The sequence below is a fragment of the Ancylomarina salipaludis genome (assembly GCF_004122035.1).
Taxonomy (GTDB): domain Bacteria; phylum Bacteroidota; class Bacteroidia; order Bacteroidales; family Marinifilaceae; genus Ancylomarina; species Ancylomarina salipaludis.
Map to the genome: position 1 here is coordinate 1 of NZ_SAXA01000016.1, position 57,671 is coordinate 57,671.

At 35.7% G+C, this 57,671-nt stretch carries 49 protein-coding genes (1 of these 49 running past the window's edge); 35 read left to right on the forward strand and 14 right to left on the reverse strand.

Annotated features, from left to right (window positions below; translation table 11 throughout):
* Positions 1–248: 248 nt before the first annotated feature.
* Both EO244_RS14340 and EO244_RS14345 read right to left on the reverse strand, forming a co-directional pair.
* The gene (locus tag EO244_RS14340) at positions 249–710 is read right to left on the reverse strand and encodes a DUF6438 domain-containing protein (RefSeq protein WP_129255382.1); all 462 of its coding nucleotides are present in this window, start codon (positions 708–710) and stop codon (positions 249–251) included.
* A gap of 140 nt (positions 711–850) precedes the next feature.
* Positions 851–1,825, reverse strand: a complete 975-nt coding sequence (locus EO244_RS14345) for a zinc-binding metallopeptidase (RefSeq protein ID WP_129255383.1) — start codon at positions 1,823–1,825, stop codon at positions 851–853.
* Between the two features lie 317 nt (positions 1,826–2,142).
* On the opposite strand from EO244_RS14345, the gene EO244_RS14350 reads away from it, so the two are divergent.
* The 9 genes from EO244_RS14350 (at position 2,143) to EO244_RS14390 (ending at position 14,755) form a co-directional block, all read left to right on the forward strand.
* The gene (locus EO244_RS14350) at positions 2,143–2,670 is read left to right on the forward strand and encodes an RNA polymerase sigma factor (RefSeq protein ID WP_129255384.1); all 528 of its coding nucleotides are present in this window, start codon (positions 2,143–2,145) and stop codon (positions 2,668–2,670) included.
* 148 nt (positions 2,671–2,818) lie between these two features.
* Positions 2,819–3,721, forward strand: a complete 903-nt coding sequence (locus EO244_RS14355) for a FecR family protein (protein ID WP_129255385.1) — start codon at positions 2,819–2,821, stop codon at positions 3,719–3,721.
* Entirely contained in the window at positions 3,718–6,273 is a 2,556-nt protein-coding gene (locus EO244_RS14360; protein WP_129255386.1) for a carboxypeptidase-like regulatory domain-containing protein, read from the forward strand. Before EO244_RS14355 ends, EO244_RS14360 begins: the two co-directional genes overlap by 4 nt.
* A 150-nt stretch (positions 6,274–6,423) precedes the next feature.
* Complete coding sequence (locus EO244_RS14365; protein WP_129255387.1) at positions 6,424–9,045, forward strand: YfhO family protein; 2,622 nt, start codon at positions 6,424–6,426, stop codon at positions 9,043–9,045.
* A gap of 100 nt (positions 9,046–9,145) precedes the next feature.
* Positions 9,146–10,258, forward strand: coding sequence for a CDP-glycerol glycerophosphotransferase family protein (locus tag EO244_RS14370; protein WP_164977507.1), 1,113 nt, complete (start codon positions 9,146–9,148; stop codon positions 10,256–10,258).
* Between the two features lie 34 nt (positions 10,259–10,292).
* The gene (locus EO244_RS14375) at positions 10,293–12,101 is read left to right on the forward strand and encodes an aminotransferase class I/II-fold pyridoxal phosphate-dependent enzyme (protein ID WP_129255389.1); all 1,809 of its coding nucleotides are present in this window, start codon (positions 10,293–10,295) and stop codon (positions 12,099–12,101) included.
* The gene (locus EO244_RS14380) at positions 12,095–13,222 is read left to right on the forward strand and encodes an NAD/NADP-dependent octopine/nopaline dehydrogenase family protein (protein ID WP_129255390.1); all 1,128 of its coding nucleotides are present in this window, start codon (positions 12,095–12,097) and stop codon (positions 13,220–13,222) included. Before EO244_RS14375 ends, EO244_RS14380 begins: the two co-directional genes overlap by 7 nt.
* On the forward strand, positions 13,219–14,319 hold the full coding sequence (locus tag EO244_RS14385) for a CDP-glycerol glycerophosphotransferase family protein (RefSeq protein ID WP_129255391.1): 1,101 nt from the start codon (positions 13,219–13,221) through the stop codon (positions 14,317–14,319). Before EO244_RS14380 ends, EO244_RS14385 begins: the two co-directional genes overlap by 4 nt.
* Before the next feature lie 46 nt (positions 14,320–14,365).
* Positions 14,366–14,755: an adenylyltransferase/cytidyltransferase family protein gene (locus tag EO244_RS14390; RefSeq protein WP_129255392.1), complete on the forward strand. Its 390-nt coding sequence runs from the start codon at positions 14,366–14,368 to the stop codon at positions 14,753–14,755.
* Here EO244_RS14390 and EO244_RS14395 read toward each other — a convergent pair whose 3' ends face one another.
* Positions 14,756–16,225: a lipopolysaccharide biosynthesis protein gene (locus EO244_RS14395; RefSeq protein WP_129255393.1), complete on the reverse strand. Its 1,470-nt coding sequence runs from the start codon at positions 16,223–16,225 to the stop codon at positions 14,756–14,758.
* A 247-nt stretch (positions 16,226–16,472) separates the two neighbouring features.
* Between EO244_RS14395 and EO244_RS14400 the strand changes: the two genes are divergently transcribed.
* The 11 genes from EO244_RS14400 (at position 16,473) to EO244_RS14450 (ending at position 28,485) form a co-directional block, all read left to right on the forward strand.
* Positions 16,473–17,345, forward strand: a complete 873-nt coding sequence (locus EO244_RS14400) for a cell division protein FtsX (RefSeq protein WP_129255394.1) — start codon at positions 16,473–16,475, stop codon at positions 17,343–17,345.
* 39 nt (positions 17,346–17,384) lie between these two features.
* Entirely contained in the window at positions 17,385–17,627 is a 243-nt protein-coding gene (locus EO244_RS14405) for a DUF3098 domain-containing protein (RefSeq protein ID WP_129255395.1), read from the forward strand.
* A 156-nt stretch (positions 17,628–17,783) separates the two neighbouring features.
* On the forward strand, positions 17,784–18,572 hold the full coding sequence (locus tag EO244_RS14410; RefSeq protein WP_129255396.1) for an undecaprenyl-diphosphate phosphatase: 789 nt from the start codon (positions 17,784–17,786) through the stop codon (positions 18,570–18,572).
* A gap of 145 nt (positions 18,573–18,717) precedes the next feature.
* Positions 18,718–19,422 carry a tRNA pseudouridine(55) synthase TruB gene (truB, locus tag EO244_RS14415; protein WP_129255397.1) on the forward strand — a complete coding sequence of 235 codons (705 nt, stop codon included), beginning with the start codon at positions 18,718–18,720 and terminating at the stop codon, positions 19,420–19,422.
* A 186-nt stretch (positions 19,423–19,608) separates the two neighbouring features.
* Positions 19,609–20,658: a tRNA preQ1(34) S-adenosylmethionine ribosyltransferase-isomerase QueA gene (queA, locus tag EO244_RS14420; protein WP_129255398.1), complete on the forward strand. Its 1,050-nt coding sequence runs from the start codon at positions 19,609–19,611 to the stop codon at positions 20,656–20,658.
* Between the two features lie 76 nt (positions 20,659–20,734).
* On the forward strand, positions 20,735–23,224 hold the full coding sequence (locus EO244_RS14425) for a TonB-dependent receptor plug domain-containing protein (protein ID WP_129255399.1): 2,490 nt from the start codon (positions 20,735–20,737) through the stop codon (positions 23,222–23,224).
* 125 nt (positions 23,225–23,349) lie between these two features.
* Complete coding sequence (locus EO244_RS14430; protein ID WP_129255400.1) at positions 23,350–24,324, forward strand: polyprenyl synthetase family protein; 975 nt, start codon at positions 23,350–23,352, stop codon at positions 24,322–24,324.
* A 94-nt stretch (positions 24,325–24,418) separates the two neighbouring features.
* Entirely contained in the window at positions 24,419–25,924 is a 1,506-nt protein-coding gene (gene atpD / locus EO244_RS14435) for a F0F1 ATP synthase subunit beta (RefSeq protein ID WP_129255401.1), read from the forward strand.
* A gap of 59 nt (positions 25,925–25,983) precedes the next feature.
* The gene (gene atpC, locus EO244_RS14440; RefSeq protein WP_129255402.1) at positions 25,984–26,220 is read left to right on the forward strand and encodes an ATP synthase F1 subunit epsilon; all 237 of its coding nucleotides are present in this window, start codon (positions 25,984–25,986) and stop codon (positions 26,218–26,220) included.
* A 258-nt stretch (positions 26,221–26,478) separates the two neighbouring features.
* Complete coding sequence (locus tag EO244_RS14445; protein WP_129255403.1) at positions 26,479–27,471, forward strand: dihydroorotate dehydrogenase-like protein; 993 nt, start codon at positions 26,479–26,481, stop codon at positions 27,469–27,471.
* A gap of 168 nt (positions 27,472–27,639) precedes the next feature.
* Positions 27,640–28,485: a carboxypeptidase-like regulatory domain-containing protein gene (locus tag EO244_RS14450; protein ID WP_164977508.1), complete on the forward strand. Its 846-nt coding sequence runs from the start codon at positions 27,640–27,642 to the stop codon at positions 28,483–28,485.
* A gap of 7 nt (positions 28,486–28,492) precedes the next feature.
* Here EO244_RS14450 and cls read toward each other — a convergent pair whose 3' ends face one another.
* Positions 28,493–29,959: a cardiolipin synthase gene (cls, locus tag EO244_RS14455; RefSeq protein ID WP_129255405.1), complete on the reverse strand. Its 1,467-nt coding sequence runs from the start codon at positions 29,957–29,959 to the stop codon at positions 28,493–28,495.
* Positions 29,960–30,036: 77 nt separating this feature from the next.
* On the opposite strand from cls, the gene prmC reads away from it, so the two are divergent.
* From prmC to EO244_RS14475, 4 genes are all read left to right on the forward strand, one after another.
* Positions 30,037–30,897 (forward strand): peptide chain release factor N(5)-glutamine methyltransferase, encoded by an 861-nt coding sequence (gene prmC, locus EO244_RS14460; RefSeq protein ID WP_129255406.1) that lies wholly within the window; start codon positions 30,037–30,039, stop codon positions 30,895–30,897.
* 36 nt (positions 30,898–30,933) lie between these two features.
* The gene (locus tag EO244_RS14465) at positions 30,934–31,428 is read left to right on the forward strand and encodes a regulatory protein RecX (RefSeq protein WP_164977509.1); all 495 of its coding nucleotides are present in this window, start codon (positions 30,934–30,936) and stop codon (positions 31,426–31,428) included.
* Positions 31,429–31,495: 67 nt separating this feature from the next.
* Positions 31,496–32,881, forward strand: a complete 1,386-nt coding sequence (locus EO244_RS14470; RefSeq protein WP_129255408.1) for an LPP20 family lipoprotein — start codon at positions 31,496–31,498, stop codon at positions 32,879–32,881.
* An 88-nt stretch (positions 32,882–32,969) separates the two neighbouring features.
* A complete protein-coding gene (locus tag EO244_RS14475) occupies positions 32,970–33,569 on the forward strand; it encodes a hypothetical protein (protein WP_129255409.1) in 600 nt (199 codons plus the stop codon).
* A gap of 68 nt (positions 33,570–33,637) precedes the next feature.
* On the opposite strand, the gene EO244_RS14480 is transcribed toward EO244_RS14475, so the two are convergent.
* From EO244_RS14480 to EO244_RS14505, 6 genes are all read right to left on the reverse strand, one after another.
* Positions 33,638–35,224, reverse strand: coding sequence for an aspartate:alanine exchanger family transporter (locus EO244_RS14480; RefSeq protein ID WP_129255410.1), 1,587 nt, complete (start codon positions 35,222–35,224; stop codon positions 33,638–33,640).
* Between the two features lie 177 nt (positions 35,225–35,401).
* The gene (pepE, locus tag EO244_RS14485; RefSeq protein WP_129255411.1) at positions 35,402–36,109 is read right to left on the reverse strand and encodes a dipeptidase PepE; all 708 of its coding nucleotides are present in this window, start codon (positions 36,107–36,109) and stop codon (positions 35,402–35,404) included.
* An 81-nt stretch (positions 36,110–36,190) separates the two neighbouring features.
* Positions 36,191–38,197, reverse strand: coding sequence for an ATP-binding protein (locus EO244_RS14490; protein WP_129255412.1), 2,007 nt, complete (start codon positions 38,195–38,197; stop codon positions 36,191–36,193).
* 229 nt (positions 38,198–38,426) lie between these two features.
* The gene (locus EO244_RS14495; RefSeq protein ID WP_129255413.1) at positions 38,427–39,500 is read right to left on the reverse strand and encodes an outer membrane beta-barrel protein; all 1,074 of its coding nucleotides are present in this window, start codon (positions 39,498–39,500) and stop codon (positions 38,427–38,429) included.
* 190 nt (positions 39,501–39,690) lie between these two features.
* Positions 39,691–40,776: an anti-sigma factor gene (locus EO244_RS14500; protein WP_129255414.1), complete on the reverse strand. Its 1,086-nt coding sequence runs from the start codon at positions 40,774–40,776 to the stop codon at positions 39,691–39,693.
* Between the two features lie 23 nt (positions 40,777–40,799).
* Complete coding sequence (locus tag EO244_RS14505) at positions 40,800–41,285, reverse strand: RNA polymerase sigma factor (RefSeq protein WP_129255415.1); 486 nt, start codon at positions 41,283–41,285, stop codon at positions 40,800–40,802.
* A 167-nt stretch (positions 41,286–41,452) separates the two neighbouring features.
* Here EO244_RS14505 and EO244_RS14510 point away from each other — a divergent pair, with 167 nt between their 5' ends.
* Entirely contained in the window at positions 41,453–42,271 is an 819-nt protein-coding gene (locus EO244_RS14510; protein ID WP_164977510.1) for a 5'-nucleotidase, lipoprotein e(P4) family, read from the forward strand.
* Positions 42,272–42,349: 78 nt separating this feature from the next.
* On the opposite strand, the gene amaB is transcribed toward EO244_RS14510, so the two are convergent.
* Positions 42,350–43,882 carry an L-piperidine-6-carboxylate dehydrogenase gene (amaB, locus tag EO244_RS14515; protein WP_129255417.1) on the reverse strand — a complete coding sequence of 511 codons (1,533 nt, stop codon included), beginning with the start codon at positions 43,880–43,882 and terminating at the stop codon, positions 42,350–42,352.
* Positions 43,883–44,067: 185 nt separating this feature from the next.
* Positions 44,068–46,491, reverse strand: a complete 2,424-nt coding sequence (locus EO244_RS14520; protein WP_129255418.1) for an efflux RND transporter permease subunit — start codon at positions 46,489–46,491, stop codon at positions 44,068–44,070.
* Between the two features lie 448 nt (positions 46,492–46,939).
* On the opposite strand from EO244_RS14520, the gene EO244_RS14525 reads away from it, so the two are divergent.
* Positions 46,940–48,655 carry a Na/Pi cotransporter family protein gene (locus EO244_RS14525; protein ID WP_129255419.1) on the forward strand — a complete coding sequence of 572 codons (1,716 nt, stop codon included), beginning with the start codon at positions 46,940–46,942 and terminating at the stop codon, positions 48,653–48,655.
* Between the two features lie 130 nt (positions 48,656–48,785).
* Here the strand turns inward: EO244_RS14525 and trpS are convergent, their stop codons facing one another.
* Positions 48,786–49,775 carry a tryptophan--tRNA ligase gene (gene trpS, locus EO244_RS14530; RefSeq protein WP_129255420.1) on the reverse strand — a complete coding sequence of 330 codons (990 nt, stop codon included), beginning with the start codon at positions 49,773–49,775 and terminating at the stop codon, positions 48,786–48,788.
* Positions 49,776–49,999: 224 nt separating this feature from the next.
* Here trpS and EO244_RS14535 point away from each other — a divergent pair, with 224 nt between their 5' ends.
* The 9 genes from EO244_RS14535 to EO244_RS14575 all read left to right on the forward strand — a co-directional run bounded on the left by EO244_RS14535 (position 50,000) and on the right by EO244_RS14575 (position 56,985).
* On the forward strand, positions 50,000–50,551 hold the full coding sequence (locus EO244_RS14535) for a CvpA family protein (RefSeq protein WP_129255421.1): 552 nt from the start codon (positions 50,000–50,002) through the stop codon (positions 50,549–50,551).
* 8 nt (positions 50,552–50,559) lie between these two features.
* Positions 50,560–51,615, forward strand: a complete 1,056-nt coding sequence (locus EO244_RS14540; protein WP_129255422.1) for a DUF3667 domain-containing protein — start codon at positions 50,560–50,562, stop codon at positions 51,613–51,615.
* Positions 51,616–51,715: 100 nt separating this feature from the next.
* Positions 51,716–53,008, forward strand: coding sequence for a tyrosine--tRNA ligase (gene tyrS, locus EO244_RS14545; RefSeq protein ID WP_129255423.1), 1,293 nt, complete (start codon positions 51,716–51,718; stop codon positions 53,006–53,008).
* Positions 53,009–53,074: 66 nt separating this feature from the next.
* Positions 53,075–53,521, forward strand: coding sequence for a DUF4625 domain-containing protein (locus EO244_RS14550; RefSeq protein ID WP_129255424.1), 447 nt, complete (start codon positions 53,075–53,077; stop codon positions 53,519–53,521).
* Positions 53,522–53,817: 296 nt separating this feature from the next.
* Positions 53,818–54,168 carry a hypothetical protein gene (locus EO244_RS14555; RefSeq protein ID WP_129255425.1) on the forward strand — a complete coding sequence of 117 codons (351 nt, stop codon included), beginning with the start codon at positions 53,818–53,820 and terminating at the stop codon, positions 54,166–54,168.
* 39 nt (positions 54,169–54,207) lie between these two features.
* Positions 54,208–54,504, forward strand: a complete 297-nt coding sequence (locus tag EO244_RS14560; RefSeq protein WP_241687991.1) for a PadR family transcriptional regulator — start codon at positions 54,208–54,210, stop codon at positions 54,502–54,504.
* A gap of 98 nt (positions 54,505–54,602) precedes the next feature.
* Entirely contained in the window at positions 54,603–56,171 is a 1,569-nt protein-coding gene (locus EO244_RS14565) for a PspC domain-containing protein (RefSeq protein WP_129255427.1), read from the forward strand.
* A gap of 110 nt (positions 56,172–56,281) precedes the next feature.
* Entirely contained in the window at positions 56,282–56,764 is a 483-nt protein-coding gene (locus tag EO244_RS14570) for a DUF4252 domain-containing protein (RefSeq protein ID WP_129255428.1), read from the forward strand.
* 20 nt (positions 56,765–56,784) lie between these two features.
* Complete coding sequence (locus EO244_RS14575; protein WP_129255429.1) at positions 56,785–56,985, forward strand: PspC domain-containing protein; 201 nt, start codon at positions 56,785–56,787, stop codon at positions 56,983–56,985.
* A gap of 104 nt (positions 56,986–57,089) precedes the next feature.
* On the opposite strand, the gene EO244_RS14580 is transcribed toward EO244_RS14575, so the two are convergent.
* Positions 57,090–57,671, reverse strand: the 3' portion of a protein-coding gene (locus EO244_RS14580) for a hypothetical protein (RefSeq protein WP_129255430.1). 396 nt of this gene lie beyond the right edge of the window; 582 of the gene's 978 nt are visible here — the last part of the coding sequence; its start codon lies beyond the right edge, outside the window — the gene reads right to left on this strand; the stop codon is at positions 57,090–57,092.

Sequence of the window (57,671 nt, forward strand, 5' to 3'; positions counted from 1 at the left end):
ACTTAACTCAACAGCATTCAATTTAAACTCTCTACTAAATTTTCGTCTTTCTTTTTCCATAATCTAAGATATAAATTATTAATATTCTATATCTTAACTCACTGTCCGTATAAATGTAGCAACTTCAATTTGCTAGAAATCTCTTTGTTGACTTCTGAGAATTTATTAAAGTAAAAGGGACTGATCCCCTTTACTTCTGAATACTTAAGGCTCTATTGGTGTGATTCAATAAAAATGAACGTTTAAGTTTATTGTTTATATATTTTCTTTTGATTGTTACCCGTAGAAACATTTTGCTGGATTAAACGATCTAGTTTTTCAACAATGCTTTTTAGAGGTGATGCTTCCCATGAGGAACGATAGGAGTGCGATGTCCCTTGATATTTAATTGTTGTGTAGGCAACATCCCTATATTTAGTTTTTTGCTGGATCTTGATTTCATGAAACTTAAGCTCATCAAATTGATTTTTTAGCTCAATAAGTTCATTATGGCTTAGTTTAAATTTGAATATCCCTTTGTTACGGACATTTGCGATACCGTGGTAGATGCTTTCTCCTTCTGTGTTGATATCAAGTTGGTAAACCGGACACTTACCTCTGCATCTCGATTTGATTAATGTAATCAGGTTTGACTGTTCGGAATATTCTGCTTTTTGGTATGCAGAACAGCTAAAAAGTATAATTGATATGATTATCCCTATCGCTTTCATAAAAATTTGTGTAAAGTTGTGATGAAAAGAGCTTAGTCTTAAAATGAAGTATCATCTCAGTCGTGAAACTGAGATGATAGCTTTTTGATTCTTAGTCCCCTAAAAAAAGAATCAAATTTGAGAGTAGGTTATTACTCGTTTCAAGATCTTTTTTGTCCCTTCTTACCGAATGTAGCACCACGTTTCCACACTTTAATGATTGGGGCTGATTTCGATTTAGTTCCAATTCTTAGTGAATTGCGGATAGTGTTTCTGAGCTCTACTAATTCTGGATAGTTATATAGCAGTTGAATTTTTTGATCAGCAATTGTATTGTTTGTTGGTTTATCGAATATGGCAAAGTGGGTAAAGACTTCTGCGATGTCTTCTGCAGGATTGGTAGAGGCATATTGAGTTACAAAGCGATCCTGGTACTTTTCGTAAAAGGCTTCATTTTTGCTTTCATCATCTCCAATCTCTTGAAATTCATTGTAAATATCTTTCCAATAGTTTTGAAATAAGGCATTTACGTAGGAGTTATCTCTAGCTTCTCCTTCGCCTGGGAAATAGTTTTTGCTATTTTCTTCAGCTATTTTTGAGTCTACTTGAGTGTTGTTGAGTGTTACAACATGACCGAATTCATGGATAATGGTATAAGACAATTCTCCATCTCGATTAAAGCCACCTTCGTAAGCAAAATCTATTGCAATTCCGATTTGCCATTGGGTGAGGTCTTCTTTTGTTTGGACAACATAACCAGCAGTTCCATCTCCTTCGCCGGCAAAAATCATATATTCATTGAAAAACTTGGTATGATTTTCAGGTATAATCTGACTGATTAAACTCCATATTTCCTGGTGTTTCTTGCTGTCTTTTTGGAGTTGCAGCAGGCTATCTGCAATTTGATAGTCTTTTAGTTTTTTTATTTCACGACCATTTACAGAATAAAGAGTAATATTCCCTTCTTCTTCAGATTGGTCGGTATTATCTTCTTCTTTTTTGGGTACATCAGGGGTAACTATTTTTTCAGGTTCAACATTATCATCATCCTTTTCGCAGGCAGTAAATGAATTGAACATTAATAAGGACAGAAGTACGATTAAGAGAGATCTGAATCTTTTTAGTAACTGCATCATAATATTAAATTTTAGTTTGACTTGTGTTTTATTACTACTAAAACAAGTCTTGAACTGAATACCCTACTTTTAATTCAAAAAAAATATCTATGATGGGTTTTGCTATATGAATCAGAAGAGGCGTTTACGAAATGCAAGATTAAGAAAGGTTGGTCTGATTTTACGACTATCACATGAGAGTCTAATTTTTTGTGATGAGATTTCAAAAAATTATTAGGATGGTCTTTTTTTGTAAAAAATAATTTAAATTGAACCCGATTTTGTGCTGAATCAGCTAATTCTTCAAACCTTAAATTCGATCTCTTTACTACAAACACATGGAAAATTTAGATGTGAAAAATACAGATTTGTCCTTGTGTAAAACAAAGGTGTTCGAGAAAGTTTTCGATTTACATGCCCCCTTGCTACATAATTTTATATACTATAAGTGTGGTGATTCTGACATTTCGCACGATATTGTACAAGAGGCTTTTATCAAACTGTGGGAGAATTGTAAAAAAGTACTTTTATTAAAAGCCAAATCGTTTGTTTATACGGTTGCAAAGAATCTTTTTCTCAATCTTGTTGAACACCAAAAGGTGAAACTAAAATACCATCAGGTAAGCACAGAAGAATTAAATTATGAGAGTCCGGAATACCTTATGGAAGAGGAGGAGTTCAGAGAACGCTTAAACAGAGCGATAGCTGATTTACCCGAAAAACAGCGTGTCGTGTTTTTATTGAATAGAATTGATAAGAAAACATACGCTGAAATTGCAGGAATGATGGATGTTTCGGTAAAAGCCATCGAAAAAAGAATGCATCTTGCTCTGGTTTCGCTGAGAGAAAAGATTGATCATATTTAAAGTAGGGTAATTCTGATTTTAACTGTTTTACTAGTAGATCAATTTGGTAATAAAACGATTCTTGCAATGTCAGTTTAAGTTTTAATATTTCGACAGATTTTTTGCATACATGTTATCCGGATTGAATTCGGAACTTAAATTTTAACCCATGAATAAAGACTTCACTGATGATACATTTTTAGCTCGATGGCTTAACGGGGAGCTATCAGTTGAGGAAGTGAAAGCTTTCGAGCAGTCTGAGGATTATAATTATTATAAGAAAATTGCGGAGACTTCGGCTTTATTGGAAGCGCCTTTCTTTGATAAGAAGAAAGCTTTTCAGGCAGTTTTGCAAAATAGAATGGCAGTAAAAAGTAAGTCAGCATTTCCTTACTGGTCTTATTGGTTGGCAGCCTCCATTGCGATCATCATGGGGGGGGTGTTTTTATTTCCTTCAGAAACGACATACAAAAGCCAGTTGGGCGAACAGATTGCTTTTAATTTGCCGGATGGATCTTCGGTAAAACTCAACTCGATGTCAGATCTGTCTTTTAATAAGAAAAATTGGGATAGAAAAAGGGAGCTCAATCTTAATGGAGAAGCTTATTTTAAAGTGATTCATGGATCAAAATTTACGGTGCACACTCAACAAGGGGATGTGAGTGTATTGGGAACCGAGTTTGATGTTCATTCACGTGACAAATATTTCGAGGTGCAATGTTTCAAAGGTCGTGTGAAAGTTGATTTTAAGGATGACGAAACGATTCTTAAAGCGGGAGATGCTGTTCGTTTTATCGAGGAGACCAAAGAACTTTGGACGTTTTCTCAGCAGGTTCCATCATGGACCAAGGGGGAAAGTACTTTCGAAAACTTACCACTTAAAGAAGTGATCTTAGCTATAGAGCGCCAATATGCTGTTCGTTTTAAAGTAAAGGGAGTGGATTTAAATCAGCGTTTTACAGGGAGTTTTACTCATGATAATTTAGAACTCGCACTTAAGTCTGTTTTTCTCCCTATGGGAATTGAATATAAAATAAAAGATAAAAAACAGATCTTACTGTTTCGTAAATGATGAGGTATCTGCTCATATTTTTTTTTCTATTGCTGACACTCCCGCTTTTGTCTCAGGAAAAAACCGGGACATTTCAATTTGAAAAGACAAACCTGAAAGAGGTGTTGAAAGAAATTGAATCTCAATTTGAAGTGCGATTCTCATATCGCGATGATATTGTGAGTCGATATAAGATTAGTTTCAAAGCTTCTGATGCATCTCTCGATGCTATTATTGCTCAGCTTCAAGGGAGCACTCAACTGATTTTTGAGAAGATTAGTTCGAGATATATTATTGTGAAAGAGAATGAAAGTTCTGTTACAGTTAGAGGTCGCTTGGTTGATAAGTTAACTCAAACACCTCTCAGCGGCGGAACCATAATTAATCGGACTCAAAAAAGGGGTTGCACATCAGATAAAGAAGGCTACTTCGAATTGAAAAATAATGCATCTTCAGATACCATTTTCATTCAGTATGTTGGATTTACGGCCTTAAGATTTGCAGCCAATATTATCTATAATAATTTACCTATAAAGGCTGAGTTAGTTGAGTCGCTCGAACAATTGAATGAAGTTCTGATTGATCAGATTAGTGATGGAACTGGAAATAAATACGATGGCTCAATTATTCTATCTGCCGATGATCTTAAATCCTTTACAGCTTCACCCGATTCCGATATTTTTGAAAGTTTGCAACTCCTTCCCGGACTTGTCAGCCCTACTGAATCAACTGCTGATTTACATATCAGGGGAGGAACACCGGATCAGAATCTGATTTTGTGGAATGGTATCACCATTTACCAGAATTCTCATTTCTTTGGAATGGTTTCGGCACTCAATTCTCAGCAAATTTCCAATGTGAAACTATTTCGGAGTGGTGCCAGTGCACGTTATGGCAATCGAATTTCCGGAGTGATTGATATGTGTTCAGATAGGAGACTGCACGAGAATATCGGAGGGAGTTTGGGAGCTAATTTTAATTTTGTTGACGGTACGCTAAAACTACCCATTGTGAAGGATAAAGTTTCAGTAAGCCTCAGTTTGAGAAGATCATATAATGATTTAATTAAAACGCCCACCTTTAATAATTATTCAGACAGGGTTTTTCAAAACACCATTATCTCGGAGAATAAGGACTTTAATCCTGAGTTTTCGAAAACAAATACAGATTTTTATTTTGAAGATTTGAGTTTAAATACAAGCATCAATTTTTCGGATGATAATAAGCTGTTTGTAAATTATCTGTATTCGCTAAACGATTTGGATTATACCTTTTCTCTGGACGAGGATTATAACTCGATAGATCAATTGAAAATTAAAAATCAGGGATTGAGTCTGATTTCTGAATGCAGGTGGAGTCGAAATGTGCGACATAGTATCAAAGGCGAATATTCGTATTACGATCTTGATTACCGATACAAAGGTGAAAATACGAGTGGTCAATTCGATAATAACAGAAAAGACAATACGATTCAGGAACTTGGTCTCGATGCAGATGTTCAGATCCGCTTAAGCCCTTGGAGTAAAGTGCGTACCGGACTTCAACTTTCTTCACAAATTGTCGACTATCGTTTTGAACAAAAGACTGAATCCCCTGATGATAATTATATTGATGAGAATGATGGTGATGAAAATTCATATGCCTTTTTTTCGGAATTTCAATTTAATAAGAAGACGGATCTTTTTATCAATTTGGGTTTGAGATTTAATTACTTAACGTCCGCTAAAAACTTCTTTTTTGAACCTCGTTTGTATGCGAAAGTTAAACTGGCTCAGCCTCTTTACTTGAAGTTTGCAGCTAGCATCAAAAATCAGAATTTAAGCCAGATTCTTGAATTTGAAACCTCTGATTTTGGTCTTGAAAATCAGGTTTGGGGGCTGGCGAATAACTTAAATATTCCTGTCCTTAAAAGTAAGCAGATATCGAGTGGGATAGACTGGGAGAAGAAGGGTGTAAATATGGGGCTCGAAACTTATTTTAAGCAAGATGAGGGGCTGACTTCTGTTTCGAAGGCTTTTGTGAACAGGGATGTGTTTTATGCTGAAGGTCAGAGTCAAACCTGGGGCCTTGATGCTGTTTTTAGGAAAAGAGGACAGAATTTTAATTATCTGTTGTCGTATTCTTTGATTAAAACCGATTATAAATTTTCCGATTTGAATCAGGGTAAAACATTTCGAGGTAATTTTGATATTCGTCATGCTTTGGCTGTGGCCTTTACTTACCATTGGCAAGCTTTTGAATTTTCGCTCAATTGGAGATGGCGAACAGGTAAACCTTATACACCAGCTCAAGGTATTGATGCAGAGAATGGACAGATTAATTATGCAGAAATTAATAGTGGCAGCCTTCCGAATTACCATCGTCTTGATTTTTCATCGGCATATACATTTAAACTATCAAAATCGAAGAAAGAAGCTATTAAGTTGGGCTTTACACTTCTCAACCTTTACAACAAAAAGAATGTTTTAGATAAATCTTATCAGGCATATTTCTACGAACAGGCCTATTTGCAGGAGCTGATAACATATTCATTAAAAATAACGCCAAATATATTTTTTCGATTGGAGTTTTAGTTTTGTTCCGATATGATATAGAAATCTGATAAAGAGGAGAAGTTGATATTTAATAATATAAACTGATGTTCTTTAAAAAGCCTGTCCTTCTTTGGTTAAAGCTTTCTGCTTTTTTTGTACTTTAGTGGCTTACAAAAAAAAGCGGTACATATGGATTTTAAAAATCTCTTTCAGAAGCTGATTCCTTACCTTTCAGCTGTTATTATCTTTTTAATTATTGGCTTTATTTACTTTCAGCCCGTACTCGAAGGTAAGGAATTGCGCAAAGGTGATTCTTTAAATGCATGGGGTGGGAAAAAAGAGATTATCGATTATCGGAATGCCACGGGTGAAGATCCGCTTTGGACCAACTCGATGTTTGGAGGAATGCCCGCTTATCAAATCAATGTGGATTATCAGGCTAAGGATATGTATTTCTTCAAGCAATTGATGGAGCTTCATACCCCTGATCCGGTGCGCTACCTTTTGTTATACCTTATCGGATTTTATATACTCATGCTTTCGTTGCGAGTGAACCCCTGGCTATCTATTGCCGGAGCGGTAGCTTATGCATTTTCAACCTATTTTATCATCATCATAGGTGCCGGTCACCTCTGGAAAGTAAATGCTCTTGCGTTTATTCCACCTGCTTTGGCTGGAATCCTCATGGTTTTCAGGGGGCGTTATCTGTGGGGAGGTTTGTTGGCAACCTTCTTTTTGATAATGGAACTCTATTCCAATCACGTTCAGATGACGTATTATTTTGCTATCATGGTTTTCTGCTTGGTGATATTCGAATTTTATTACCGATTGAAAGCGAAAGAACTGAAGCAATTTTTTAGAGCTCTTGCTGTATTAGTGGCAGCTTCTTTTATCGCTATAGCGGTAAACAACACGAATCTTTATAATTCATATCAATACAGTAAATCTACAATTCGGGGTAAGTCGGAATTGACGATTGGTGATAAAAATAATAAAACCGCTGGTCTTGATAAGGATTATGCGACGCAATGGTCTTATGGGATTCAGGAGACATTGAGTTTGTTGATTCCCAACGTGAAAGGGGGAGCCGGTTCTCCTCAGGAAGCGGTTCAAATTGTGAATTATGTGAGCGGCGGTCAGATTAAAAAAGTGGATGATTATTACGGGATGGAACAGGTAGATAACCATCACTATTGGGGCAATCAGCCGTTTACGGCGGGTCCGGTTTATGTGGGCGCTTTGATGATGTTCTTGTTTATATTGGGCTTGTTTATTGTTCCCGGACGATTGAAGTGGGGTTTACTGACGGCTACCATTTTGTCCATTATGCTATCCTGGGGCCATCATTTTGCAGGCTTAACGAATTTCTTTTTGGATTATGTGCCGCTCTACAACAAATTCCGTGTGGTTTCTTCCATCTTGATTGTGGTGGAAATTTGTGTGCCTTTGTTGGCGATATTAGCTGTAAAAAAACTAATTGATGAGCCTGACGTCTTGAAACGTAAAATAGCGTTTGGATCTTTCAATCTGAATATTATGATACTTCCTTTAGCATTAACAGGAGGTTTGGCCTTGCTTTTATTTCTATTTCCTAATCTGGGGCTTGATTTCATGAGCGATATCGAAACCACTTATTTTGCACAAATCAAATCGGGAAATCCCGATGCAATAGGGTTTATCTCACAAATTCAAAGTGATTTGATTAATGCCCGAATTTCAATTTTTAGGGCAGATGCTTTGCGTTCTGTTGCTTTTGTTGCTCTGGGGGCTGTTTTACTTTTCTTATACAATCGTAAAGCCATCAATACTAAGATGATGGTTTTAGCTTTAATCGTTTTGATTCTTGCTGATTTGTGGCCAATAAACAAACGTTATTTAAACAACGACAGTTTTGTTGCTAAAAAGGATTTGAAATTGGCTTTTAATCCAACACAGGCTGATTATGAGATTCTGCAAATGGAGATACAAAATCATCCGGCCTTGGGAGCAAAACTTCAAAAGGCAGCTACAGACTATAAAAAAGAAAATCGAAAAGCGAATCAGTACGAAATGGTTGCGGCTCAATTGTGGGCTTTAAATATGAATAGCGATTACCGCGTGTATAATAAAACGGGTGGTGCATTTCAAAATTCAAGTACCTCATATTACCACAAGTCAATAGGTGGTTATCATGGTGCAAAGCTTCGACGCATTCAGGAACTATACGATTATCATATTGAGAAAAATAACGCTAAAGTTCTGAACATGCTGAATGCACGTTATTTTATTGTTCGATCAGAGCAAGGAGGGACACATGCTGTATATAATCCTGATGCATTGGGGGCGGCATGGTTAGTCTCAAACTTTAAACTGGTTGATAATGCTAATGAGGAAATTATGAGTCTGAATGCATTCGATCCTGCTAACGAGTTGATTGTAGATAAGCGTTTTGCTGATCAGGTAAAAGGTTTTGTAGGATCTGTTGATTCTTTGGCTAGCATTAAAATGACGCACTACGCACCTAATGCAATCCAATACGAATATGACTCTAAAAGCGAGCAGTTGGCTGTATTCTCAGAAATGTACTACCAGCCAGGATGGAACGCTTATGTTGATGGAAAGTTGAGTCCTCATTTTAGAGCGAACTATGTGTTGAGAGCTATGCGCTTGCCAGCAGGTCAGCACAAAATAGAATTCAAATTCGAACCGCAGGCTTTTTATGTGGGTGAGAAAATTTCATTAGCCAGTATGCTTCTCTTCTTTGCCTTGGTATTGGGAGGTTTAGCCTGGACGCTAAGATCATATAGAAAAAAAGCTAGTAATGAGTCATAAACTCAGCAAAAAACAACAGTTCGTGATTTTTATGCAGAAGATAATTTTTCTGCATATTGTGATCTTTGTCCTCCGTAATTTCTATTATCTGATAGAAAAAATGATAAGGAAGGATAAACGAATTGCCTTGTTTTTTCTGACCGAAAAGTATTATTACGACAACTCGAAATATCTTTTCGAATACATGCGTCAGAAAGAGGATTTCAGGTCGGTTCTTTTTACAGCAAACAAAGCTTTATATACCAGCTTGCAAGAGAAGTTCCCTGGCGAGGTGGTTTATGCCTGGTCGCTAAAAGGGCTATTTCTTTTTCTTCGTACAAAGAATGTGATCATATCATATGGGATAAGCGCAGCGCCTTTTTTTCCCTACTATTTGCACGAGAAATGCAAAAATGTGATCTATTTGGGGCATGGAACACCCATGAAAAAAATGGGACTTCAAACCGAAGTTTGGCAGAAGCATGGGAAAAGATACCAAATGCAGAAATACTCTTATATGGTTGGTTGTTCGCCACTGGAGCAGGAACTACATAAGGCCGGTTTCGATATGAATATCGATGATGTTTGGGTCAGTGGTTTGCCTAGAAATGATTATTTGTTGTCAGCCACGAAAGATGAGACATGGGTCGATAAATATCCTTATTTGAATCAGAAAGTGATTCTCTATGCGCCCACTTGGAGAGAAGAAACGCAATCGGCTGAATTTTTTCCTTTTCCGGATTTCGACTCAGATCAATTGGATGCTTTTCTTGAGAAGAAACAGGCCTATATTTTATTAAGAGGACATAAGGAAGATATTAAGCGGGCAGATGAATTGAGTCGTTTCGATGTTTCAAAAATGAAACGCGTTTTAAAGGCTGATCAGGATTTATTTCCGGATGTTTATGAGTTATTACCCTATGTGGATATTTTAGTGACTGATTATTCATCCATCTGGATTGATTATCTCTTGCTTGACAGGCCGATTATATATCTTCCATATGATTTGGAAGAGTACAAGAAAAGCAAAGGTCTCTTTTTAGATTTTGAAAAGAATACACCCGGCTATAAGGCAGCTTCCCTTAAGGAGTTTGTGAGTCAAATTGAAATTTACTTGCAGCATCCTTCAGAACATGCCGGTTGGCGAAAAAATATTTGTGATATGTATCACACCCATCAGGATGGTAATAGCTCTGAGCGTCTTTATCAACTGATTAAAGAATTGAATCAATAACATTAAACCCTCAGCGTTTAATTAAAACAGATATATGCAAGCAATTATTTTAGCTGCCGGACTTGGGAAACGATTGGGAAATCTGACTCAGAATAACACCAAATGTATGGTGAAAATCCATGGCAAAACACTTATAGAGCGTTCGCTGGATAATTTGTCGGCGGCAGGTGTTAGCAAAGTGGTTTTGGTAATTGGCTACGAGGGACAAAAGGTTGTGGATTTATTGGGGAATACATATGCCGGAATGGAGTTGGTGTATGTTGAAAACCCTATTTACAATAAGACTAATAACATTTATTCGCTTTATTTAGCTAAAGATTATTTGACTGCCGGGGATACAATTTTGCTGGAGAGTGATTTGATTTACGATGCTGAAATTTTGAATAAGTTGATTGCTGAAGATTCGCCTAATTTGGCCGTTGTTGCTAAATACGAATCGTGGATGGATGGAACTGTCGTGACACTTGACGAGAACAATAAGATTTTAAACTTTATTCCAAAGACACATTTTGATTATCAGCAGCTCAACAACTATTATAAAACGGTTAACATCTACAAATTATCAAAGGGGTTTTCCAGTTCGCATTATGTGCCATTTCTTGAAGCTTATTGTAAAGCTTTAGGTCATAATGAGTACTACGAGCAAGTTTTACGCGTGATCACTTTATTGGAGAATTCTGATTTGAAAGCGTTTAAAATCCATACAGAAAAGTGGTATGAGATTGATGATATTCAGGATTACAATAATGCTGAAACGGTTTTTGCGCCTGTTGATCTTAAATTGAAAATGATTCAAGCTCGCTATGGTGGTTATTGGCGATTCCCTTATCTTAAAGATTTTTGTTATTTGGTTAATCCCTATTTTCCTGGTATCAAGATGGAAAATGAGATTAAAGCTTATTTTCATGCTTTAATGAGTGAATACCCTTCGGGATTGAATGTTCAAAATATGCTGGCGGCTCGCATGTTCGATTGCCCTCAGGATCAAATTGTTGTTGGGAATGGTGCGGCGGAACTGATCAATGCTTTAAGCTTGGTATTAAAAGGAAAAGTCGGCATTGTTAATCCAAGTTTTAATGAATATGCTGAGCGTTTCGAAACTTTGGGAGTAGAAACTTTTGTTCCTGTAAATGAGAATTTCTCGTATTCGATCGATGATTTGAAAGCATTTTCTGCATCGGTTGATCAGTTATTATTAATTAACCCGGATAATCCAAGTGGACATTTTATTCCCGTGAACAAAGTGCTTGACTTGGCTCGTTTTCTTGCTGATACCAACAAAAAATTGATTTTGGATGAGTCCTTTATCGACTTTTCGAGTGAAGGTCCGGATAACAGTCTTATTAATTCTGAAATTCTATCAGATTATCCGAATTTAATTATCATTAAGAGTATCAGTAAGAGTTATGGTGTGCCAGGTTTTAGATTAGGTGTGCTGGCTTCTTCTGATTTGGAATTGATCAAAGAAGTGAAACGTAAAATCTCTATCTGGAATGTGAATTCGTTTGGTGAATTTTTCATGCAGATATTCGAAAAATATAAGAAAGACTATTTCAAAGCTTGTGATACCATTGCCAAGGAAAGGGATCGTTTTTATACACAATTAAATCAGGTTGATTTTCTCAGAGTCATTCCTTCTCAGGCTAATTATTTTCTTTGTGAGATTGTGAATGGAAGAACTTCAAGTGAATTAACTGAGAAGTTGTTGATCGATCACGATCTGTTTATAAAAGACCTTAAGGGAAAAAAAGGGTTTGAGAATAAGGAATACATTCGGATTGCAGTGAGAGATGAAAAGGATAATGATTTTATTGTAGATGTTTTAAAAAGCTTTGTATGGTAATTGGCATTTGCGGGGGAGGAAATATAGCACACAGTTTGATAGGCATGTTAGGTTCAGATGAGGCGAATGAAGTGCGCTTGCTTACCCGAAAACCTGAGCAATGGCAAAATCAAATTCGTGTAATACATCGGGAAGGTGTTGATTTCACCGGAAACATAAATTTGATTTCTGATGATCCTGCTTTAGTTATACCCGAATGTGATCTTATTATTTTGGCTCTACCATCACAAGCCAGAGAAAGTTTAATAAAACAAATTGCCCCATTCGTAGCCAAGGATACATGGATAGGTTCATTCCCTGGAATGGGAAATTTCGAGCTGATTTGCCATAAATATCTTCCCATAAAAGAGAAAAATATTCGGATTTTTGCCAGTCAAAGAGTGCCTTGTATCGCCAGAGTATCGGAATATGGGAAAGAGGTGGTGATGACCTCGAAAAAAGATAACATGGCAGTGGCGACTCTCAATCCGGCTTTGAAAGACAATATCTTGAAATTATTAGCGCGTTTGTTAGATATGCAGATTCTACCTCTGAATAATTTTCTGGAGGTGACACTGTCAACGTCGAATCCAATTCTTCATCCGGCACGTATGTATGCTTTGTTTAAGGATTTTAAGGAGGATATGGCTTGGAGCATCAATCCTACTTTTTATGAATCGTGGAACTTGGAGTCCTCTGAGATACTTATCCGTATGGATGAAGAGGTACATCAGCTATTGAAGAAAATGCCATTCGATTTGAATGGAATTAAGCCATTATTAGAGCATTATGATTCGACGAATGCTGAAGAGTTGACTCAGAAATTATCGGGTATTCAAGCATTCAAAGGGATTTTATCTCCAATGAAGAAAACAGAAAGGGGGTATGTTCCTGATCTGGAATCGCGTTATTTTATTGAGGATATCAGTTATGGATTGATTTTAATAAAAGATATCGCAAGCCTATTTTCAGTTGCAACGCCTACCATTGATAAGGTGATATATTGGGCTCAAAACCTTTTGAAAAAAGATTATTTGCTTGATGGGCAGTTGAAAGGGAAAGATTGTGGGGAACTGCTTTTGCATCAATCTTTTTCAATTTCGAATACGGAGGAATTTCTTAAATTTTATCAGCAGTCATGAGAAAAAAGAAGCTACTCTTTATCGACTATATTCATTCCAGTGTTCGTGATTTATTAGCCTATTACGATAAGCATTTACGTGATAATTTTGATGAGTTGATTGATATTGAAATATATAAAAAAACTTATCAAAAGAATAGGTCTTCAATTCGGGGAATTATCTCTCGTAAGCTTTATCTGTTATGTCAATTTCGAAAACCTGATCTGTTGATTGCAGATACGTATACGCATGCTCTTTTTAAATCGGCTAAGAAAAGCATGTATATTTTTCATGGTGCTTTAACTAAACGGCATCCTGCAAAAAATCACAATGCTCTGACAGAACGAGGAGGAGATTTGCGTAAAATGGATTATGTGGTGGGGTTTTCAAAACGAGATCAGGACAATTACATGCTTGATCAGGACGGAAAGCCTAATGGTAATTTTGAATTACTGCCTTTGGGTTTACCCCGAAATGATCAGTTATTTTCAGAGACTTATAAAAAGGAGAGTCGTACCTATTACGATGAGAAATATGGTTTAAAAGGGAAGCGTATTGTGCTCTATGCACCTACATTCCGGAATTACGCCCAGGAAATTAAATTGCCGTTTTCTGCCTCTGATTTTGAGAGATTAAATCATTTTTTTGAGGAGAATAACTGGACGATGATCTATCGCCCGCATTATATCGAAAACATTATTCCTCGAGACTATCTGGAATCAAAGGTAAATATATTGATCTTGGACGCCAGAGCCGAGGAAGATAGTCAAAAGTTACTCGCGGCAACTGATGTTCTGATGACAGATTATAGCTCAATATTTGTTGATTATTTAATTTTAGATCGACCGATTTGTTTTTTGCCTTTTGATTTAGACCTTTACGACGAAGAAAAAGGGCTGGCGATTGATTTCAAAGATGAGGCCTGTATTCCTGGCCCAATTATTAATAATGCTGATGAATTATTGACTTTCTTTAAGGAAGTTGATGCATTAAAAGATAATTTTGCAGGCAGAAGAGCTCTTTCGAAGGATTATTATTTTGAATACTTTGATAATAAGAGTTGTAGACGGGTTTGGGATGCCATTTTGTATGATGTTCTGCATTTTACGAGAGAATAGTATAGATTATACAGAGATATTGATAGAATTGAAAAATAGATAAAGAATGAGACGAGTTATTACTTTCGGGACATACGATTTATTTCATATTGGACATTTACGCATACTTGAGCGTTCAAAGCAGAATGGTGATTACCTGATTGTGGGTATTTCAACAGACGCTTTGAATTATTCCAAGAAACAGAAGAATCCAATTTATTCTCAGGAAGACAGAATGGATATCATAAAGGCTTTAAAAGTTGTTGATGAAGTTTTCTTTGAGGAGTCATTGGAGCTGAAAGGGGAGTATATTAAAAAATATAAGGCTGACGTTTTGGTGATGGGTGACGATTGGGAAGGTCGTTTTGATATGTTTAAAGATTTATGCGAGGTGGTTTACTTGCCACGAACCCCATCTGTGTCTACAACAGAAATTATCGAGATTATTAAAAAATAATTAGCGTTTGATCAGTTTCATTGCAAACTGATTAAGATCTTTCGAAATACGGAAACCTAATGATAATGCGATATAAATAAAGCTAACTATAGCTCCTCGAACAATGATATCGATGATAAAAGAATCTTGCTTGGGGAGTAAATAGGCTGTATAGTAGGACAGAACTGCACAAACAACGACCAATAAATAACGGTAGTTGAAGGGTTGGAATTGATATCGTTTTAGTAGGAAAAGATATTTCATCAGATTAAAACACACGCTAGCTGCAAATGATGCTGCTGCTGCTCCGATAATACCCCAAATTGGAATCATGATGGCATTGCTCACAACAATAAGTCCTGCATATATTATTAGGAATAGAGACTGTTTGCGATATGCAGGTGAATTTTGAATGACCACGCCACTAATTCCCGATAGCATTAATACCACATTGGATAGTCCGATAAAGAAAACCACATACTTTCCTTCAATATATTCGGGTGTGACGATCTGAAGGACATTATCAATATTTACCCACAAACCGACAAAAAGCAGACAGGCCACCATGAACTGGTGTAAGCCACTTTGTGCGTAAGTTTTTGAAATGGTTTTAAGATCTTTCTTTTTCCAGGCTTCGGCAATTATTGTACTTGAGATTTTATTCAAAGTTCGGGATGGCATAGACACCAGAACACCGAAATATGACATCACAGTAAATATTCCGTTAGCTCCCAAACTGAGCATCCCCACAATCATGATTTTATCAATTTGAGCTGCAATTTTATCCCCAAAGTTGTTTAATAAGCCGAACAAAGAGGTGTTGATCATGATTCTTTTTAAATCGGGTTTTATGAATTTCAGATTGGGTTTTAAAGAAACCTGTTTCCGTATGATCAATACTGCAAACAATAAAACTGCAGGAAGACAATAGGCTGAAATATAAATGAAGATCAATTGATTGAAATCAATTATTTCCTGTCCCAGTAGAAGTAAGCTGGCTAAAACAATCAATCTGAATACAATATCTCTAAAGAAGGTTCCCGAAATGGCATCGTACATTACTCGGTTGAAGCCATCCAACAGGTTGAAAAAGATGCTGAAGAAAATTAGGGGAATGAGATAGAAGAGGTAATCGAGATTGAGCGAAGAGTCTGTGTCAAAATAAGCGGGTGCAAATGGCGTTAATGCAAAATAGGCCACAAGTGCAAGTACAAAGCCCAAGAGTCCAACACAAAAAAGAATAAACATGAAGCCATTGTGCTGATTTTCATTATTTCGAAAGTAAGGAAACAAACGGGATATGACAGCTCCAAAGCCTAGGCTCGAAAATTGTGCAGTCATCATAGTGGCCGCAATCAACCAGGTTAGTAAACCAACCTCATCGGTACTGAGTAGTCGGGGGAAAAGAAGGGCTGTGTTGACGAGTCCTAACAGTGCTCCTGAATAGGAAAATAGCGAGCCAATAATGGTTTGTTTGCGAATGATTCCCAACGTGTTTTTACTTTAAGTGTGCGGATGATTAATCAAAAGTAATAAAACTAATCAGAAATTTAATGCTGAATGTGCGAGCTTATGTTGAAATGAAAATCAGCTGATTCTTATTTAAGATCTGAATCCCATCCTCAGATTATTTACGAAATTATTGTCCAAATTACTATGAACGAAGAGGGTAATTTCTGATTAAAAATTGTATTTTCGCATGTTGCCATAAATTTATATTCACAATAAACCTATTAACATGGCTCAAAGCAATAAGGCTTCGAAACGCCGTTTACGAACTTCATATTTTAGCTCTGTAATTAGTATTTCCTTGGTTCTTTTTATGTTGGGACTAATGGGGTTGTTGGTGTTAAATGCCCAGCAATTATCCAATTATGTGAAAGAAAATATCGGATTGTCGGTCGTGTTAAAAGATAATGTGAAGGAAGTTGAGATTCGTCGTTTACAGAAATTCCTTGATGCAAGTTCTTTTGTGAAATCAACAAAGTTTATCGATAAAGAAACGGCAGCTAAGGATTTACAAAAGGATTTGGGTGAAGATTTTGTTTCATTTTTAGGTTACAATCCTTTACTGGCAACTATCGATGTGAAATTGTATGCCGATTATGCAAATCCTGAGAGTATTGCCAAAATAGAAAAGAAGCTGGCTAAGTATGATGAAATCCAAGAGATTTATTATCAGAAATCGCTTGTGCATTTGGTTAATGAAAATGTGAAGAAGATCAGTTTAATTCTTCTTGCGTTTAGTGGTTTGCTCTTTTTGATATCGGTAACTCTGATCAATAATACCATTCGATTATCAATTTATTCGCATCGAATGTTGATTAAAACCATGCAATTGGTTGGAGCTACCCGTGGTTTTATTCGTCGTCCTTTTATGGGGCGTAGTTTTTGGCATGGTGTTATGGGTGCGATCATTGCAAATTTACTTTTGACGGGAGTCGTTTATTTATCTCAAAGAGAATTACGAGATGTCATCACCTTTGAAAATATTGAAATACTAGGATTATTATTTATACTGATTGTTTTAATTGGAATTGTGATCACGTGGATTTCAACCTTTTTAGCGGTCAACAAATTCTTACGAATCGATACCAGACATTTGTATTAGGTGTAGAGATTGAATTAGAAGTTTTAATAGGATTAATATATGAATAAGAACGATAAGAAACTCGAGTTTGCTTTGGCAAAAGAAAACTATAAGTTATTACTGATTGGCTTTGCCATTATTATCATTGGGTTTATGCTGATGATGGGGGGAGGATCTGATGATCCAACTGTTTTTGATGAGGATATCTTTAGTTTTCGACGTATTACTTTAGCTCCCATGGTTGTTCTTTTCGGATTTGCATTCGAGATTTATGCTATCATGAAACGACCTAAAGAGAAATAAGAAACTCAAATAAATTTTTTAATAAACTGATTTACCGTTTCCATTCATTTGGTTGCGGTATCATTTTGTTTGTGGGTAATGAGAAGCAAGCCTTCTTTATAAAATAACAAACTAAAACTCTTTTACTAAAAGAGGGATGGGATTTAAAACAAAACAATGGATTGGATAGAAGCACTGATATTAGGATTAGTTCAAGGATTAACCGAATTTTTACCCGTTAGTTCCAGTGGGCACCTCGAGATAGGTAAGGCCCTTTTGGGTGTGAATGCCGAGGATAATTTGAGGTTTACTGTGGTGGTTCATGGTGCAACTGTACTGAGCACACTCATCGTATTTCGTAAAGATATTTTGGCACTGATTCAGGGCTTATTTGAATTCAAATGGAATGAATCGACACAATATGTTGCAAAAATTGCGTTTTCGATGATTCCAATTGCTATCGTAGGGCTGTTTTTTAAAGATCAGGTTGAAGAGCTTTTTAATACCGATAAGATTCTTCTGTTAGTCGGGTTCATGCTTTTAATAACAGCGGCGCTTTTGGCTTTTACTTACTACGCTAAACAAAAAGAAAAGGATATTAGTTTTCGCGACGCTTTAATTATTGGCGTTGCTCAAACCTGTGCTGTTCTACCTGGCGTTTCGCGATCAGGATCAACCATCGCAACGGGTCTGCTTTTGGGGAATAAAAAGGCTGAGGTTGCTAAGTTCTCTTTTCTGATGGTTTTGGTTCCTATTATTGGAGAAAACGTTTTAGACTTATTTAAGTCAGATATTTCACAAGCTGCCAGCATGGATACATCAGTTTTGATTGTTGGTTTTATTGCCGCTTTCGTTTCAGGTCTATTGGCCTGTAGCTGGATGATTAAATTGGTGAAAAAAGGCAAGCTTATTTATTTTGCAATCTATTGTCTTATTATCGGACTTATTGCCATTTTTGCATCCTAATAAAAAACAGATGTAGAGATTTAATAAAATCCATTAAAAAATATAAAGCTCCTGGAAAATTAAAATTCCAGGAGCTTAGTTTTAGTATAAATGGGAGATATTTATTAAATTAGAAAATCACATACAATTACATGTTATAAAGAGTATGATTGAATACGAGGTAGATCAGGATTTCCAAAGCGGAGCTTTCATTCTTTTGAATAAACCTTACGAATGGACGTCTTTTGATTTGGTGAATAAAGCCAAATTTAAGATTAAGCATAAATATAATTTAAAGAAGATTAAAGTTGGGCATGCCGGGACACTTGATCCTTTGGCAACGGGTTTGATGATTGTTTGTACCGGAAAGTATACCAAGAGAATTGATTCTTATCAGGCACAGGTGAAAGAATATATTGCAACGCTTAAATTGGGGGCAACAACTCCTTCATTCGATCTAGAAACAGAAATTGATGCAACTTATCCAACAGAACATATCACTCAGGAACTTGTTGATAAAACTTTAAAAGGTTTTATTGGCGAGATCAGACAGCGTCCACCCGCTTATTCTGCAATCAAAATTGATGGGAAAAGAGCTTATGAATATGCTCGAAAGGGACAAGAGGTTGAGATTAAAGAGAAGATTCTTGTTATCGATGAAATTGAAGTTTTAAGCTTTGTGGATGACGTTTTAAAAATACGAGTAGTTTGCAGTAAGGGAACCTATATTCGAGCCTTGGCTCGTGATATTGGTCAGAGTTTGAAATCGGGAGCGCATTTGATTGCTTTAGAGCGAACTCGTATTGGTGAATATCGAAAAGATCAGGCACTTGAAATAGAAGAATTTATAAGTTATTTAGAGAATTTATAACTATCTTGCAGCCATTTTCATTAAGATTTCACTGTTGAGAATAAGTGCACTTGTGTTAACTCGCTGGATGTGAGTTGAGAAGCTTGTGTAATTGTTTTGTGCAATTAAATTGATTCTTATTAGTCCATATGTTTTTGGGTTCATTTGAACTCATATCTATCATCAAAAATATCTAAAGTCAGCCTTATGAAGTTATCTAAGTTTAAGTTTAATTTACCTCAAGAACTTATTGCTTTACATCCTGCCTACAATCGTGATGAATCTCGATTGATGGTACTTCACAAAGATACCGGAGAGATTGAGCACCGTATTTTTAAAGATGTTATCGAATATTTCGATGATAAAGATGTGATGGTATTTAATAATACCAAGGTTTTTCCTGCCCGTTTATACGGAAATAAAGAAAAAACAGGAGCTGAAATCGAAGTATTCTTATTGCGCGAATTAAATCGCGAGCAAAGGTTATGGGATGTTTTAGTTGATCCTGCTCGTAAGATTCGTATTGGAAACAAGCTGTATTTTGGTGATGATGATTTGTTAGTTGCCGAGGTAATTGATAATACAACATCACGAGGAAGAACCCTTCGTTTCTTATTTGATGGGCCATACGATGAGTTTAAAGAAGCTCTGTACAGTTTGGGTGAAACACCGCTTCCAAAGTTTATCAACCGTGAGGTTGAAGCTGAGGATGCTGAGCGTTTTCAAACTATTTTTGCAAAGCACGAGGGAGCCGTTGCAGCTCCAACTGCAGGCATGCACTTTAGCCGTGAGTTGATGAAGCGTCTTGAAATTAAAGGAATCAATTTTGCTGAAATTACGCTTCACGTAGGTTTGGGTAATTTTAGAGATGTTGACGTTGAAGATTTAACGAAACATCGAATGGATTCAGAGCAAATCTTCATTAACGATAAGGCTGTTGAAATTGTGAACCGGGCAAAAGAAGGAAAACATAAGGTTTGTGCTGTTGGTACAACTGTTGTTCGTACGCTTGAAAGTTCAGTTTCAACAATGGGTACGCTTAAGCCATTTGAAGGATGGACGAATAAATTTTTATTCCCTCCTTATGATTTTAGTATTCCAGATGCAATGATTTCGAACTTCCACTTACCATACTCAACACTAATGATGATGGTAGCTGCTTTCGGAGGATATGATAAAGTAATGGAATGTTACAAACTTGCAATTAAAGAGAAGTACCGTTTCGGGACTTACGGTGATGCCATTTTGATTATCTGATAGCTCTTATTATTTATATTAAATATAAATTTAAGCCATTCCATTTTCTGGGATGGCTTTTTTTTAGTTTTGTAGTATGAGCATAAGATTAATTAATTTCCTATTAGGGATTCTTATTTTCCCAAGTACCATTTTTGCATTTAACTCTGTTAAATCAGATATGGATTTTGCGAAGAGTCATGAGAAAGATTCAATTTCAAATTTTAAGGGCTCAATATTAAAAAGTGAAGCGTTTAATAAAGGGAGTTTTATTTCTTTTGAGGATCTTCTTTTTGGGAAAGTTTCTGGCTTGTTAATTACACCTGAAAATGGAAGCCCTGGCCAATTTAATCAATTGTCCATGCGAGGTCAATCTCGTATTACTGACAATGTTAATCCCTTAATCATTATCGATGGAATTCCTCTTTATTTTTCAATGGATATTCCAGGAATAGAAAATAATACAATTAATAGTATCTCAAATATTATTAATGTGTCGGATATAGAAAGTATTCAAGTATTAAAAGATGTGGCTGCAGCTGCAGTCTATGGGAACGATGCGTATAATGGAGCAATTTTGATTACTACTAAGCAAGCAGGTCTAAGTAATAAAACAAAGGTTCGATTTATCTCAAAGACCACCCTCAGTTATCGATCGAACTCAGCAGATATGATTTCTGCCAATGAATTTAGATCTTTAATAAAAGAAGATTATCCAAATGAAATAAAGTATTTGGGAAATGCTAATACCGATTGGCAAGATGTTATTCATCAGACAGGGGTTGGAACTGATCAACATTTAAGCATTGATGGTAACATTAAAGATACTCCATATAGAGTATCTGCAGGTTATACTAAGCGAAATGGCGTAGTTAAAACGACTGAATTCCAACGAAAATCTTTTGGAATCAGTGGTAGGAAGTTATTTCTTAATAATTATTTAAGCTTAAATTTAAAACTGAATGCGTCTAAGTTAAAGAATACTTTTGCAGATCCTGATGCATTTTATTGCGCATTATCAGCTGATCCAACTCAAGCTTTGTATGATAATTCGGGAGATTATAATTATGAATTATACGATTACAATCCATTAGCATATTTAAAGCAAAGGAGTGATAAAAATAAATTAGATATATTATCTGCCCAATTAGGGTTTAAGTATAGTTTACCTTTTCTACCTAAACTGAATATTACCGGACAAGTAAGTATAGATAAGGAGGATGCTGATAGAAATGGTTTTGCAAATAATCCTGAGGTAATATCCTCTTCATGGTACGAAAAGTATAGATCAGAAGTGAATTACAAACAGAATATGAGATATTATAATCTGGGTTTAGATTATTTGTTTCAAAGCCATAATAAAAAGAATCTCTTATTAGTAAATGTTTCTGGAGAAATAATAATCTTTGAAAGAGATCTTGAATCTCGATATGAGAGTAAATCCAGAAATTCATTAATGTTTGTGAACAAAGATTATAAAAGAAAGGCTTTCATATTATCTGCTGATTATAGCTATGGTGAAAGATTATCTATAAACTATATTTATAGACAAGAAAAGGAATATAATGATGATTTTGACTTCGACTGGCAGTATACAAAATCTTTGGGATTCGTTTATTCTTTAATAAAGCAGAAGCAATTTTCCGAGTTTGATTTTGTAAATGATATTTCTTTAAAAGGTTCTTACGGGAAGTCTGGTGACGTTGATGAAGATCTTTATTGGGCGAACATTATAAGTACAGAAACGCTTGATTTTGAACTTTATTTCTCACTTTTTTCAAAACGCTTATTAGGAAAGATTGAATGGTATAACAGGGAAAATGAATCGATGATGAATATTTCTTCTTCTGCCCCCTCAGGATATACTATTCATTACAACTATCCTTATACAATACGTAATAAAGGTTGGGAGTTTTCTTTATTAGCGGATCTTATCGACAAAAATAATTTTTCTTGGAACTTAGACTTTAACTTAAGTAGGAATAATGGTGAAGTTGTAAAATTTCCAGAAGGATTAAATTCCCATTATGAAGCCTACAAAGCCTATAACTTAAATCGTCCATTAAATAGCTTCTATTTGATGAAGCAAGTTTATGATGATAATGGAAATCCTGTTCAAGATCTATATGTTGATGATTACAAGAAGTTTATCATGGGGAGTTCTATTCCAAAGCTATTTTGGGGATTGAGTTCTAATTTTGAATATAAGAGGTGGGCATTGAATTTTACAGTGAGAGCTAACTCAGGTGGTTATACTTTTTCAAGAATAGATCGAAGGTTTAGTTTTCCATCGTATCCATTCCAGAATGTAAGCAGGTCTTATTTAAATAAACGTTTTGTGTCTGATAATTATTCCGACTACTATCTCCATAACTCATCATTTCTTCATTTGGAGAATATCAGCCTGACTTACAATGCCAATAATATTTTTCCTAAGCATATTAATGCTAAGTTTTATTTAGTAGGACAAAACTTAAAAACCTGGACCTCTTATAAGGGATTAAATCCAGATACTCAGGATGGAATTGATTACAATAATTATCCACGTCCAAGAACAATTACTTTAGGTGTAGAATTATATTTTTAATGTGTATGAAGAAGTTGGTTTATTGATTGCATTTTTGTTCGCTACGATTTTGAAAAGGAGGTGAAGAGCGTCTTTTTTTTTTATATTTTAGTGCATTCTAAAAATTGAATCATAACTCAACTCACATGTACACTTTCAACGAACTTCAAACTCAAATTCAGGACAGAATTGATACTTTGGAGTTTACTACTCCTCCCGAAGGCCTATTTGAGCCAATGAAATATATCCTTTCTATCGGGGGTAAACGATTACGCCCTATTCTGGTTTTAATGGCAGCCAATCTTTACAAGAATGACCTTGAAAAGATCTATTTGCCGGCAATTGGAATTGAGGTTTTCCATAATTTTACGCTGCTACACGATGATGTAATGGACAATGCGCCAATCAGAAGAAATATGTCCACCGTTCACGAAAAGTGGAACTCCAATGTGGCTATTCTTTCGGGGGATGCTATGTCCATTAAAGCCTATCAATTTATAGTGAGTTGTGAAAATCAGCATCTAAGTTCTGTACTTGAAGTTTTCAATCAAACAGCACTTGAGGTTTGTGAGGGACAGCAATTCGATATGGAGTTCGAGGATAGAACAGACGTGCGTGTTGAAGAGTATTTAAATATGATCCGTCTTAAGACAGCCGTTCTTTTGGGAGGAAGTCTTAAAATGGGTGCTATTATGGGGAATGCTGATGCCGATGATGCTGAGGCTTTGTATCAGTTTGGTTTAAATTTAGGAATGGCATTCCAACTTCAGGATGACATGCTCGATACCTTTGGTGATGAAGCGGTTTTTGGAAAGAAAATCGGAGGTGATATTCTTTGCAATAAGAAAACGTTTTTGTTGATTAAAGCTCAGGAATTGGCTAATGCCAGCACCAAAGCTGAGTTGTTACAGTGGATGAGCCTGGAAGATTACAATCCGGAAGAGAAAATTGCAGCAGTTAAAAAGATTTATGAAGATCTAAATGTACGTGATTTGGCACAAATTGAAATTGATAAATATTTTGAGTTATGCTTAGATTACCTGACTTCGGTTAAGGTTGAAGAAGAGAAAAAGGAGAACCTGACTTTACTGGTAAAGCGCCTGATAAATCGTTCCGTTTAAGTTTATTAAAAATATAAGATAAGTTCATCCTTTTTGAGGAAAAATGCTAAATTTGTCATCACACGATAATAAATGTTCCAATAAAATAAATGCAATGTCACAAAATATTGGCAAAATAGTTCAGGTAATCGGTCCTGTAATCGATGTTAGTTTCGAATTGGAGGGTACTGTACTTCCTGAAATCTACGACGCATTAGAGGTCGTAATTGAAAATGGTAAAAATTTAGTTGTTGAATGTCAGCAACACATTGGTGAGAATACGGTTCGTGCGATTGCGATGGACTCGACTGATGGCTTGAGAAGGGGAATGGATGTTATTGCAACAGGATCCCCTATTATTATGCCAGCTGGTGATAAGATAAAAGGACGTCTTTTGAATGTAGTGGGTGAAACCATTGATGGAATTGAAGGGGTTGATAAAGAAGGCGGGTATTCTATCCATAGAACACCACCTCATTTCGATGAATTAAAAACAGAATCTGAGGTTTTCTATACAGGGATTAAGGTTATTGACCTTATTGAACCATATGCCAAAGGAGGTAAGATTGGTTTGTTCGGTGGAGCCGGTGTTGGAAAAACCGTTTTGATTCAGGAGTTAATAAATAATATTGCAATCGGACAAGATGGTTTGTCTGTATTTGCAGGTGTAGGTGAGCGTACCCGTGAAGGGAATGACTTGCTTCGTGAAATGATCGAATCAAAGGTTATTCGTTACGGCGAAGAGTTTGAGAAAGATATGGAAAAAGGAGGATGGGATTTATCTAAAGTGGATAAAGAAGCTTTAGATAAGTCACAAGTATCCTTGGTCTTTGGTCAGATGAATGAGCCTCCTGGAGCCCGTGCTCGTGTTGCTCTTTCTGGTTTGACAGTTGCGGAGAGTTTGCGTGATGGTGATGAGAAGTCTGGCGGACGTGATATTCTTTTCTTTGTTGACAATATCTTCCGTTTTACACAGGCTGGATCTGAGGTGTCTGCACTTCTTGGTCGTATGCCTTCTGCGGTAGGTTATCAGCCGACTCTTTCTACAGAGATGGGTACGATGCAAGAGCGTATTACGTCAACACAGCGAGGTTCTATTACATCGGTACAGGCGGTATATGTACCTGCCGATGACTTGACCGACCCTGCTCCGGCAACAACATTTGCCCACTTGGATGCAACAACTGTATTGAATCGTAAGATTGCAGAGTTAGGTATTTATCCAGCAGTAGATCCATTGGATTCAACTTCTCGAATTTTGACTCGTGATGTCGTTGGTGATGCTCATTATGACTGTGCTCAAAACGTAAAAGAGCTGCTACAACGTTATAAGGAACTTCAGGATATTATTGCCATTCTTGGTATGGAAGAACTTTCTGATGAGGATAAATTGGTGGTACACCGCGCTCGTCGTGTTCAGCGTTTCTTATCTCAACCTTTCCATGTTGCTGAGCAGTTTACAGGTCTGAAAGGATGTTTGGTTCCAATTGAGGAAACCATTAAAGGGTTCAACATGATTATGAATGGTGAAGTTGATAAGTATCCTGAAGCAGCATTTAACCTTGTAGGTAATATTGAGCAAGCTATTGAAAAAGGCGAAAAATTATTAGCAGAAGCTTAAATACAGAAGTGTTTTAAGTACTTTCAAGTTTAGGTACTTGTAACTTTAAATTGATAAAAATGCTTTTAGAAATTGTAACTCCTGAGAAGAAAATATTTTCAGGTGAAGTTGATCTTGTTCAATTACCCGGGATAAATGGCTCTTTTGAGATTCTTAAGAATCACGCACCGATTATTTCAACTCTTGACCGTGGTGTGATTAAAATTAAAACTGCAAATGGGCAAATAGAATTGTTCGAAGTTGAGGGCGGCGTTGTTGAATGTAAAAAGAATACAGTGATTATTTTGGCTGATTAGGGCTGAGATTTTATGATATTAAAAGAGGCTTGTCGTTTTTCGACAGGCCTTTTTTCTTGCTATGAATTTGAGTATGAATTACTGATTTGGATTAACTATATTTATATAAAGATTATCGATTTGAAATATAGATTGTTCTGAGTTAAATTTGTTTATCAAGCTTTTCAGTTCGACTCCTTTTTTTATTTGATGAGCTGAAGAATGATCAATCCATAAAAACAAAATCCAATCAATAAACATCTACTAAAACAAAATTTTATGCCAAACTTAAGTACAAATTATTTAGGATTAGAATTAAAAAACCCGATTATTGTTGCAAGTTCGGGCCTTACTGATTCTGTAGAAAAAATTAAGGAACTTGAAGAAAATGGTGCCGCTGCTGTTGTTCTTAAGTCGATCTTCGAAGAGGAGATTATAATGGAAATGGATGAGAAAATGTTGAATATGACAAGTCGTCCATATGTCTATCCTGAAACATTTGATTATATGAACGAAGAACCGGAAGAGGACATCGTTCGAAAATATTTGCGCTTAATTAAGGAAGCAAAAGAAGCGGTATCTATTCCAATCATCGCGAGTGTGAATTGTGTGAGTTCTCAAAAGTGGACTTATTTGGCTCGTGAAATTGAAAAGGCCGGGGCTGATGCTTTAGAAATAAATTTCTTTGTTTTGCCAACCGACTTAAATCGCTCTGTGGATGAGAACGAAAATATTTATTACGAGGTTTTAAAAGTTGTAAAGGAACAGGTTGCTTTACCTGTATCGCTAAAAATAAGTCCTTATCATTCCAACTTGGCTCATATGGTTAAGAAATTGGATGATTCGGGAGCCGATGGCATTGTGATGTTTAATCGTTTTTACAGCCCTGACATTGATATCCACAACCTGACATTAAATACAGGACAGGTATTATCAGGCGCTGACGATTTTAAAAATACTTTGAGATGGGTTGGTATTCTTCGTGATAGAGTTAATTGCTCAATTGCTGCGACTACAGGTATTCATTCTTCAGAAAGTATTATCAAACAATTATTGGCGGGTGCTGATGCTGTCCAATTGGCTTCAATCATTTATAAAGAAGGGCCAGGTTATATCGATATTCTGACTAAAGAAATTTATTCATGGATGGAAGAGCAAGGTTTTGAAAACTTAAGCGATTTCCAAGGAAAGCTGAGTCAGGATAAGTCAAACGATCCTGCTGCTTTTGAGAGGGTTCAGTTTATGAAACATTTTAGAAATTTTGTGATGTAAATCATTAGTCATAATAGTTTTAAGCCGAATTGGAGTCTTTCCGATTCGGCTTTTTTTATTTTTTATGAAAATTATAAGTAAGGTTAATCTCTGTTAAAAAATGTAATAAGCTCAAAATCTATCCTTTTCAAATGATATCTTTAGCTGTCACTAAAAAGAAAACTAGCCTTGAAATCGATTCATTTTGTCCTCATATGCTTAAGTTGCTTTGTACTGTTTCCCTTTATTTCCAGTGCACAAAATTCAGAAAAGAATGAGAGTTTCATTCTTTCGGGTAAGGTGGTTGATGCAGCTACAAATGAAGGAATACCTTATTCACACATTAAGATTGATAATACCTACTGGGGTGTTATTTGCGATAGTCTGGGTTTTTTTAAAGTTCAAATAAAGCCCAATCAAAGCCTTAAAGTATCTTCCTTAGGATTTGCTGAACAAATCATCCCTGTTACCTCAGAAATAACTGATGGAACTGCATTTCAGGAATTAAAATTGAATAGAATATCCTATATGCTCGAAGAGGTTGATATTTATTCTTTAGGTACTTGGAATCAGTTTAAAGAAAATTTTGTGAAAATGGAATTGCCTGAAGAAAAGAATGTGACGAGCGGTTGGGATTTTGGTAATTTGAAACAATATATGCAGGCGGCTGTTGCCATGAACAGACCTGGTATAGGCCTGGGTATATCTTCAAATAGAAAGTTTAAAGATAGAAAGCAGAGAGAACATGTTGCCAAATTAAAAACAAGTGAGTATAAAGCAGAGATTATAAAGAGCAAGTTCAATAAACAATTGGTGCAGGATATTACCGGTGAAACAGGAGAACGGCTTAATGCTCTTATGGTTTATATTAACGAAAGAGAACATTTTACCTATCAAACTCGTGATATTTATATCGTTCAAAGAATAAAAGCTTTATACGGCACCTTTGCCATGGACTATGTAGAGGGGGAATATGAATATGCTTTGGATGATAGTACAAAGACACTGATAAATCATCTTCGTCCGGGAAAATAGCCTTGTTTTATAATAGAGGCGTGAAAACCCTTGCCAGAGATTCCTTTAGTTTTTGACTCTTAGATCGCGTTTGCCATGTTAATAGATCAATTGCTTCACTATCTTCCAGATCTTTTAAGAAACGGGCTCTAAGTTCCAATGTGATCGTTTCATCGTAGATAAGTGCATTTACTTCAAAATTCTGTTCAAAGCTTCTGATATCCATATTGGCCGTTCCAACTGTTGATATCACACCATCTACCATCATAATTTTACTGTGATTGAATCCTTTTTTGTAGAAGTAGATTTTAACTCCGGCTTCCAGTAGTTCTTCGATATAAGATAGAGTGCCATAAAAAGTCATTGTTGAATCGGATTTCTTAGGAATTAAAACCTTTATATCAACCCCGCTCATTGCAGCTGTCTTTAATGCCATCAAGAGGCTGCCATTGGGCATGAAGTAGGGCGAAGAGATGTATACATTTTGTTTAGCTGAGGTGATCGCCGAGAAATAAGCCTGTAAAATACTTGCCCAATCAGAGTCAGCTCCCGAGGATACAATTTGTAAAAGACAGTGCTCTTTAACTTTAAAATAAGGGCGATATTTTTCATCAAGAAGAACTTCCTGACGGACAAAATACCAATCGATTAAGAAAACAATTTGCAAACTACTGGCTGCCTCTCCAACAATTTTCAGGTGAGTATCCCGCCAGATACCAATATCCGGAATTCCATTTTTATACCGATCGGCAAAGTTTAAACCACCTACAAATGCTGTCTTCCCATCAACAACTATAATTTTTCTATGATTACGATAGTTGATTCGATTGGTTAAAATTGGAAAATGAACAGGTAAAAAAGCATGAATTTTTACGCCCACTTTTCTTAAGCTATCAATATAATCCTGACTGAGTTTCCAACTGCCAACTCCATCGTATATAATTCTAACTTCAACTCCAGCTTTTGCGCGATCTATTAAAATTTCATGAAGCTCATTGGCTAATTCGCCATCTTCAATGATATAGTATTCCAAATGAATATGATCTTCTGCTTTGCGAAGTGTGTTGAATATTTCAGAAAATGTCTCTTCGCCATCATTAAGAATATGGACTTTGTTTTGTCCTGTAAGGAGTGCTTTTGAATTGTTGAGCAAAAGTGTCATCACATTTTTCTTCTCATGAATACACTCGTCTTTTAAGAAATTACTTTTTTCAAGTTTTCCTTTTTGATTATGGCTTAAAGTTTCCAACCATTTGAGGTCGCCAAGTTCTTTTAGGCTAAACATTTTTTGTTTTCGATAGCTCTGACCGAATACCAAATAGCATACTAAGCCGATAATCGGCAAGAGTATAAGGACAAGAATCCAGGAGATTGTTTTTTGTGGACTACGGTTTTCAAGTATGACAACAATAACCGTAAAGATGATTGTTAGCATATAAATGATGCCCAGTGCTCCAAAGAGGTATAGCCAAATTTCATTCCAATTGAAAACCATAAGTTTAATTTATGCTAAGGTAAATCGTGAAACGCATAGACAGAAGATTTGTATATTTGTTTTAAAATCCGAACGATATGAATTCAGCACATAATATTAAAAGTATTCAAAATCTTTTTAAAGAGGAACTTAAAACGTTTTATCCTCAAAGAGAGATTGAAAATATATGTTATCTTCTACTTGAACACTTACTAAATTACTCAAAAATTGAGATTCAATTAAATAAGAATGAAAAAATTGAACAAAATATCTTTGACCAGATCTCAAAGGCTTTAAATGACTTGAAACAATCGGTTCCAATTCAATATATTATTGGCGAAACAGAATTTTATGATCTTAAATTTAAGGTGAATAAACAGACCTTAATTCCCCGACAGGAAACTGAAGAGTTGGTACATGCCATCATTCAAGAAAATAAAATTAAATCGCCTAAGATTCTGGATATTGGAACGGGGAGTGGTTGTATTCCTATTGTTCTTGCTCATCATATCAATAAGGCTTGTGTGAGTACGGTTGATATATCTGCAGGAGCGATAGAAAAGGCAAAAGAGAATGCATTATTGAACGAGGTTACAATTGATTTTTACCATCGTGATTTTTTAAAATGGGAAGATTACAGCTGGGATAATGATTTTGATATTATTGTGAGTAACCCGCCTTATGTGAAAGAATCAGAAAAAGAATTGATGCAAGATAATGTACTTGCTTACGAACCGCATTCGGCGCTTTTTGTTACTGATACGGATCCTCTAATTTTTTACAGACGAATTACTGAATTTGCTAAAGGTCACCTGAAAAAGGGTGGTAAACTTTATTTCGAAATTAATGAAGCTTTAGGTCATGAAATGCTCGAGCTTCAGAAATCTATGGGTTTTTCATCTGTTCAATTAAGAAAAGATCTAAATGGTAGAGATCGCATGACTTCAGCAGAATGGTAATTGTTCAGACCTCAAAAATTTCATTAATATTCAATGATGGATTCAGAAGATAAAAAAGCGAAAGAAATTAGTTATTCTTCAGCACTTTCGAAGATGCAATTTATTTGCAGCCGACAAGAAAAGTGTTGTTCGGATATTCGGAAAAAACTTGAGAATTGGAATTTGTCTTATGACGATCAGGATAAAATTATTCAGTCTTTGATAGATGATAAGTTTATTGATGAAAAACGATATACAGGTTTTTATGTGCGTGATAAGTATAAGTTTAATAAATGGGGGCGCATTAAAATTTCGCATCATCTTAAGCAAAAGCAAATTCCTGAATATCTGATTATGGAGGCTTTTGATAGCATATCAAAGGAAATTTATGAGGATAACCTTGAGGAGATGCTTCGTGCAAAAATGAAAAGTACACGCGAAGAGGATCCTTATAAATTAAAGGCAAAGCTTTATCGTTTTGCACAATCGAGAGGGTTTGAGTCGAATTTGATTTTACGAAATATTGAGAAAATATTACATAAGGATGAATAATCGTTTAGTCAGTAATATGTTTTTAGCAAAGAATATCTAACTTTAAATTTCATCCAAATCAAATACTATGATTAGACTTTTACGCTATTTTTTATGTTTTTCCCTACTTATTATTGTAAGTAATAGCTTTGCAGGTAGACGAGCCCCGAAATGGATTAAAAATCGGCCTGTTTCTTCGGAATATTATATTGGTATTTCCGTTGTAAACAAAGGCGTGTCTAATTATATGGAGGTGGCAAAAAATAAAGCTTTGCAAGATTTAGCTTCTCAAATTTCTATTCAGATTTCTTCCAATTCAGTTTTGCATCAATTCGAAGATCATTCCGGTTTTAAAGAGGAGTTTGAATCCAAAGTTCAAACTTCATTGGTTCAGGAATTAGAGGGATACGAATTGGTTGCTTCATGGGATAATAAAAGGGGAAATGAGTACTGGGAGTATTATCGTTTCTCGAAAAGTCAATTTGCATTATTGCAAAGATTAAAACTGAATAAGGCTAAAAAAATGGCTCAAAATTATTTTGAGGAAGCTCAGAGCTATGAGAAAGAACGGGATATTATTCAGGCTTTAACTTATTACATAAAAGCAATTGATGCCGTTAAGACGCATCTTGATGAGGACTTGTCGGTAATGACTTTTGAAGGATCGTTGAATTTAGGAACTGAGATTTATAAGCGTATTCAGAATATTTATTCCGGCATTCAGCTTGTTCCTGTAAAAAAGAATATTAAGATAGAAATTTCAACCGCAGTGAAGGAGCCTTTTTTAGTTAAGGCCAATTGGCTGACAGATGAGGGCGAAACTGAACTCGTGAATTTACCTTTAAGTTTCAAGTTTGTTGTGGGCGAAGGGCTTTTGAATAAATCGGTCAATACCGATGAGTTTGGATATGCAGCATCTCAATTGATACGCGTTACATCTAAACAGAAGCTTCAGAAAGTTGCGGTTGCATTGGATGTGTCAACACTATTGAATCCGGATGATGAAGATTTTGAGCTTTATAAAATGTTTTTAACTCCGGAATTAGTTCCTCAATGTGACATTATTTTAAATGTGGAACGTTTGAAAGCCTATATGCTTTTTAGTGAGAAAATATTTGGGGAAGATTCCAGTAGATCAATTCTCAAGAATGCGATAAAAAAAGAATTATCCGAAAATTTCTTTTCATTTACCAATGATAAAGATAGTGCCAATGTAATTCTTGATGTTAAAACAAATGTAACCAAGGGAGAGATAAAAGAGGGACGGAACTATAAGGTGCATATCGTTTATTTGGATTGTTTTTTCTCATTGACTGATTTAAAATCGGGTTTTGAGATTTTTAACGATGCCATTTACGAGGTGAAAGGAATGAAACCTGTGAGCTATAATTATGCTGTGAAAGAGGCTTACGAACAAGCTGTTGAAGAAATACACAATACCATAATACCAAAACTGAATCAGTTGGATCTGTAGCAGATTTAACTTATTAAGTATAAAAAATCAGTTAGTATTAAAGCTATATATACAATAGATTTTGAAACTGAAGTAAAAATTGAAAACTATGAAATTGAATAATTTAAAACAGACATTTATCCTGGGATTAGGGATAATAATGACAGCAGGATTAACATCTTGTGGTTCTAGTGAAAAGTTAGTTTCGACAAAGTCGCAGGGAGAAGAATTGATAGAAGTGCACTGTACAGGTAGTGAGTATCAAAGTGACAAAAAGCATTTTAGAGCCTCTGCAATTGGCGAAAGCTTGGATCAGATGGTATCTAAGAAAAAAGCGGGAACTAATGCACGTGCTGAGTTGGCAACTTTGATTGCATCAACTATAAAAGGAACCATTGATAGTTACGTGAATTCAACAGAGCTAAATAATGTTGAACAGGTTGAAGAGCGTTATGAAGGCCTGACTCGTGAAGTTATTAATCAGCAGTTGAATAACATTAAGGTTATTTGCGAGAAGCAAACTCGTACAACTCAAAACAAATACAAGACGTATATTGCTCTTGAAATGAGTGCCGAAGATTTAGAAAAAGCAATCGAGCTAAAATTATCTCAGGACGAAAAATTGAAAGTTGACTACGATTACAATAAGTTTAAAGAAACTTATGAAGCTGAAATGCAGAAATTAGAAAGTAAGCAGAGAGGTTTTTAATCAATCTTAGTGATATAAAAAACAGCGCTTATCCATTGGGTAAGCGCTGTTTTTATAAATGTACTTTTTTAGATCATACTAATAAGCTGGACACAAACAATTAAAAAGACCATGGCAATGGGGTAAACCGTTGCGTAGGCTATGGCCTGAGCATTGGAATCAGTCATGCCATCTACAGCTGCTAAACCCGGTGTGCTGGTCATACTTCCAGTGAGAGCTCCAAGCAGATTAAGCAGGTTCATTTTGAGCCAATAGTGACCGATAAGTGTTGTGATGAGCATCGGAATAAGGGTGATGAGGATTCCAATACCAAAAAGTAGCATGCCCGATTCCTGAAAGGTTTCGACAAGTTTAGATCCTGCACTGGTCCCTACTACAGCCAAAAACATAAGCAAACCCAATTGGCGAAGCAATTGGTTAGCTGACCCCGACATAGTCCACAAAACGGGTCCGGTTTTGCCAATTCTGCTCAGAACGAGAGCGACCATTAAAACACCACCGGTTAGTCCTAATGAGAATGTAAAGTCATCAGAAAAAGAGATTTTGAGTTTCCCAACTAATACACCTAAGACAATACCCGTGGCGATAGGAAAAAAATCGGTATCGGATAGTTTTTTTACATCGTTGCCAAACAGGTGACGGATGTTGTTGATATTTCCGGTTCCGCATGCCACAACTAATTTATCTCCAAAACGAATTACCGATTTTGAGCTGGGAGCGATATCAATTCCGGATCGTCTGATTCGTGTGATTCGGGCATTGTAGTTTGAAAGCACATTGAGTTGCCCGATGGTTTTGTTTACAACTTCTTTGTTGGTGACAAGAATTGTTTCAACGACATAATCAATGCTTAGCGGAATTTCTTCCTGAGTTTCTTCGCCAATTAAAATTTTAGCTTTTTCAAGTGCCTGTTCGCTTCCAATCAGTTTAATGATATCATTTTTGTGAAGAATCGTATTGGGACTAGGAACAATGGTTGTTCCCTCATGCATAATGCGTGTGATATTCGCTTGAGTCATAGCACGTACTTTAAGCTCACGAATGCTTTTCCCAACTATTTTCTCATTCTCAACAACGAAGTTTCTATTGAATAATTCAGGATGTTTTTTCAGATCTTCATCCTCCAATTGTTTTGCTTCTTTGTCAATATCTACACCAACCAATTTGGGGTACAATCGAACAAATAAGATGACGCCAATAACTCCAAAAGGATAAGCGATACCATAACCAATTGATGAAAGTGTTGAGCCCGTGCTTTCAATAGCAGCTGCTAAACCCGGCGTGCTTGTTAATGAGCCTGTAAGTAAACCAATAGCTATTTTAAGATCGACATCAAATGCATAAGCCAAACCGACAGTGATTAGTGATGCGCTGGAAATGAGTACAAAGGCCAGAATAATAAGCTGACGACCATTTTTTTGAAATGATTCAAAAAAACCTGGACCTGCCTGTATACCAATGGTAAAAATAAAAAGTGTAAGTCCAATTTTTTGAATATCGATGGGAATACTGACTCCCAAATGCCCAAAAACCAAGGCAACAAAGATTACTGCTGATACATCAAGGGAGATGCCTTTGATTTTGATGTTTCCAATTATAAAACCGATTGCTACGATTAAAAATAGAACGAAATAACTTGATGATAATAAATCCATAGGTGAACTAAGATGATATGTATTTTATGGCCGCAAAGTTAAAACAGTTTTTTTATAAATAAGAGACGAGTGTCCGATTTGTCAGTTAGTTCTTATAAAGTACCGAATGTTATAGAAAATAAAAATGCGACTTCCTCGATTGAGAAAGTCGCATGAATTTTGATACTAATTATCTTGTTACATCAGGAAATTGAAATCGTCTGTAGCTTTAAGTTCATATGGGTCTGAACCATTTTTGAAAATGCGACAGCTTCTGTCTCCAATTAAACTGATTTTGCCATCCTCAACTAAAAACATGGTTGCTTCACGCAAACCTGCCACATACATATCGGGATTAATAACCAAAAACTCATTAATTCGGTCTTCACGGGTTTCTCCACCATGTCCTTCCGGGTTTTTATCCAGATAGTGTGGATTGATTTGGAATGGAATCAGGTTTAAAGCCTCAAATCCCAGAGGATCGATAATTGGCATATCGTTGGTCGTCTTAATTGTAGGACAAGTTAGGTTTGAACCGGCACTCCATCCAATATACGGCACTTTGTCATTTATAACCTTGTTGCGAATGGCATCGGTCAAGTTAAATTTATGAACCATATGCAATAGGTTCCAGGTACTTCCGCCACCAACAACGATGGCTTCAGCTTCTTCCACAGCTTTAATCGGATCTTCGAAATGATGGATAGATACAATATCATGCCCAATTTCGTTGAATCGATGTTTAACTTTTGCTTCGTAATCGTCAAAAGAAACTGTGACTCCGGCATAAGGAATGAATAGAGCCTTTACGGGTTTATTCCCTAAAAATTCTTTGATATTATTCTTGGGGTAATCTAAATATTCTTCACCAGGATTGGTTGAGTTACTAATTAAGAGAAGTCTCATTATTTTTAAATTTAGTTTAAGTATTTTACGAAATCAGAATCCCATACGTTTAATATACGACTAGGTTTCAAAAGTCTAAATTTAAATATTTAGAAGAGAATAGCTGTCTTCTTCTTTGACTAATTCTGAGAATTTTCTTTTGGTTAAGGGACGTCGAGGTACAGTAAAAGTAAATGTGCTTCCTTTGTCAACTTCGCTGCTAACATTAAACCAGCCATTATTTTTGGAAAGAAAGTCGCGACACAGGGCTAATCCAATTCCGGTTCCCTTTTCGTTAGCCGTACCATCAGTTGTAAATCCTTTATGAATATTCTGAATCTGATCTTTACGCATACCAACACCATCATCGATAACCGATATGCTTACAAAGTGTTCTTTTACTTCTGTTCGAATTTCAATTGTTCCGCCTTTGTTGGTGAATTTGATTGCATTGGATATGAAATTTCGAAGTACGGTATGCACCATATTTCGATCACAGAAAATATCAACTTTGTTTTCTGTTGATGTATAGAGCCTAATGGCTTTGATTCTGCTCAATTCTGAAAGTAGTTCCAGGTTTGAAAGAATAATTGAATCCAAGTCTACCATTTCTAAGTTGGGAGTAATTGAGTGACTTTGATTTCTAGCCCAGGCCAATAGATTTTCAAGGAGTTCGTATGAATTGTCAGCAGAATGGAAAAGTGAGCCTAAAAATTCTTTACTTTCTTGCTCGGAAATAACAAGATCTTCTTCGGTCAAAAGCATTCTAAGTCCATTGCTGATATTTCCAACTGATCCTCTTAGATCGTGAGCAATCAATGAAAACATTTTATCCTTTGTTTCGTTTGCCGCTTTTAAAGCTTCCTCACTTCTTTGCAGGGCTTCTTTTTTTGCAAACATCTCTTTAGCATGCTGATCAGCCATGCTTTTTTCGAGTTCGAGAATATCACTTTGTCTTCGGTTGTTACGATAACGAATAAATAAAATAAAGATTCCGGTAATTAAGGCAAGAACGATGGATAAACTTAGTACATACTGACGAAATATCTCAACTTCCTGTTTCTGATTGTCTTCTCTTAGTTTTTGATTTTCAATTTCTTTGTTTCGTGTGGCCTGACGAACTTCTAAATCTGTAATCTTATTGCTTTGCTGATCGGCAATAATTGTATCTTTATAAGCCTGTGCTTTTTGATAGGTGCTTAAGGCTTCAGAATAGAGTTTCTTGTTGGTATAATATTGGGATAGAAAATCATAATATGAACTAAATAAGCGGTGTGATTTTAATTTATTGGCAATAATATAACCCTTATTCAAATGGGAAAGTGCCTTTTCATTCTCGTTGTGTCTTAGGTACAGTACTCCTAAATTTAATTCGAATAAGCCAACATTATAGTTTAAGCTGTTATCACGATGGTAGCTAACGGCTTCTTTATAAACCTTAATGGCCTCCAGAATATTTCCTGTTTCGGTATAGAATGTCCCTAAATCATTAAGGGCATTACAGATGAGTTCATCGTCATTTATTTCTTTAGCTGATTTTAATCCCCGATCTAAATAATCTAAAGCAAAATCATCCAGATTCTGCGATTTGTAGTACAATCCCATCAGACTCCAGCATCTGGCTAAGCCTCTTTTATCATTTAAATGATTAAAGGTATCATAAGCTTCTTGTGAGAATGTAAAAGATTTCTTGTATTTCCCCAATTGATAATAGACAATTCCTAATTGAAGAGCGACTTTGGCATTGGTATCGAGAAACTTATTTTGGTTTGAAAATCGATAGGCATCAAGAAGAAATGTTAAGGACAAATCATACTGATTGTTGATGTGGTAGGCACACCCCAAATAATACATGGCTTTAGCAGCCTCTTCATTATAATCGAGATTTTTAGCTAGGGCAAGAGCTTCATTGGATAATTGAATCGCACGAGGAGGGTCGATTTCCCAATAACCTCTACTGAGCTCAAGAAAATTTTCCAACCTTTCACGTCCTGCAGTTTGAGTACATAGTTTATTAAGACTATCGATTTTGGATTGAGGGCTGGAAACGGCAAAACTTGTCTTAGTAATAAGACAAAGAGTAATAAATATGTAGATAATCCTTTTCACAAATAAGAATTCAGCTTTATGTTAGTTTAACCAACTTCTCTTTCTCGATCAGGCATTGCATGAATATTGTGTTAACGATAAGAACAAGAACGAGTAATTGAATTTGCAAGTGCAATATAAAACATTAATCCGACATTTTTTGTTGTTCATCATCTTAATATGAGAATTCACAAAAGAAAAGAGCGCTATACTTGTGGTAAAGCGCTCTTTAAAAAAATATTTAATTTATCTAAAATCGAACTAATGTTAAACCGATGGTATATGGGGTTAGTTCCGGTCCTTTATTGTTTCTGAATAAATCCGTCATTCCGTAGTTTGCAAAGAGGTTAATCGCTCTGTAGCCTAAACGGACTTGAGCACTGTAACGAAAAGCTTGCAGATTGTAATCGTCTCGGTCTTTATCCTTATGCGTATTTCCGTTTTTCTTGTATTTTATTTTTGTGTGTGTTCCCAATCGTAAGCCACCAACTAAACCTGCTGACATATGTATTTTATGATCATTCTTTACAGGAATTTGAAACTCAAGCAATAATGGAACAGTTAAGTAAAGTGAAGTCAACTTTGATTTTCTCACACTCCAATCGGGATTAATGGGATTGGGATAGATTTTACCATCGATTTCTTGCAGCGTGATGTCCTGATCAAAACGGTAATTATTCCATTCAAGCCCCATACCGGTAACCAAGCCAATATTGGTTTTGTTTTTTTGCAGACTGATGTCGTACTGCAGGAAGTTGAGGTTTACTGCAATAGATTTTGCTAAGTTCAGATCCATAAAATCTTTATCACCTGCCGCATAATCTGAATAGTCTGAATTTGTAAAAGCATTGATTCCCATCTCAAAACCTGTCCAGTGACCTCTAAATGTTGGTTTCTTGTAGGTTTTTGTTTCTTCATCCCATCGACGCACTTTCTCTATTCGAATTCGGGTCCCATGCCAGCCATCAATAATATTGATTTGCTTACGACCAATTCTGATTTTTGTTGTATCAGAATCATCTTCAAAGTCACCAATTCCTCTGATTTTGACTTTGGTTCCTTTTCCCGATTCCATTACCTGTATAAAGTCTTTATTAAGAACTTTTATATCAGTGGTGTCTTTATAAGCTGTATTTTTCTTTTGAGATTCAGGCGCTCGGTATTCAGGCCTTTTAGCTTTTTTTTGCTTTTTGTTTGACCAATTATCTTCAATTATAATTTTCTTTTTTTTGATACTGTCAGTTTTTAAACTGTCTTTAGCAACCTGTGCCTGACTTCCCAAGGCCAGTATTAATGCAAATAATATCAGTAGGTATTTTTTCATATCGTTAAAATTTCAGTCGTTTATTTAAAAGAGAATCTAACTGTGATTCTTTTCCATCAATGGATGTTTGTTTTAAAATATTGGATTGTGATCTGATCAGATTTAAATTTATACTTTGATAAAGTTTAAAATCAATAATAAGACGAAGTGGTTGCCGATTTGTTACAGGTGATGTGAAGGAATCTTAAATTTATTTTACAGGAGTTGAAAATCCAATACCATAGGTGTTAAATGCTACTCGTGTTTTGTCCGTCTTAGGGTCATATTTTTTTTCAAGATTGATTTTTTTCCCAGCTAGTTGTCCAATTTTATTAACTCCATAGCTTGCAATTTTAAGCAGAGTAGATTTTTCCTTGACTTCATTTTCTCCCTTACTCGCTTTCCATGAAAGCCCCAGCATGGCAAGTCCTGTGTTTTCTGTTTTCTCAGGCGTAATTTCCTTGTGTTTATTCAATATGAGGTTTAATTCAGTTGAATTTTTAATAGGAACAACTTTGTTTTCAGCAACAAGTTGTGTTACTTCAATTTTGTCAACCATTTGTTGGGGAGAGATTGCAGCTTTAATGGGTAAAGCATCTATCTTATTTATCTGTTTATTCTGAATTTTACCTTTAATCTTGTTAGGTATGGTTTCCTTAACATTTTTTGAATTAGAAGTATTTCCAAATTTTTCTGCTGTTTCCAATTCTTTAAGAATATCCTTTTTTAAGGAATCTGGAGTTGAAATTTGTATGGGTGTGTTTTGAGAAAATTGTTTGTATTGGGGATCGGCAGGATTCTTCCCAATTTCGCTTGTCCAAACTGTGAATAGAATGGCAATTGAAGCTGCCGTTGCAAGACTAGTATAAATAAGTTGTTTGATGACCAAACTTTTATTTCTTCTTTTTAAGCTCTTTTTATCCTTAAAAATAAGTGTTGAGTCAGCTTTCAGTTTTGTTTTAAGATACAGGTCGAGGTCAACTTGTTTATCGGGATGTGTGGCTATGAATTCTTCAAAAGCCTTTTTATCGTACGTATCTAAGTCATTTTCGATAAGAGCAATACAAAAATCATCAAAATTAGTCTGAAAAGGAATGTCTTTAAGATCTGGTTTATTTGCATTAATATCAGCAGATTCAAGCGTGAAATCGAAATCTGCCATCTCCTCTAATTCGTCCTTCAAATCCGGATTAAGCGCAAGAAACGACTGCAATGTCAAATTTTCTTCGGCATTCAATTCTCCTTCGATATAATCGATGAAAAATTCTTCGTAGTTATCTCTGTTAATCGTTCTCATTATTTTATACTGACTGTTTTTATTTAAATTACACTTTCCATCTGACCAATATAGTCTTTCATTTTTTTTCTTGCCCGGTAGATATACACCTTAACCTGTGATTCAGAAAGCTCTGTAATTTCAGCAATTTCCTGATAATTGTAGCCTTCATAATCGCGGAGCAGAACCACGGATCGTTGGATGTCTGAAAGTCGTTCAAGTGCCTGATCGAGTATCTCTTTTAAACCGGTATAATGTTGCGAGTGTGAGTAAATACTCACATCTACCTGATCAAAGTCTTCTTTTCGTTTTTCCCTTCTGATCAAATCAATCATGGTTCGGTAGGCCGTTGTATACAGGTACGACTTTACCTTCAGAAAATTAACATTCTCGACATTCCGCCAAAGTTTTTCGAAACTATCTTGTACAATATCACGCGCCTTATCCTCATCTTTAATATTTTTTAGGATAAAACGAAAGACTCCATCAGAGTGTTGATCGACGCTTATATTGTACTCTTCGAGTTTCATAGGTATTCTTCTCTAAAACGAATAGCTTTTTGAAAAGTTACAGGGATCTTTAATAAAATTTATAAATTAATTTACTGACATCAGATTGAACTGATTTTGTTTTTATCTTCGTGATGCAAAACCATTTTGTAAATTCATCCCAATTTAAACATAAAATTTCAATTGATATGAAGAAACATATTTATGCTCTATTTGTTTTTGCACTCGTTTTAGCTTCATGTAGTAACCCCCTTCCAGCCGATACAAAAGTCCAAAATCAACAAAATGATTATCTGATCATGTCGACTCTTTGGTATCAGAGAGCTTCGGAATGCAGAGCTTTGTATTATCAAGCCTATAATTTTGCAAAACAATCCTTAGTTGCAAATTTAGCCGAATCAAAAAATAATAAACCCAAAGCCGTTGTTGTTGATATTGATGAAACCGTTCTTGATAATAGTCCTTTTGAAGCTTATTCAATCAGAACGGGAAAAGCATTCTCGAAAGAATTATGGAACGAGTGGACATCGAAGGCAGCAGCTCGTCCGACTCCGGGTTCGCTTGAATTCTTAAAATTCGCAGAATCAAAAGGTGTTGAAACCTTTTATATTTCAAACAGATCAGTTGCTGAAACAGCGGTTACACTTCAAAACCTTAAGGCCTTGGGTTTTCCTTTTGCTGATGAGGCTCATATGTTATTAAAAACCGATACTAGTGTTAAAACAGTTCGTCGAAATAAGGTGACGGAAACGCATGAGATTTTAATTTTGGCAGGTGATAATATTGGTGATTTTGATGAGCTTTTTGAGGATAGAAGTACAGAGTATGGCTTTGATTCTGTGGATGCTCACAAAGCTGATTTTGGTAAGCGTTTTATTATTCTGCCAAATCCCATGTATGGATCATGGGAGAGAGAAGCTTTTAAAGGTCAGAAAGGTTTGACCCCTGAGCAGAAAAACGAATTGAGAAAAGCGGCATTAATTGGTTATAAAGAGCTGGCTAATTAATTCGTAAAATACAATACAAATGAAAACCTCTCAACTAATATCCGTTGAGAGGTTTTTTATATCGATTAAATCTTAATTTTAAAGATCGAACTTGATGCCCTGAGCAAGTGGGAGATCTGTGCCATAATTAATGGTATTGGTTTGGCGACGCATATAGGTTTTCCATGCATCGGATCCTGATTCTCGTCCGCCACCGGTTTCTTTCTCGCCACCAAAAGCACCACCAATTTCGGCTCCCGAGGTTCCAATATTTACATTTGCAATACCACAGTCGCTACCTACTGTTGATAGGAAAGTTTGAGCTTCTCGCATATTCATCGTAAAGATTGAAGAAGATAAACCTTGAGGTACATCATTGTGCATAGCTATGGCGTCGTCAAGTGTTTTATATTTCATAATATACAGAACCGGAACGAATGATTCATCCTGAACAATTTGCCAATGATTTTCAACTTCGCAGAAACTTGGCAGAACATAGTTGCCTTTCAGAACCTTATCGCCAAATACAACTTGACCGCCTGCTTTTTTGACTTCGGATAGGGCTGTTTTGTAGATTTCAACAGCATCTTTATCGATAACCGGTCCGACGAGGGTGTTTGGATCAAGTGGGTTGCCAATTTTTTTCTCAACCTGAGCATAAGCATTTAAAAGGCGATTTTTGACATCGTTGTAAATATCTTCGTGTATAATTAAGCGTCGGGTAGAGGTGCATCGTTGACCCGCTGTTCCAACCGATCCGAACACGATAGCTGGAATAGCCATATCTAAATCTGCTGACGGAGCAATTATGATGGCGTTATTTCCTCCCAATTCGGCAATGGTTCTTCCCAAACGAGCCCCAACTTTCTCAGCAACACGCTTTCCAATAGCAGTAGATCCCGTAACAGAAATAAGTGGTACACGTTTGTCTTCGATAAAATTATCACCCATTACTGATGATTTGGCCACAACCAAATTAAATACTCCCTCGGGTACATCATTAGCTTTCAAAACTTTTTGTATAATATTTTGACATGCCACTGCACAAAGAGGAACTTTCGAACTGGGTTTCCAAATGACTACATCACCACAAACTGCAGAAATCATGGCATTCCAAGCCCAAACGGCTACGGGAAAATTAAAGGCAGAAATAACACCAACAACACCTAGTGGATGATATTGATCCATCATCTTATGATCGGGGCGTTCTGAATGCATGGTAAAACCATAAAGTTGACGCGAAAGGCCAACAGCAAAATCACAAATATCAATCATCTCCTGAACTTCGCCTAAACCCTCCTGGTAGATTTTACCCATTTCGAAGCTGACCAGTTTTCCCAAATCTTCCTTTGCTTCACGTAAGGCATTTCCTATTTGTCTGACTACTTCGCCACGGGCAGGTGCCGGAACTTTTCGCCATTGTTTAAATGCTTCCTGAGCTGTGTCCAGAACTTTCTCGTAGTCGTTTATATCAGCGTTTACAACTTTTGCAATCTCAGTATCATCAATTGGAGAGTACGAACTTGTTGTATTTCCTTTACATTCGAACCACTGTGTTCCTGTTGTAACTCCTGAATTTACCTCTGATATTCCTAACCGTTTGAGACTTTCTTTGATTCCAAAATTTGACATGATATATTGATTTTTTAAGTTTTGATGATTTATCTTTATTTAATCTGTTTAAATTAAGAAAGATTTTAAATAAGCAATATGATATTTGTCATATTCCTGATTTGTAGTATGTATCAAATGCATAAAAACAAGAAACCCGATAGTTGTAAACTACCGGGTTTATTATCTTTTGTACTTGAATCTGTTTAAATGCCGATTTCCTCTTCTTCTTTCTCTTTGGTCTCGGAGTAAGCAATTTTTAAGTCGTCCAACTCAATATCTTCCTCTTCGTTGTAGATATGTAACAGAGGTTCTTTAAACGATTTGTTAGTGATCAATCGTTCAAGAGTGAGTAGTAATGACGGCAAAAGAATCAAATTTGAGAGCATCGCCGATAACAAGGTTACTGAAACTAAAACGCCTAAAGATACTGTTCCTCCAAACTCGGATAACGAGAAAATACCAAAACCAAAGAATAGGATGATAGAGGTATACATCATACTTTGTCCTGTTTCGCGAAGTGCCAGAACCACCGAATTTCGAATACTCCAATTGGTTATTTTAAGTTCCTGACGATATTTTGCCAGATAATGGATGGTATCGTCTACTGAGATACCAAATGCAATACTAAAGACCAGTATGGTTGAGGCTTTAATCGGAATACCAAAATACCCCATTAAGGCTGCCGTAATTATTAAAGGAATCAAATTGGGAATAAGAGCTACCAATACCATTCTTTTCGATGAAAACATCCAGGCCATAAAAGAGGCAATCAGTACAACTGCCAGTGCCAGACTTAAGAATAGATTTTTAATTAGGTATTGCGTTCCTTTAAAAAAGACAATACTTGATCCCGTTACAGTAACTGTGTATTTGTCTTTTGGGAAAATCTCATTAACATGCCCCAGAATAACTTTCTCCATCTGCTCCATTTTTGTGGTTCCAATGTCTTTCATTCTGAAACTCATGCGTGTTTGAGTTTGGGTAGAATCGATAAAGGAATCAAAAATATTGACATCACCTTTCATATCTGCTTTTGAGAGATAAGACAGGATGATGTTTTTCACATTACTACTCGGCATTTTGTAATATTTTTCTTTGCCATTGTAGTAGGCTTGATGGGCGAATTTAGCCCCTTCAACCAGTGATAGTGAAGCAGAAATTGTAGGGTATTGTTTTAAAGAGTCGTTTAATTCCTCAATGCGTTTAAGAGTTGAGAGTTTAAGAGCACCATTTTTTTTATTCGTTTCAACCACAACCTCGAGAGGCATAATACCATCAAGATTCTCTTCAAAAAACTTTAAATCCTGATAGATGGTATTATCATGAGGGAGGTCATCAACCATGTAGCCTGTGCTCTTTATTTGGCTGATACCAATAATACCCAAAATTACCAGTGAACCTGTGATGAAATAGACTGCTTTACGATGGTATAATACTATTTTTTCTAGAGTTGAAACAAATTTGTTGATAAACTTATTATCGAGATGTTGAGTGGCTTTATTGTCTGGTGGTGCCAGAAAACTAAAAATAATTGGGATAAGTACCAATGATAAAACAAACACAACCATAATGTTCAAAGAGGCTACAACTCCAAATTCTTTTAGAATTTTACTTGATGTGATAATGAAGGTTGCAAAACCAGAGGCTGTAGTCAAGTTAGTTAAGAAGGTTGCATTTCCAATTTTGGAAACAACGCGCTGCAGGGCTTTAATCTTGTTGCGATGGCGAACGTATTCGCCATGATACTTATTGATAAGAAAGACGGAGTTGGGAATACCAATTACAACTAAAAGAGGGGGTAACATGGCGGTCAGTAGTGTAATTTTGTAGTCGAAAAGGACCATTGACCCAACAGCCCAAATAACGCTTAAGCCAACAACCAGCATACAAAAGAAAACGACTTTGAATGAGCGGAAGAACAAGAAAAGAATAATAGCCGTAACCAATAAGGAAAGAAGAATAAACATATTCATTTCTTTCTTTATCATTTGAGCCATAACCACCCTGATATAAGGTAAGCCTGAGTATCGCATTTGCAGGCTATGTTTTTGAGCAAAAGCCTCAGATCTCTCGTGCACAGCTTTTATAAGTGGTTCTCTCGCCTTCGATCCCATAACTCTCCCATTAACAGTGATTGCCATCAGATAGGTGTGAGTATTGTTGTTGACTAAACTGCCTTTATAAAAGGGTAAAGACTCTGCAATAAGTGCAATACTATCCAGTTCTTTTTGAGACCTTAGTTTTTTAGGAAAAATCGATTGAAACTCAAATCTTTTCTTTTCTTTATTTTTTGTGATATTATATGTATGTGCAATGGAAACGACAGCATCAATACCATCTAGTTTAGTTAGATCATTACCAAGAGCAATCCAATCGTTGACTTTGTCCAGTTGGTAAAAATTACTATCCTGAATGGCAAAGAACATCACATTGCCTTCTTGACCAAATGTTTCATGAAAGTTTCTATAATCGATGGAGGCCGGATCGTCAGAAGGCAAAAGTTCAGCATGTTGATATGACATCTCAACAAATTGAGCTTTGTAACCCATAAAGATGGTCATCAGTCCGATAAGGACTATTAATAATATTCTATTTCTGAGAATAACTCCCGCAATCCTATTCCACATATCTTAAAATCTATCTTTGAATCTTCTCAATTGAAGTGTTTGTTTATATATCTAACTGATTGTTAGTTTAATATTAGGTATAAAAAATGACTTGACATCATTTTGGCGAAAATACGACTTAATATCTTTATTTCAAAAGCAAAAAGGCTTATCGCTTGAGTACACTTCGATAATTGGATAATATGAGGCGGAATTTAAGTTTAATTAATAATTGTAAAAATGGAATTAAGCTTAAAGAGTGAAATATAAGGAATTCACTATATAAGTATAGTGGTAAAATTGAGCAAGCTTAAGTTTTAAAATTATTTAGGTTTCAAGCCAAGGTTAAGTTAATGTTAACAATTGAGTTTTTTGCGGTAAAAAATTAGTTTGTCTCTAAATATCCTATATTTTTGCCAGCCCAAAAAGAGAACTAATTGACTGAAAAACAAATAAATTTAGACTAATTATGAATTACGGGTTAAGTGATTTCTTAACACTCATAGGATCCTTAGGATTATTCCTTTACGGAATGAAGTTGATGAGTGAGGCTCTCCAAAAAGTAGCAGGAGAAAAAATGAGATCGATTTTGTCAGCTATGACATCAAATCGAGTAAAGGGTGTTATGACGGGTGTTTTAATAACAGCACTTATTCAGTCATCATCTGCAACTACGGTAATGGTAGTTAGTTTTGTGAATGCAGGTTTACTTTCATTAGTAGAGTCTGTGGGTGTTATTATGGGAGCCAATATTGGAACCACTGTTACAGCCTGGTTGATATCCTTGCTTGGGTTTAAAGTAAGTATGAGTGCCATTTCTTTACCATTGATTGGTTTAAGTTTACCTCTGCTTTTTTCGGGTAACCGTTCTAGAAAGAATTGGGGTGAATTGGTAATCGGCTTTGCACTATTGTTTATCGGCTTGCAGTTTCTTAAGGAGTCGATGCCTGATATAAAGAATAACCCAGCCATATTGAATTTCTTAACTTCCTATACGGATTTAGGTTTTTTATCGTATTTATTATTTGCTGGAATTGGAACACTTTTAACCATTTTGATTCAATCTTCATCGGCGACAATGGCACTTACTCTTGTAATGTGTAATAGTGGATGGATTAGCTTTGATATGGCAGCAGCTATGGTCCTTGGTGAGAATATTGGGACAACAATTACGGCTAATCTTGCAGCTATGGTGGCAAATACCTCTGCCAAACGTGCAGCTCGTGCTCATTTGATTTTTAATACTTTTGGTGTTTTTTGGATGCTGATGATTTTACCTTTTTTCCTTAAGGGAATTGCAGCACTTAATATGTGGCTTGGAGGAGGTAACCCTTTAGAAACCGACCCTGCTCTTGCTTCAGTAACAATTGCTGCTGTACCAGTATCTCTATCGTTATTTCATACCATTTTCAATATTTTAAATGTGTTGATTCTGATTTGGTTTGCCAAATTTATTGTGAAAGTCGTGACCAAATTGGTGCCTACAAACGAGAAAGAAGAAGAAGTATTCAAGTTAAAGCATATTAAAACAGGTATGTTATCAACGCCTGAAGCGTCATTATTTCAAGCTAAGATGGAGATTAGTCTTTATGCAAAACATACTAAGCACATGTTTAGTTACGTAAAAGAGGCGTTTAATGAAACTAATGATAAGAATTTTAATAAACTTTTTGAGAAGATAGATAAGCTAGAAGATGAGAACGATGATATGGAGGTGCAAATTGCAGACTATCTGACAAAGGTGTCTGAAACCCGATTGAGTTCTCTAAGTTCGAAACGCGTTCGTGCATTTTTCAAAATGGTTGACGATATAGAGAGTATGGGTGATTCGATGCTTAATATTGCTAAAGCCCTTTATCGTAAGAGAGAACAAAAAGCATGGTTCCCACAGGAAGTTCGTGATAATTTGAATAAAATGTTTGAATTGGTTGACGAGGCCTTAACTGTGATGTATAATAATACAGAGAGGAACTTTGAGGATGTGCTGACTAAGAAAGCTTACGAGGCAGAGAAAGAAATTGACGAATTCCGTACGATTCTTAAGCAGCAGCATTTAAACGATGTGAAAGAAAAGAAATACGAATATAAAGCAGGTATCATTTACAACGATATTTTCTCAGAATGTGAGAAGATTGGTGATTATTGTATCAATATCTCTCAATCAATTTCTGAGATTAAAGAGTAATTGAGAATCAAGAAATGAATAACTCCGATGTCGCTGGCATCGGAGTTTTTTTGATATACACCTTTTATAATTTGTGCAAAAAAAAGAGCTACCCGATGGATAGCTCTAAAATTATCTTTTAAATACCGTTTTAGAATTTACGGAAACCGATTAGTCTGCGTACTTCTTCAAGCGTTTTAGCTGCACTCTCGCGAGCTTTCTCAGCACCCATACGAGTTACTTTTCTTAGGTACTCATCATCCTGATAAATATTTAAAAACTTTTCGCGAATAGGCGCATTAAAGTTGATGATATCTTCAGCCAATTGCTTTTTTAAATCGCCATAGCGAATTTCACAATTGTTGTATTTATCATTGAAGAAATCATAGGTGTCTTTTGTTGAAACCACATTCATCAATGTAAACAGGTTTTCAATCGCTTCTGGTTTGGTTTGATTCATTTCTGTTGGACCACTATCAGAAACGGCTTTCATCACCTTTTTTCGAATATCTTTAGGATCTTCAACTAAACCAATGGCATTACCTTCAGATTTACCCATTTTACCTGAACCATCAAGACCTGGAATTTTAACAAAATCGCCAGTGAATGAAAAAGGCTGCGGAATTGGGAAGGTTTCTTCACCATATATGTTGTTGAAACGACGAGCAAATTTTCGAGCCATCTCAAGATTCTGCTCCTGATCTTTACCAACCGGAACTCGCTGAGCTTTGTGGATTAAAATATCGGCAGCCATTAAAACCGGGTAAGTCAACAAACCGGCATTTACATTCTCAGGTTGTTTACGCGCTTTATCTTTAAATGATGTGGTTCGTTCCAACTCGCCCAAATAGGCATTCATGTTCATTAACAGATACAATTCTGTAATTTCAGGAACATCGCTTTGAACGTAAATACATGCCTTTTCAGGATCGATTCCACAAGCTAAATATTCTGCCAAAACCTGTCTTACATTATTGTGAAGATCGGCAGGAGTCGGATGTGTAGTCAGGGAATGCCAGTCAGCAATAAAGAAGAAGCAATTGTTATCATTTTGCATTTGCACAAAATTCTTTATAGCACCGAAATAATTCCCCAGGTGCAAATTACCTGTTGATCGGATTCCACTTACTACTGTATTCATATTAGTATTAAATTAATAGCTCCTTTGTGAGCTGTGAAAAAATTAATTAATCCCGCAAAATTATGAAACCTTCCTCACAAAACGAAATTTTAAATTTAATTCGCCGATGTATTTTTTGCATGAATAAAATCGCTGTTAAATATGTTTACTTTTCTCTATATTTGATCTGTTTAAAAAGATCAGGCGACTTGATCTTCAGTATTAAGATTTAAGACCATTCCCAAATGAATATACTCGACATTATTTTAGGTATTCCCTTGATTTATGCCATATACAAAGGCTTTACAAAAGGGTTTATATACGAAGTTGCAACTTTGCTTGCTCTGATACTGGGCGTGTATGGAGCGATTCATTTTTCTGATTTTACAGCCGAAGTTATTCAGGATACCTTCAAGTATCAATCGCAATACATGAAGTACATTTCATTTATTGTCACTTTTATTGTGATTGTGATAGGCATACATCTGATTGGCAAAATCATAGATAAAGTTGTAGAGGCTGTGGCATTAGGCTTTGTAAACCGTCTTTTTGGAGTTGCTTTTGGTTTATTAAAAGGGATTATAATATTGAGTATTGTCGTGCACTTAATCAATTATGTGAACGATAGGTTCAGTTTTATCTCGGAAGAAAAGAAAAAAGAAAGCCTTTTATACGAACCTCTGACTTATATTTCTGACTCACTATTCGATTTTTTTGATTCTGATTTTTCTTCGACTAAGGAGAAGATAGAAAATCAAATTAAGAAGGGAACAGATAGTTCGAAAAAATCTAATTAGGAAACTAAATGCAAGCAAATCTTATAAAAAAACAAGGAACCAAGATTAAAAAATATATCAAAAAACTTCCTGTTCGTAAACAATTCCATTTTACGGGTTTTTGTAGCAATTGTGACCATCCTGTTGATGGTAAATATTGCACCAATTGTGGTCAATCAGCCAAAGATTTTCATCGACCATTTTTCAGTGTTGTTTCAGAATCATTAGGCGATGCCCTATCGTTGGATAATAAATTCTTTCATACTATAGTCCCACTTTTTGCTCAGCCAGGATATCTGACGAAAGAATTCATGAGAGGGCGAAGAGCCCGATACACACCGCCTTTTCGTTTGTATTTGTTTCTGACGTTTTTTGCTTTTTTGTTATTATTTCACAATCACAAACCAGATGCAGACTCCGCGAAAAATTTAACCTTTAAGAATGATGGAGGACAAGAAGTTGAGGTTTTGTCTCTTTTCGATGAAATGTTGACACAGGATTTAACTGATGTTGATAGTTTGGCTGTAGATAGTCTGGGCAAAGAATTAGGAGGTAAAAGCAAAATATTCACTTTTAATGCAAGTACAGATTCTGTTTCAAACGTAGATACAAAAGCTCCTCCGATATACGTAAAAAGTGGAAAGAAGCTTATAAATAAAGAATTACAGGGGTTGATTAATATGTGTCGTTTGAATCCCGCTTTAATGATGGATCATGCTTTTAAAAAATTATCACAGACACTATTATTTATTTTGCCGCTTTTTGCGCTGTTTTTGGCATTGTTTTATATTCGTCGCAAATATTACTTGTTAGAACACTTACTAATCTCCTTAAACTTTCACTCTTTTATTTTTGTAATGGTGATTTTGAGTGAGTTGCTGATTATGACAGGGATTAAAGCGATATATCCATTTGCATTTTACCTTTATTTTTTAATTCCTTTACAGCTGTTTTTAACTTTGAAATTTTATTACAAACAATCCTGGTTTAAAACATTTATTAAGTTTTTAATGCTGTCCTTTTGTTATAATATTTTACTTGTGTCAGGAATTCTTTATAGTTTGATTTCCTTGGCAGTTGAATAGATGGAAGATATAAGGATACAATGGTAAAATTCTTATCTTTGTCATCCGAAAATAATTACTGAATAATACAATCCCGTAAGGGACATAAAATACGATAAAGATGAGTTTTATAGAAGAATTACAGTGGCGTGGCATGATTCACGATATGATGCCGGGTATAGAAGAACAATTGGAGAAAGAATTGACATCGGCATACGTGGGGATCGATCCTACTGCAGATTCTTTACATATTGGACACCTTGTGGGTGTGATGATGCTGAAACATTTTCAGGTTGCGGGTCATAAGCCAATTGTTTTGGTTGGAGGTGCAACCGGTATGATTGGTGATCCTTCAGGAAAATCTCAGGAAAGAAATTTGCTTGATGAAGCAACATTGCGTCACAATCAGGAATGTTTGAGAAATCAACTTTCGGGTTTTCTTGATTTTGATTCAGACGCTGATAATGCAGCTGAAATGGTGAACAATTACGATTGGATGAAGGATTTTTCATTCCTTGATTTTATTCGTGATATCGGAAAGCATATTACAGTGAATTACATGATGAGTAAGGATTCTGTAAAGAAACGTTTGAGTGCTGACTCTAAAACCGGAATGTCTTTTACCGAGTTTACTTACCAGTTGGTACAGGGAACTGATTTTCTTGAATTATACAAATCGAAGAATTGTAAACTTCAGATGGGTGGTTCTGACCAGTGGGGAAATATCACAACCGGTACTGAACTGATTCGTCGTAAAGAAGGTGGTCAGGCCTGGGCGATTACTTGTCCTTTGATCACTAAAGCCGATGGGGGAAAGTTTGGAAAAACCGAGTCAGGAAATATCTGGCTTGATCCAAAGTACACCTCACCATATAAATTTTACCAATTTTGGTTGAATACCTCTGATGAAGATGCTGAGAAATATATCAAGATTTTCACCCTTATTTCACGCGAAGAAGTAGAAGCTTTGGTTGCAGAGCACAAAGAAGAACCACACTTGCGCAAATTGCAACAGCGTTTGGCTAAAGAGGTGACCATCATGATTCACTCAGAAGCAGATTATGAAATGGCTGTTGAGGCTTCACAGATTCTTTTTGGTCGTGCTACTGCGGATGCTTTACGTAAACTTGATGAAGATACCTTCCTTTCAGTTTTCGAAGGTGTGCCTCAGTTTAATGTTGATAAGTCTGAATTTGAAAATGGTGTGGATGTTGTTGAACTTTTAGCTGTTAAAGCAGAAGTTTTCCCATCAAAAGGTGAGTTGAGACGTCTTTTTAAAGGAAATGCAATCAGTCTAAATAAGGAGAAAGAGCCCAATGCCGAATTGGTGGTAACAAAAGAACACCTTATTGCAGATAAGTACTTATTGGTTCAGAAAGGTAAAAAGAACTATTTTTTAATTGTAGCTTGTTAATTTCATTGTTATAATGTAATTTTATGTTCTACTAATTTTAAACTAACTGACTAATAAATATTAATTATGAAGATTTTAAACTACGCACTGGCTTTGTTATTTACCTTAGGTATGTTAAGCTGTGGTGGCGGTGGAGGAGGTTCTGATGAGACTGCTCCAACAGTTAATTTTACAAGCCCGAGTACAAGTGCTTCTGCACCGACTACTATTACAGCAGGGCAAACAGTGACTTTTTCTGGAAAAATTAGTGATAATAAAGAACTAAAATCTATTACTTTCACGAATCTCGCTGAGAAAACAAAGTCTGTAAATGACTTTATTGTAGATTTCAATGAAAAATTAAACAGTAAAAAACCAGCTTCAGCATCTGTTCTTGACAAGGCTGAGTTTAATGTGAATTTTTTAATTGAGACTTTAGCTGGTGCACCAGCTAATGAGTATACATTGACTTGTACAGTAGTTGATAAATCTGATAATCCTACAACAAAAACGTTTTATATTAAAGTTGAGTAAGATTTCGATTTTATATCATACAGAAGACCTGAGCATTGCTCAGGTCTTTTTTTTGTCTTTTATTTTCCTTTTTTAGGTCTGAAAATCAGATTTCCCATCAAATTTAGCCTCTAAATCATCTTCTTTAAATTTTTTTTGAAAAAAAATATGCCTTGAAAGCTCAATTAAAATGGGCTTTTTAGGTATAAAGTGAAAATCTCAACGGTACTATGTATTGCATATTACTATTTTTAATACGTATATTTGTATAACAAGCAAGTGTGTTTGGAATGGTATTGTATTAAAATGTATCTGAAATGAAAAGGAGAATAATTAGAATCACGATGATTGGTATGTTAATCGGATTCTGTATAAGCCCATCAATTTTGAAATCGCAATTGGTTCAGCCTTGTAATCCGGTTTCTTTTTTATTTGAATCAGATATGCAGTATGCCATCAATTTCAATAACTGGTTTAGTATCGATCATTTTTTTGGATCTGACTGGTCATCAGAGGAGAATGAGAAAACTGAAGCAGCAAGCTTGAAAAGCAAACTTGAAATAAAAAGTGAGATGAAGAGTTCTAAGGATTCAGCTGTTTTAAAAGTGAATCGAGGCCCTTTAAAGAATTTTAGAAATAAGACAGTAATTATTCAAACAAGAATTTAAAACATATTCCAAATGAAGATAGAAAATACGAAAGCCCAGATGCGAAAAGGAGTGTTGGAATATTGTATTCTTTCCATTCTCTCTAATAATCATGCTTACGCTTCGGATATTATTAAGAAGCTTAAAGAAGCTAAAATGATCGTTGTGGAAGGAACACTTTATCCTCTGCTGACTCGTCTTAAAAATGCCGGATTACTCAGCTATCGCTGGGAAGAATCCACTCAAGGACCTCCACGTAAGTATTATGCCATTACCGATACCGGTCGGGATTTTCTTGGCGAACTGGATGGCTCCTGGCAAGAACTTGTAGATGCTGTTACAACTATAAAGAGTTAAGCATTGAACTAAAAATGTATTTGAAATGATTTTATACACCCATAAAGCACGCATATAAGTTTCTTTTTAGTGGTGTTCGAATATTAAAATAAAAAAAGATGAAAAAGACATTCACAATAAACATAAGTGGTAGCATCTTTCATATTGACGAGGATGCATACGATAAACTCCAGACTTACCTGAGAAGCATAAATGCTCATTATGGCTCAAGTGAAGAAGGACGCGAGATTATAGCAGATATTGAATCCCGAATTTCTGAAATTTTTAACGAGAAATTGAGTTCGAAGGACCAGGTTGTAACAGAATCAATGATTGATGAAGTTGTTACAATCATGGGGAAACCTGAGGAGATTTTTGAAACGGACAGCGAAGAGGTCGAGGATGATTTTAAGAAGCAAAAAGTTTATAAACGTCGAAGATTATTCCGTGATCCGGATCATCGTGTATTTGGTGGAGTTGCAAGTGGGCTCTCAGCTTATTTTGGTATCGACGTAGTCGTAATTCGTTTAATCTTTGTTCTGTTATTTATTTTTGGTTACGGATCCTCTTTCCTTCTTTATATCATCTTGTGGGTTGTTGTACCTAAGGCTACAACCACTGCTCAAAAACTTGAAATGAAGGGGGAACGGGTGAATATATCCAATATTGAGAAATCGATAAAAGACGAATATGAAGAAGTGAAAAAAAACTTCGATAATATGCGTGAAAAAAGAGGGCCTCAAGTGAGAGATGGTTTCGATAAAGGGGTTGACTTTGCTGGTTCTGCTTTACGTCTTGTTTTAAAAGTTGTGCTCATAATTTTAGGCTTGGGATTAATTATTGCAGGTATTGTTTCTCTTCTAACATTTTTAGGTTCTCTTATTTTCACAACAAGTGTAGTTGGGCCATTTGCAAATATGCACTTTTCTGGAATGATGATGCCGGAAATGTTATTTACGGGTATGGGAATTAAGTTGTTTTCTTTGGGCTTGACACTTGTAATTGGGATTCCATTATTGCTATTAGTTTTTGTTGGTATTAAGTTGCTTGTTAAATTCAAAACCAATAATAAAGCGATTGGTCTTACGGCTTTGGCACTATGGTTGGGAGGTATTGTTCTTTTGATTTCGGTAAGCTTAACTCAGGTGAAATCGTATATAGGTAGCGGAACAACCTATGCCAATACAGAAATTCTCGACAATTTTGATGGTAATACGCTTTACTTAAGATCTGAGAAGAATATTGATTTTAATTGGCAGGATGAGAATTTCGATTTTGATGGGGTGAAGATTATTGTAAAGGATGATGAGAAATTGGTGATAGGCGAACCGACTCTTGACGTAGAAAAGAGCAATTCGGGGAATTTCGAACTGATAATGAAAAAGAAATCCAGAGGAAGAAATCACGATGATGCCATAGATAATGCTGAAGAAATTAAGTATACCTGGAAACAAGTTGATTCCTTATTAATCTTTGATCAGTATTTCACTTTACCCGAAGGGGATAAATGGCGAAATCAGAAACTGATGATTACTATTAAAGTGCCTGAAGGGAAAGCGGTTTATTTGGATAAGAGTGTTAAAACGATTATTCATGATATTGAAAATACAAGTAACACTTGGGATGGTGATATGATAGGTAAAAGATGGGTGATGAAAAAAGAGGGATTGACATTATCCCGCGATTAAAATCAGAAATCGGTAGATTGTCTTTAACCCAATTAATGATGAGCATCGGTTTGTTCTGGTCAAATGAATCCGATATCCGTCATTAGAACCAATTCTTAATATTTAAACAGATGAAAAAAGTAGCAATAATCCTAATGGTAATCCTTTTTCCGGTGCTTGTAAATGCACAAACAAAGGGAGAGAAACTTCACGAAAAATTCTCAAAACTTGATGAGTTCAGCAGTTTTTCATTTTCAGGTGGTTTCCTGAAGAATCTTGATTTTGATGTTGACGAAGACGAGATTGAGAAAAATATCAAGGGAGACTGCGATGATATAAAGCTCTTATCCTATAAACATGAGAATGGTGATGAAGTGAAATTTAAGAAAATTGTCATGTCAACTCTCACATCGGGACGGTATAAGGAAGTCCTAAATGATATTGAGAAAGATGATGATTCAGATGAAATTCATTTTTATGCTTTGGGGCATGGGAAACGTTTCAGTGAGTTTCATCTTCTACACAGCAATGGAAATCGAACTTCTTTAGTTTCATTCTTTGGTGATTTTCATATTGACGAACTTAAAACACTGTCGAAGTATAAGTTCGATTAAGTAACTTAAAATTAAAAGATATGCAACGATTATATAAATCAAATGATAGAAAGATAGCTGGGGTTTGTGGAGGATTGTCGCACTATATTAACCCTGAGCTCGATCCGATAATTGTCAGAACCATTTTCTTAGTGGTTTGTTTATTCAATCCTTTTTTAGCTATTGCTTATTTAGTTTTGGCACTGATTTTACCTGATAATCCGGTTCGGGTTGTCGATTGAGATAGGCTAAAGACTCAGGCCTCCTGAGTTTGGTCTTTTTCAATGGAGGTCATTCTGAGTTATAGGGCAAGCAGATTTTATGCTGTTTGCTCTATTTTTATGTCTTATTTTATGAGGCTTATAAGAATGCAGCTGGCTAGTAATACCGCAAATAAAATTTCAGAAACTTTTGTGTTTCGGTTCATCACAAAAAAGTAGCTCAGAATATAAGATAAAGGAACCGCTGCAATTATTGCTTGAGCCAATATTGCTGATGGAAACAAAAATCCTGATGCAATAGTGGTTATAAAAAGAGCCACAATAATGATCAGATATTTTCTTGAACGAACTCGTTTTTCTTCGAATCCCCAAATGGTAAAGAAGATAGAGATTAGGCTTAAAATAGCGAGGAATATCCAAAATAGAATTTGAGACATCGAGAAGGCAATTAAATGGTCATTCTGAGAGAAAATCATTTTAGAATGCTCAATAAATTGATTCAAGTTACCTTGCCAAAAATACCAACAGACAATAAAAAACAGAGGGGTGATAAACCCGATTAGCCCTCCCAAAAATTCTCTCAATCGAAAACTACCAAGGATAATTAAAGACCAGACAAACCAGATAAGAAAAAGACTTGTTGGGAGATAAAATAAACTGGCTAATCCGATAAGTAAACCTGCATCAAACGAAGATGTAATACTTTT

Bases quoted from the DNA above. Each gene is read 5' to 3' on its own strand.
- EO244_RS14340 (WP_129255382.1), bottom strand. From the start codon at position 710: ATGAAAGCGATAGGGATAATCATATCAATTATACTTTTTAGCTGTTCT.
- EO244_RS14480 (WP_129255410.1), bottom strand. From the start codon at position 35,224: ATGGATTTATTATCATCAAGTTATTTCGTTCTATTTTTAATCGTAGCA.
- amaB (WP_129255417.1), bottom strand. From the start codon at position 43,882: ATGTCAAATTTTGGAATCAAAGAAAGTCTCAAACGGTTAGGAATATCA.
- EO244_RS14540 (WP_129255422.1), top strand. From the start codon at position 50,560: ATGCAAGCAAATCTTATAAAAAAACAAGGAACCAAGATTAAAAAATAT.
- EO244_RS14505 (WP_129255415.1), bottom strand. From the start codon at position 41,285: ATGAAACTCGAAGAGTACAATATAAGCGTCGATCAACACTCTGATGGA.
- EO244_RS14345 (WP_129255383.1), bottom strand. From the start codon at position 1,825: ATGATGCAGTTACTAAAAAGATTCAGATCTCTCTTAATCGTACTTCTG.
- pepE (WP_129255411.1), bottom strand. From the start codon at position 36,109: ATGAGACTTCTCTTAATTAGTAACTCAACCAATCCTGGTGAAGAATAT.
- EO244_RS14430 (WP_129255400.1), top strand. From the start codon at position 23,350: ATGTACACTTTCAACGAACTTCAAACTCAAATTCAGGACAGAATTGAT.
- EO244_RS14465 (WP_164977509.1), top strand. From the start codon at position 30,934: ATGGATTCAGAAGATAAAAAAGCGAAAGAAATTAGTTATTCTTCAGCA.
- EO244_RS14575 (WP_129255429.1), top strand. From the start codon at position 56,785: ATGCAACGATTATATAAATCAAATGATAGAAAGATAGCTGGGGTTTGT.
- EO244_RS14385 (WP_129255391.1), top strand. From the start codon at position 13,219: ATGAGAAAAAAGAAGCTACTCTTTATCGACTATATTCATTCCAGTGTT.
- EO244_RS14510 (WP_164977510.1), top strand. From the start codon at position 41,453: ATGAAGAAACATATTTATGCTCTATTTGTTTTTGCACTCGTTTTAGCT.
- EO244_RS14370 (WP_164977507.1), top strand. From the start codon at position 9,146: ATGATAAGGAAGGATAAACGAATTGCCTTGTTTTTTCTGACCGAAAAG.
- EO244_RS14525 (WP_129255419.1), top strand. From the start codon at position 46,940: ATGAATTACGGGTTAAGTGATTTCTTAACACTCATAGGATCCTTAGGA.
- EO244_RS14400 (WP_129255394.1), top strand. From the start codon at position 16,473: ATGGCTCAAAGCAATAAGGCTTCGAAACGCCGTTTACGAACTTCATAT.
- EO244_RS14475 (WP_129255409.1), top strand. From the start codon at position 32,970: ATGAAATTGAATAATTTAAAACAGACATTTATCCTGGGATTAGGGATA.
- EO244_RS14350 (WP_129255384.1), top strand. From the start codon at position 2,143: ATGGAAAATTTAGATGTGAAAAATACAGATTTGTCCTTGTGTAAAACA.
- EO244_RS14375 (WP_129255389.1), top strand. From the start codon at position 10,293: ATGCAAGCAATTATTTTAGCTGCCGGACTTGGGAAACGATTGGGAAAT.
- atpC (WP_129255402.1), top strand. From the start codon at position 25,984: ATGCTTTTAGAAATTGTAACTCCTGAGAAGAAAATATTTTCAGGTGAA.
- EO244_RS14550 (WP_129255424.1), top strand. From the start codon at position 53,075: ATGAAGATTTTAAACTACGCACTGGCTTTGTTATTTACCTTAGGTATG.
- queA (WP_129255398.1), top strand. From the start codon at position 19,609: ATGAAGTTATCTAAGTTTAAGTTTAATTTACCTCAAGAACTTATTGCT.
- EO244_RS14500 (WP_129255414.1), bottom strand. From the start codon at position 40,776: ATGAGAACGATTAACAGAGATAACTACGAAGAATTTTTCATCGATTAT.
- EO244_RS14520 (WP_129255418.1), bottom strand. From the start codon at position 46,491: ATGTGGAATAGGATTGCGGGAGTTATTCTCAGAAATAGAATATTATTA.
- EO244_RS14570 (WP_129255428.1), top strand. From the start codon at position 56,282: ATGAAAAAAGTAGCAATAATCCTAATGGTAATCCTTTTTCCGGTGCTT.
- atpD (WP_129255401.1), top strand. From the start codon at position 24,419: ATGTCACAAAATATTGGCAAAATAGTTCAGGTAATCGGTCCTGTAATC.
- truB (WP_129255397.1), top strand. From the start codon at position 18,718: ATGATTGAATACGAGGTAGATCAGGATTTCCAAAGCGGAGCTTTCATT.
- EO244_RS14560 (WP_241687991.1), top strand. From the start codon at position 54,208: ATGCGAAAAGGAGTGTTGGAATATTGTATTCTTTCCATTCTCTCTAAT.
- trpS (WP_129255420.1), bottom strand. From the start codon at position 49,775: ATGAATACAGTAGTAAGTGGAATCCGATCAACAGGTAATTTGCACCTG.
- EO244_RS14555 (WP_129255425.1), top strand. From the start codon at position 53,818: ATGAAAAGGAGAATAATTAGAATCACGATGATTGGTATGTTAATCGGA.
- EO244_RS14445 (WP_129255403.1), top strand. From the start codon at position 26,479: ATGCCAAACTTAAGTACAAATTATTTAGGATTAGAATTAAAAAACCCG.
- EO244_RS14405 (WP_129255395.1), top strand. From the start codon at position 17,385: ATGAATAAGAACGATAAGAAACTCGAGTTTGCTTTGGCAAAAGAAAAC.
- EO244_RS14380 (WP_129255390.1), top strand. From the start codon at position 12,095: ATGGTAATTGGCATTTGCGGGGGAGGAAATATAGCACACAGTTTGATA.
- cls (WP_129255405.1), bottom strand. From the start codon at position 29,959: ATGGTTTTCAATTGGAATGAAATTTGGCTATACCTCTTTGGAGCACTG.
- EO244_RS14365 (WP_129255387.1), top strand. From the start codon at position 6,424: ATGGATTTTAAAAATCTCTTTCAGAAGCTGATTCCTTACCTTTCAGCT.
- EO244_RS14425 (WP_129255399.1), top strand. From the start codon at position 20,735: ATGAGCATAAGATTAATTAATTTCCTATTAGGGATTCTTATTTTCCCA.
- EO244_RS14410 (WP_129255396.1), top strand. From the start codon at position 17,784: ATGGATTGGATAGAAGCACTGATATTAGGATTAGTTCAAGGATTAACC.
- tyrS (WP_129255423.1), top strand. From the start codon at position 51,716: ATGAGTTTTATAGAAGAATTACAGTGGCGTGGCATGATTCACGATATG.
- EO244_RS14470 (WP_129255408.1), top strand. From the start codon at position 31,496: ATGATTAGACTTTTACGCTATTTTTTATGTTTTTCCCTACTTATTATT.
- EO244_RS14360 (WP_129255386.1), top strand. From the start codon at position 3,718: ATGATGAGGTATCTGCTCATATTTTTTTTTCTATTGCTGACACTCCCG.
- EO244_RS14535 (WP_129255421.1), top strand. From the start codon at position 50,000: ATGAATATACTCGACATTATTTTAGGTATTCCCTTGATTTATGCCATA.
- EO244_RS14355 (WP_129255385.1), top strand. From the start codon at position 2,819: ATGAATAAAGACTTCACTGATGATACATTTTTAGCTCGATGGCTTAAC.
- EO244_RS14495 (WP_129255413.1), bottom strand. From the start codon at position 39,500: ATGAAAAAATACCTACTGATATTATTTGCATTAATACTGGCCTTGGGA.
- EO244_RS14390 (WP_129255392.1), top strand. From the start codon at position 14,366: ATGAGACGAGTTATTACTTTCGGGACATACGATTTATTTCATATTGGA.
- EO244_RS14565 (WP_129255427.1), top strand. From the start codon at position 54,603: ATGAAAAAGACATTCACAATAAACATAAGTGGTAGCATCTTTCATATT.
- prmC (WP_129255406.1), top strand. From the start codon at position 30,037: ATGAATTCAGCACATAATATTAAAAGTATTCAAAATCTTTTTAAAGAG.